Annotated in this window: 36 protein-coding genes and 7 pseudogenes; 26 read left to right on the top strand and 17 right to left on the bottom strand. The window is 67.1% G+C overall.

What is annotated here, in order from left to right; all coding sequences use genetic code 11:
- The 4 genes and pseudogenes from ABEA93_RS39015 to ABEA93_RS39030 form a co-directional block, all read left to right on the top strand.
- A pseudogene (locus ABEA93_RS39015) lies at positions 1-117 on the top strand (IS5/IS1182 family transposase); the annotation flags it as partial.
- 62 nt (positions 118-179) lie between these two features.
- Complete coding sequence (rarD, locus tag ABEA93_RS39020) at positions 180-1055, top strand: EamA family transporter RarD (protein WP_345680734.1); 876 nt, start codon at positions 180-182, stop codon at positions 1053-1055.
- Between the two features lie 86 nt (positions 1056-1141).
- Positions 1142-1951, top strand: a complete 810-nt coding sequence (locus tag ABEA93_RS39025) for a transposase family protein (RefSeq protein ID WP_345680736.1) — start codon at positions 1142-1144, stop codon at positions 1949-1951.
- 923 nt (positions 1952-2874) lie between these two features.
- Positions 2875-3872 (top strand): annotated as a pseudogene (locus ABEA93_RS39030) (IS5 family transposase).
- Positions 3873-4426: 554 nt separating this feature from the next.
- On the opposite strand, the gene ABEA93_RS39035 reads toward ABEA93_RS39030, so the two are convergent.
- Both ABEA93_RS39035 and ABEA93_RS39040 read right to left on the bottom strand, forming a co-directional pair.
- On the bottom strand, positions 4427-5515 hold the full coding sequence (locus tag ABEA93_RS39035; protein ID WP_345680737.1) for a M24 family metallopeptidase: 1089 nt from the start codon (positions 5513-5515) through the stop codon (positions 4427-4429).
- 163 nt (positions 5516-5678) lie between these two features.
- Complete coding sequence (locus ABEA93_RS39040) at positions 5679-7139, bottom strand: APC family permease (protein WP_345680738.1); 1461 nt, start codon at positions 7137-7139, stop codon at positions 5679-5681.
- Positions 7140-7547: 408 nt separating this feature from the next.
- Between ABEA93_RS39040 and ABEA93_RS39045 the strand changes: the two genes are divergently transcribed.
- The 6 genes from ABEA93_RS39045 to ABEA93_RS39070 are packed head-to-tail and all read left to right on the top strand — an operon-like array spanning position 7548 to position 12610.
- Positions 7548-7958 (top strand): RidA family protein, encoded by a 411-nt coding sequence (locus tag ABEA93_RS39045; protein ID WP_345680739.1) that lies wholly within the window; start codon positions 7548-7550, stop codon positions 7956-7958.
- Positions 7958-8746, top strand: a complete 789-nt coding sequence (locus ABEA93_RS39050) for an IclR family transcriptional regulator (RefSeq protein ID WP_345680769.1) — start codon at positions 7958-7960, stop codon at positions 8744-8746. The genes ABEA93_RS39045 and ABEA93_RS39050 overlap by 1 nt, the downstream gene beginning before the upstream one ends.
- Positions 8743-9843: an aminotransferase class V-fold PLP-dependent enzyme gene (locus ABEA93_RS39055; RefSeq protein WP_345680740.1), complete on the top strand. Its 1101-nt coding sequence runs from the start codon at positions 8743-8745 to the stop codon at positions 9841-9843. Before ABEA93_RS39050 ends, ABEA93_RS39055 begins: the two co-directional genes overlap by 4 nt.
- A 28-nt stretch (positions 9844-9871) precedes the next feature.
- Positions 9872-10834 (top strand): thiamine pyrophosphate-dependent dehydrogenase E1 component subunit alpha, encoded by a 963-nt coding sequence (locus tag ABEA93_RS39060; RefSeq protein WP_345680741.1) that lies wholly within the window; start codon positions 9872-9874, stop codon positions 10832-10834.
- A complete protein-coding gene (locus ABEA93_RS39065; protein WP_345680742.1) occupies positions 10827-11840 on the top strand; it encodes an alpha-ketoacid dehydrogenase subunit beta in 1014 nt (337 codons plus the stop codon). Before ABEA93_RS39060 ends, ABEA93_RS39065 begins: the two co-directional genes overlap by 8 nt.
- Entirely contained in the window at positions 11837-12610 is a 774-nt protein-coding gene (locus tag ABEA93_RS39070) for an SDR family NAD(P)-dependent oxidoreductase (RefSeq protein WP_345680743.1), read from the top strand. The genes ABEA93_RS39065 and ABEA93_RS39070 overlap by 4 nt, the downstream gene beginning before the upstream one ends.
- Here ABEA93_RS39070 and ABEA93_RS39075 read toward each other — a convergent pair.
- Positions 12576-12845: a hypothetical protein gene (locus ABEA93_RS39075; protein ID WP_345680744.1), complete on the bottom strand. Its 270-nt coding sequence runs from the start codon at positions 12843-12845 to the stop codon at positions 12576-12578. The genes ABEA93_RS39070 and ABEA93_RS39075 overlap by 35 nt on opposite strands.
- A gap of 120 nt (positions 12846-12965) precedes the next feature.
- On the bottom strand, positions 12966-13241 hold the full coding sequence (locus ABEA93_RS39080; protein ID WP_345680745.1) for an arsenate reductase ArsC: 276 nt from the start codon (positions 13239-13241) through the stop codon (positions 12966-12968).
- Positions 13242-14049: 808 nt separating this feature from the next.
- Here ABEA93_RS39080 and ABEA93_RS39085 point away from each other — a divergent pair.
- Positions 14050-15234 carry a hypothetical protein gene (locus ABEA93_RS39085; protein ID WP_345680746.1) on the top strand — a complete coding sequence of 395 codons (1185 nt, stop codon included), beginning with the start codon at positions 14050-14052 and terminating at the stop codon, positions 15232-15234.
- Between the two features lie 157 nt (positions 15235-15391).
- Positions 15392-15646: a putative PEP-binding protein gene (locus tag ABEA93_RS42260; RefSeq protein ID WP_425585259.1), complete on the top strand. Its 255-nt coding sequence runs from the start codon at positions 15392-15394 to the stop codon at positions 15644-15646.
- Between the two features lie 381 nt (positions 15647-16027).
- Here the strand turns inward: ABEA93_RS42260 and ABEA93_RS39090 are convergent, their stop codons facing one another.
- Positions 16028-17038, bottom strand: a complete 1011-nt coding sequence (locus ABEA93_RS39090) for a WD40 repeat domain-containing protein (RefSeq protein WP_345680747.1) — start codon at positions 17036-17038, stop codon at positions 16028-16030.
- Between the two features lie 254 nt (positions 17039-17292).
- On the opposite strand from ABEA93_RS39090, the pseudogene ABEA93_RS39095 reads away from it, so the two are divergent.
- Positions 17293-17535 (top strand): annotated as a pseudogene (locus ABEA93_RS39095) (SDR family oxidoreductase); the annotation flags it as partial.
- 128 nt (positions 17536-17663) lie between these two features.
- Here the strand turns inward: ABEA93_RS39095 and ABEA93_RS39100 are convergent.
- From ABEA93_RS39100 to ABEA93_RS39115, 4 genes are all read right to left on the bottom strand, one after another.
- Positions 17664-18518, bottom strand: a complete 855-nt coding sequence (locus ABEA93_RS39100) for an inositol monophosphatase family protein (protein ID WP_345680748.1) — start codon at positions 18516-18518, stop codon at positions 17664-17666.
- Positions 18519-19512: 994 nt separating this feature from the next.
- Complete coding sequence (locus ABEA93_RS39105) at positions 19513-20361, bottom strand: helix-turn-helix domain-containing protein (RefSeq protein WP_345680749.1); 849 nt, start codon at positions 20359-20361, stop codon at positions 19513-19515.
- Positions 20362-20376: 15 nt separating this feature from the next.
- A complete protein-coding gene (locus ABEA93_RS39110) occupies positions 20377-20904 on the bottom strand; it encodes a DUF6879 family protein (protein ID WP_345680750.1) in 528 nt (175 codons plus the stop codon).
- A complete protein-coding gene (locus ABEA93_RS39115; protein ID WP_345680751.1) occupies positions 20879-21118 on the bottom strand; it encodes a hypothetical protein in 240 nt (79 codons plus the stop codon). Before ABEA93_RS39115 ends, ABEA93_RS39110 begins: the two co-directional genes overlap by 26 nt.
- A 584-nt stretch (positions 21119-21702) precedes the next feature.
- Here ABEA93_RS39115 and ABEA93_RS39120 point away from each other — a divergent pair.
- From ABEA93_RS39120 to ABEA93_RS39130, 3 genes are all read left to right on the top strand, one after another.
- A complete protein-coding gene (locus ABEA93_RS39120) occupies positions 21703-21918 on the top strand; it encodes a hypothetical protein (protein ID WP_345680752.1) in 216 nt (71 codons plus the stop codon).
- A gap of 745 nt (positions 21919-22663) precedes the next feature.
- The gene (locus tag ABEA93_RS39125) at positions 22664-23251 is read left to right on the top strand and encodes a hypothetical protein (RefSeq protein WP_345680753.1); all 588 of its coding nucleotides are present in this window, start codon (positions 22664-22666) and stop codon (positions 23249-23251) included.
- Between the two features lie 554 nt (positions 23252-23805).
- A complete protein-coding gene (locus ABEA93_RS39130) occupies positions 23806-24309 on the top strand; it encodes a hypothetical protein (RefSeq protein WP_345680754.1) in 504 nt (167 codons plus the stop codon).
- A 931-nt stretch (positions 24310-25240) separates the two neighbouring features.
- Here the strand turns inward: ABEA93_RS39130 and ABEA93_RS39135 are convergent.
- Positions 25241-25648: a winged helix-turn-helix transcriptional regulator gene (locus tag ABEA93_RS39135; protein ID WP_345680755.1), complete on the bottom strand. Its 408-nt coding sequence runs from the start codon at positions 25646-25648 to the stop codon at positions 25241-25243.
- Positions 25649-25787: 139 nt separating this feature from the next.
- Between ABEA93_RS39135 and ABEA93_RS39140 the strand changes: the two genes are divergently transcribed.
- The 3 genes and pseudogenes from ABEA93_RS39140 to ABEA93_RS39150 form a co-directional block, all read left to right on the top strand.
- Positions 25788-26708, top strand: coding sequence for an NADP-dependent oxidoreductase (locus ABEA93_RS39140; RefSeq protein WP_345680756.1), 921 nt, complete (start codon positions 25788-25790; stop codon positions 26706-26708).
- Between the two features lie 336 nt (positions 26709-27044).
- Complete coding sequence (locus ABEA93_RS39145; RefSeq protein ID WP_345680757.1) at positions 27045-27329, top strand: hypothetical protein; 285 nt, start codon at positions 27045-27047, stop codon at positions 27327-27329.
- Positions 27293-27601 (top strand): annotated as a pseudogene (locus ABEA93_RS39150) (transposase family protein); the annotation flags it as partial. The gene ABEA93_RS39145 and the pseudogene ABEA93_RS39150, both read left to right, overlap by 37 nt.
- A 37-nt stretch (positions 27602-27638) precedes the next feature.
- On the opposite strand, the gene ABEA93_RS39155 reads toward ABEA93_RS39150, so the two are convergent.
- Both ABEA93_RS39155 and ABEA93_RS39160 read right to left on the bottom strand, forming a co-directional pair.
- Positions 27639-28460: an alpha/beta fold hydrolase gene (locus tag ABEA93_RS39155; RefSeq protein ID WP_345680758.1), complete on the bottom strand. Its 822-nt coding sequence runs from the start codon at positions 28458-28460 to the stop codon at positions 27639-27641.
- A gap of 48 nt (positions 28461-28508) precedes the next feature.
- The gene (locus tag ABEA93_RS39160) at positions 28509-28877 is read right to left on the bottom strand and encodes a nuclear transport factor 2 family protein (protein ID WP_345680759.1); all 369 of its coding nucleotides are present in this window, start codon (positions 28875-28877) and stop codon (positions 28509-28511) included.
- A gap of 149 nt (positions 28878-29026) precedes the next feature.
- Here ABEA93_RS39160 and ABEA93_RS39165 point away from each other — a divergent pair, with 149 nt between their 5' ends.
- Both ABEA93_RS39165 and ABEA93_RS39170 read left to right on the top strand, forming a co-directional pair.
- Positions 29027-29914 (top strand): LysR family transcriptional regulator, encoded by an 888-nt coding sequence (locus tag ABEA93_RS39165; RefSeq protein WP_345680760.1) that lies wholly within the window; start codon positions 29027-29029, stop codon positions 29912-29914.
- A 263-nt stretch (positions 29915-30177) separates the two neighbouring features.
- Positions 30178-31421: pseudogene (locus tag ABEA93_RS39170) on the top strand (IS3 family transposase).
- A gap of 1261 nt (positions 31422-32682) precedes the next feature.
- Here the strand turns inward: ABEA93_RS39170 and ABEA93_RS39175 are convergent.
- The gene (locus tag ABEA93_RS39175) at positions 32683-33156 is read right to left on the bottom strand and encodes an NUDIX hydrolase (RefSeq protein WP_345680761.1); all 474 of its coding nucleotides are present in this window, start codon (positions 33154-33156) and stop codon (positions 32683-32685) included.
- Between the two features lie 305 nt (positions 33157-33461).
- Between ABEA93_RS39175 and ABEA93_RS39185 the strand changes: the two are divergent.
- The 4 genes and pseudogenes from ABEA93_RS39185 (at position 33462) to ABEA93_RS39200 (ending at position 37542) form a co-directional block, all read left to right on the top strand.
- Positions 33462-34290, top strand: a pseudogene (locus tag ABEA93_RS39185) (IS5 family transposase).
- A 224-nt stretch (positions 34291-34514) separates the two neighbouring features.
- Entirely contained in the window at positions 34515-35792 is a 1278-nt protein-coding gene (locus ABEA93_RS39190) for a M20 metallopeptidase family protein (protein ID WP_345680762.1), read from the top strand.
- 175 nt (positions 35793-35967) lie between these two features.
- A complete protein-coding gene (locus ABEA93_RS39195; RefSeq protein ID WP_345680763.1) occupies positions 35968-36222 on the top strand; it encodes a hypothetical protein in 255 nt (84 codons plus the stop codon).
- 462 nt (positions 36223-36684) lie between these two features.
- Positions 36685-37542 (top strand): helix-turn-helix domain-containing protein, encoded by an 858-nt coding sequence (locus ABEA93_RS39200; protein ID WP_345680764.1) that lies wholly within the window; start codon positions 36685-36687, stop codon positions 37540-37542.
- A gap of 268 nt (positions 37543-37810) precedes the next feature.
- Here ABEA93_RS39200 and ABEA93_RS39205 read toward each other — a convergent pair whose 3' ends face one another.
- The 4 genes from ABEA93_RS39205 to ABEA93_RS39220 all read right to left on the bottom strand — a co-directional run bounded on the left by ABEA93_RS39205 (position 37811) and on the right by ABEA93_RS39220 (position 40611).
- Entirely contained in the window at positions 37811-37924 is a 114-nt protein-coding gene (locus tag ABEA93_RS39205; RefSeq protein ID WP_345680765.1) for a helicase, read from the bottom strand.
- 28 nt (positions 37925-37952) lie between these two features.
- The gene (locus ABEA93_RS39210) at positions 37953-38375 is read right to left on the bottom strand and encodes a helicase associated domain-containing protein (RefSeq protein WP_345680766.1); all 423 of its coding nucleotides are present in this window, start codon (positions 38373-38375) and stop codon (positions 37953-37955) included.
- 472 nt (positions 38376-38847) lie between these two features.
- Positions 38848-39672, bottom strand: coding sequence for a hypothetical protein (locus tag ABEA93_RS39215; protein ID WP_345680767.1), 825 nt, complete (start codon positions 39670-39672; stop codon positions 38848-38850).
- Between the two features lie 375 nt (positions 39673-40047).
- Positions 40048-40611 (bottom strand): hypothetical protein, encoded by a 564-nt coding sequence (locus tag ABEA93_RS39220; protein ID WP_345680768.1) that lies wholly within the window; start codon positions 40609-40611, stop codon positions 40048-40050.
- A gap of 1398 nt (positions 40612-42009) precedes the next feature.
- Between ABEA93_RS39220 and ABEA93_RS39225 the strand changes: the two are divergent.
- Positions 42010-42605 (top strand): annotated as a pseudogene (locus tag ABEA93_RS39225) (hypothetical protein); the annotation flags it as partial.

Raw genomic sequence — 42605 nt, forward strand, 5'->3', positions numbered from 1 at the left:
ACCGGTTACCGCCGCCTCACCATCCGCTACGAACGCAGATCCGACCTCTTCCTCGCCTTCACCACCCTCGCCGCAGCACTCATCTGCTTCAAACGACTCCGCAGCCACACCACATAGGACACGGTCTTAAGCACAGGTACGTGCTGTGTCGATGATGAGGAACGCGGGGAGGAACACCTATGCGGCATGGGTTGCGCGGGCTGTGGCTGGGACTGGGCGCCTATGTGCTGTGGGGGCTGTTTCCCTTGTACTGGCCGCTGCTGAAGCCCGCGGGTGCGGTCGAACTCCTGGCGCATCGCACGGTGTGGTCGATGTTCGCCGTCGTCGGGCTGCTGGCGGTAGGGCGGCAGTGGGCCTGGATTTCCGAAGTGGCGAGTGCGCGTGCGGTGTTGTGCAGGAGCGTGCTTGCTGCCGTGACTCTCCTGTTCAACTGGGGTCTGTACATCTACAGCGTCAACACCGGCCGCGTGGTCGAGGCCGCCCTCGGCTATTTCATCGCTCCGCTGGTGCTGATCGCCGTCGGTGTCCTGAAGTTCGGCGAGCGTCTGGGCCCTGTCCAGTGGACGGCTGTGGCGTTGGGTGCCGGTGCGGTTCTGGTCCTGTCGTCTGCCTACGGGCACGTGCCGGTCACCGCACTTGCGCTTGCCGGGTCGTGGGCGGTCTACGGGTATTTGAAGAAGACCGTGGACCTGCCCGCGGTGCAGTCCCTGGCCGTCGAGACCGCGGCGATGCTCGTTCCGGCGGCCGGGTATCTGGCGTGGCTCGCCTGGCGCGGCGAGGGCAGTTTCGACGTGGCCGCGCCCGGACGCTCGCTGATGTTGGCGACCACCGGCCTGGCGGTCGTTCCTCTCCTGCTCTTCGCCGCGGCCGCGCGTACCGCCAAAATGAGCACCTTGGGGGCGTTGCAGTACGTCGAGCCCACACTGCAATTCGGCATCGGGGTCCTGATCCGGCACGAGACGATGCCTGTCGGCCGGTGGACCGGATTCGTCCTGGTCTGGGCAGCACTGCTGCTGCTCGCGTTCGACGCCCGAACATCGCCCAGCACCATGTGAATTCCAACCCCGGAGGATGCTTCGCCATAACGAGCTCGTGCATGGTTGGCGGTGGGCGTCGCACTTTGATCGGCGATCATGGTCGCGTGGTGGGGGACTTGGCGCGTGCAGCGATCGTGAGAGACCGCAGAATCACCGGCCTGTCGGCCGAGGTGATCTCTGATCTCGTAGCTGAGGTAGGTCCGTTATGGCACGCGCGGCATCAGGCGCGCCTGGTTTCGCGGCCGCGGAGGCGCGCCGTGGGTGCCGGTGCGAAGCACCGGATGGTGTTCGTCGACCGGCTGCTGGCCACCTTGGTCCATCTCCGTCACGGAACCACCCACGACGTGCTGGCCTGCTGGTTCGGCGTGGACCGCTCCACCATCACCCCGGTCATCAGCGAGGTTCGGCCCCTGCTCGCCGAGCGAGGATGCACCGTCAGCCCCGGCGTCCGGTTGAAGACCCTCGCCGAAGTCGTCGACGACCTCGGAGCGACCGGGAAGACCGGCACCGCCGACGGCACCGAGACCCGGGTGCGGCGGCCCGTCGTCGACCGCAGGAATCGTAACCGGTTCATCTCCGGCAAGAGCAAGCAGAACGCGGTCAAGGCCATGGTCCTCACGGACCAGGCCGACCGCGTGCTGTTCTGCAGCCCGACCACACCGGGAAGATGCGCGGACATCACCCACGCCCGCCGGTTAGCGATCGCCCGGCTCCTCGCAGACGGCCCGCCGGTCGAGATCCTGGCCGATGCCGGCTACCAGGAACTCAGGGCCCAGACGGGCGGACGTGTGGCGACACTGCCACATCGCAAGGTCAAGAAGAACGCCCCGACTGATACGAGGAGATCCACGAACACCGGCGGAAGGCGCGCTCCTCGCGCCGGATCCCGGTCGAGCACGGCATCGCGCACCTGAAGAACTGGCGCTCACTCGCCCGGCACCTCGGCCGCCGCTGAACACCTGAGCGACATGATCCGAGCCGTCGCGGGTCTGCTCTCACATCAGCAAACCGCAGACTTCTCGTCGGCACCGCGGATGTGAGCACCGAGCCCCCGTCACAGCCTTCGACGCCCCACCGCCAACCATGCACGAGCTCGCTGGAGGCGTCCTTGTCGCGGAGTCGCATCAGCACCGGATGTAGACCGTAGTATCGCCACGGACCTGCACGTCACGAAGTATCGGCCCCGCGTGTGCGGGGATTGTTCGGGCTGATCCGGAACGCTGTCATCTCTCTGAAGTCGGCCCCGTGTGTGCGGGTTTTGCTCGTCACCCTGCGCTGTTTGGTCTACGGCGAATCCATTGGCCCCGTGTGCGCGGGGTTGCCCGCAGGTCTACAACGGCACTGTTGAGTCGCGGTAGTTCGCCTGGCTGGTCGATGGTTGGTGGCCATGTGTGGTCGAGGCTGTGTGATCGTCTTTGTGCTGCTCCGCGCCTTTGGGGTGTCGGGGCGGACGGTGGCGCGGTTGTCCGACTGCGGCTGCGGGAGGGGGAATAGTGAAGTCGTGAGGGCTTCGGGCAGCTCGCAGCCGGGCTCACGGCCGGTTCAGCAATCATCCGTTCGGCGCGGCGGACTACGGCCCGTCATCGACACTGTGGTTCCGCATGCGCTGCACTAGCCTGACGGAGTGGAGGCGAACTCGGTCGGACCTGACCTCAGACAGGCATTAGATCGTGGGCGGGAACACACTTGATGCCGCTGCGGATGCCGCGTTGGGAAACTTCGGCCCTGTATCCACAGGGATCGCTCGGAGCCGCCGTGCTAGGGCCTGTTCTGAGTTCGGATCTCAATCGGGCTGTTCTGGTCTCGGCGGTTGGAGGAATGCGGTAGACCGGAGGGCATGACTCGGGGTGATCTGTCCGATGCCGAATGGGAGTTGGTCGAGCCGCACCTGCCGTTGGGGGTGTCAGGACCGATCCCTGACCTGCGGAGCTACTTCGACGCGACGATGTGGCGATTCAGGACCAACAGCCCCTGGCGGGATGTCCCGGAGCGCTACGGTTCCTGGTCGACGATCTACGACCGGTTTCGGATGTGGGCGCGGGACGGGATCTTCCAGGGCCTGATGGACGCGATGATCGCGGAGGCGGCATCCCGTGGCGATGTGGACCTGGGCCTGGTCAGCGTCGACTCGACCACCGCACGCGCGCACCACGACGCTGCGGGGATGGCCGTAGATTCCGCCCTCCTGGACGACCTGGCCAAGGCCGTCACGGAGGAAAAGGGGCTTCGCGAACGGCGCGGGACATGGACGCAGCCCAGGACTGCGACCCGCCGGCCGACCCCGGGCGGGAGCGGCGGCGGGCGGAACGCCGACGGCGCAAAGCCCGGCTGAAGGCAGCCGGCCTGGGCCGGTCCCGCGGCGGACTCACCAGCAAGGTCCACCTCGCCGCCGACCGGCGGTGCCGCCCGCTCGCCATCGTGCTGACCCCCGGACACGCCGCCGACAGCCCGCAGTTCATACCCGTCATGGACAAGATCAGAGTCCGCGGACCCGTCGGCCGCCCGCGCACCCGACCGCACGCGGCGGCCGGGGACAAGGCGTACTCCTCCCGCGCCAACCGCGCCTACCTGCGCCGACGCGGCATCAAAGCGGTCATCCCGGAGAAGGCCGACCAGTCCGCCAACCGCAAACGCAAAGGCCGACACGGCGGCCGCCCGGTGACCCACGACCCCGAGCTCTACAAACAGCGCAACACCGCCGAACGCTGCATCAACCGCATGAAGGACTGGCGCGGCATCGCCTTCCGCACCGACAAGACCCCCGACAGCTACCTCGCCGGACTCCACCTACGCGGCGCCATCCTCTGGCTCCGCAGCCTGCCAGCACCCCCATGATCCCAACTCAGAACAGGCCCTAGTTGCGGCCGGAGCGGCGTTCGGCCTTGTACTCACGGGGAACGCTCGTCCTGCCTGGTCATCGTGCCGATGTCCACAAGGTCGGCCCCACCCCGTGTGCGCGGGGATTGTCCGCTCCGGGGTTCTTCCCCGCGGTTCGCAGCAGTGTCGGCCCTGTGTTTGTGGGGAATGCTCGCGGGCAGCCCCGCCCATCTCGACGTTTTTTGCGTCGGCCCCGCGTGCGCGGGGATTGCTTGGCGAGCCCGGGTACGTCGAGTTCCTCGAAGGCGTTGGCCTCGCGTTTGCGGGGATTGCTCGCCGAACTAGGTTGATCTGAACCACGCCCTGGGGTCAGTCGCGCCCACGTGGGGTTTGTTCGATTCCGGACGGCATGGGAGCGCCCACGAATCCGTCGGCCCGTGTGCGCGGGGAATGCTCGGGTCGGCCTCGGCGGCGTTTGCCGCATGTCGGTCCGGCATGTCTGGGACGACGGTTCCTGGCTGGCCTTCGTACTGATGTGTCATCAGACCGACTGCCAACCATGCACGAGCCGGTCAGTGTGGATCTGCCCAGACCGCCTCCGGAAGCAGCTCCCTTGCACCCGCTGGTTCGACGACGACCGGGCCGCCGAGCATCGCTGTCTCGCCGCCAGGACGACGCAGCATGACGTGCACAGCGAGTACCGCGCCGCTGCGGACGGTGCGACCGGTTCCGGGAATGAGCCTGGGGTATTCCGGGGTGTCACAGCCCAGGCCATGGCCGAAGTCGTACTCCTTGAAGCGCAGTAGCCCGTGCTGTGACAAAACGGCGTCGCCGGCTTTGACGACATCGTCGACACCGGTCCCAGGCGTAAGGCTTTCCAGAATTGCCGCGCGTGCGCTGCGGCACAAACCCACGGCATCCGTGACCGTCTCCTGTGCCGGCATCGGGGGCAGAGTGGTGTTGACATGCATGAAACAGCCGAACGCATACAAGCTCACCTCCAACCCGACCACCTGTCCGGCTTCGAGCCTCTGCCCAGTGGCTTCGGTGACGAAGCTGCCATTGCCGAAGCCGACGAGGCACAGACAGCGATGTGCGCCGGCGGCTCGGGCAGCGGCCTCTACGCGTGCGGCGACGACATAGTCGGTCTCTCCCGGACTGGCGGTGGCGGCGCGCAGCGCGAGGTCACCGATTCGGGCGGCTGCGGTGAGAGCAGTCACTTCCTCTGGGGTCTTCACTTCACGTGCCTCGGCGGCCCATGAGGCGAGGTCCACGTGCCGCACGCCGCGAGCAGCCAGTTGCTGGAACAGTTCCGGCGTGGCCTCGTCCACGACCAGATCGCGGCACAGAAGACCGATGCTGCTCGCACGTTCGGGAAGCAGGTCTACAGGCGAGTCAATGGCGACCGTGCGGAGTCCGGCCTGACGGGCGCGATCGACTTCGAAGGGGAAGGTGACGCCCAGCACCGTCTCTCCTTCTGTTGGCACCCACAGAGCGGCACTGTGGGAAATGAAGCCGGGCGTGTAGCCGCTGAGCCAGGTCACTGCGGATCGGCGCCGGGAATACACGAGGGCACCATCGATGCCGAGATCACGGGCGTGGGCGCGGAGTTGTTCTCGTCGTACTGCGGCGGCGCGCAGCTCAATCGGGATGGTGGTCACTCGTGCACCCTCCTTGGTGCGACACGGCAGAGTCCTCGGGTAGATGGCGTGGCCGTTGGGGCGAGGCGGTCGTACGCGAGCCGCCGCCGGATCACCCGATTCACGGTCCGCCGCCGGCTGAAGGAAGCCGGAACGCACCGTTCAACCAGCGCAACCAGCGGTGTCAATGGCCGTGAAGAGTTGGTCCGTCAGTCTGGGTGCCGATGTTGCGCCACCAGCGGGGCTTGAGGGCGGCGCCGAAGGCCGCGCCCGCCAGTGAGACCGCGGTCAGTGCGATGAAGATCCAGAACACTGTGCGATACGGACCTTCAGGCAGTGGCACGAAGCTGAAGTACATCGCGAGCACCATGGTCGCCGTGCCGATGACGCCGGCGCCCAGCAGCAACCCGGTCAGGGACCGGTTGCGGCCGGCGTGGAGCAACGTCAGTGCGATCACCATCAGGTACACCCCGATGAAGAAGTATCCGCCCAGCGTGCCCAAGTACGCGTACGCCTCGATCGGCGGGGTCGGCATACACGCGAAGATGAGAACGGTCACCAGCGTGCTTGCCGTGATCAGCAGCACCGCGAACCAGGGTTCACCGTGTCTTGCGGTGACCCGGCTGAAGATACGAGGCAGCACACGGTCTCGGCTCAGTGTGTAGAGGACCCGGGCTCCGGTGTTCGTCACGGCGAGCATGCAGGAGAAGAAGCTGACCGCGACGCACAAGTCGATGATCCAACTGGCCCAGCCGATGTCGGCGTTGTTGGCGATGTCGTTCAGCGGCGCCGCCGAGGTGGCGAGTTTGTCGGCGGGCAGCAGCAACACCTCGACGTAGCCGCTGATGACATACAAGACACCAACCATCAGGATGGTTCCGTTCACCGCGCGGGGGATGTCCCGGTTCGGGTTGCGCGCTTCCTTGCCCAGAGTCGCGGAGTTTTCGAAGCCGGACATAACGTACATGGCGAATGCCACGGACAGGAACATCCCATGCATCGTGACGCCGTGGAGACCCAGTTGCGCGTGATCGACGAACGGTCCGTGGTAGCGCAGCAACGCGATGCCCAGCAAGATCACGATAAGCGCGACCGAAACGCCTTCCAGTATCAGCAGGGCCCGCGAGGCGATTCGCACGTCCCGCGATGCGAAGAACAGTCCGACGGCCATGATGGCCAGGTAGCACGTGATATGCAGCGTACGGTTGTCGGGCGCGCCGATCTTGACCACGAAGGCGCTGAGGTAGATGCCCGCTCCGAATACCAATGCGGGCAAGGCGATCAACATCGACAGCAATTGCGGGGCGCCCTGCAGGTACCCGCCGGTGTTCCCGCCGATCGCGGCGCCCATGCCGTACACGCCGCCACTGGTGGTGAAGCGCCGCGCCATCCAGCTGACGCAGTAGCCCACTCCGAGTATGCCGACGGTAATCAGGACGAAGGTCAGCCAGCTTCCATTGCCCGCGTTGGTGGCCACTCCGGCGACACTGAGCGCCAGCCCGGCGCTGGGCGCCACACTCGCGATCGAGGTGGCGTACATGCTCCACCAAGGCAGAACGTTCTGGTGCAAAACGGCCGCGGGCAGCTCGTCCTCGGCGATCGTTGCGGACGACGTCTCACGTGGCGCTGTCTCTGGTGTTTCCACGGTTCCTCCATGGCAGGCGGAGTCTGGTCACCCGTCCGACCGGTTCCATGCCGGGAACGTTCACATCCCGCCGGTACCGCGTTTTTCTGGTCGACAGGTTGCCCCGGACCGTAGGCGGCGGATGACCCCACCACCAGAAGGCCGCAGCCACTTTCCGGCTATTCCGGAAAGTTCGCCACACAACAAATGGCTTCTCTCGCGACCAACGCGTAGGTCATCACGCCTGCGACCGAGGCCAGGGCCATCAAGGCGTGTCCAGTCGGACGCGGGATGTGACAACGGAACTCGACGGCCGATCGCCACACGACAGACAATTTTCCGGCATACCCGGAATCCATCCGCGGATATCTGGAACTGGCCGTGCCGTGTGCCTACCGTGTTGACGGCCGTTCCAGGAAGGGGTTGCCAATGATCAGCCGCTCCAACCCGACCGGGGTCGCCGCTCCGATCGGGAAATACCACCACATCACCACGGTCCCCGCGTGCACAGACATCGTGTTCATCTCGGGTCAGGTCGGCAATCACCTCGACCGACGGCCGGTCGACCCGAGCGCGGAGGCCCAGGCGCGTCAGGCGTTTGCCAACCTCGGCACGATCCTGGATGAGATCGGCGCGGTACCGGCGGACATCGTCAAGCTGGTGACCTTCGCCGTAGGAACGGACAGCCTGGCCGGCTTCCGCGTCGCGCGCGACGAGGTCTTCGCCGCGTGGTATCCCGACGGCGCGGTGCCCGCGCATTCGCTTGCGGTGGTCACGGCGCTTGCCGCGCCGGAGCTGCTCCTCGAGATCGAGGCCGTCGTCGCGGTGTCACGCTCGTGATGGACTCCGCCGAAACCTCCGACCCGCGAGAGCTGCGCACGCTCACCAGGGGTCTGGCCGTCTTGGACGAGATCGTGAACGCCGAGGGGCGCGCGACCGCCAAGTCGATTGCGCACAAGCTCGGGCTCAGCCAGAGCACGTGCTACCAGATGCTCAAGACCTTGGAGCTGACCGGTCACGTCGTGCACACCCCGGCGGGCTTCTATGAGGTCGGTCCGAGCATCTCGGCGATGTTCCGCCGCCTGCGGATGTCCCTGACCCCCGATCCCCGGGTCTCACGCGCCCTTCACGCGCTGAGGGACGAGACTGGCGACACCGCCTACGCCTGCGTACTACGAGGCAACAGCATCCTCCTGCAGGAGATCGCCGAGGGACGCAACACACTTGTCGTGCGGATGCTTCAGCCGGGCACCCGCGACCACGTACACGCCCGTGCTTCGTGCCGCGCCATCCTGTCGCAACTGTCGGATCTTGAACGCAAGCAGATCCTGCCGACCCGGTCGTTGCCAAAACTCACGAAGTACACCGTCACCCAGCGCGCAGAGCTGCGAAAAATACTCAACGCCGCGTTCGTCAACGGGTACGCAACCGAGCGCCAGGAGTTCGAAGAAGGCGTCTGCTGCGTGTCCGCACCCTTCTTTGACTTGGCCGGCACGGTAGCGGGGTCCCTCACCGTCGCGATGCCCGAGGCCCGCTTGGACGCCAACGAGGCGAGCATCGCCCGCAAGGTCATGTTCCATGCTTCCGAGGCCAGTCATCCCGCAGCCCGACCGGAGCTGCGGCTGTGACCGGCCCGATGGCCCCGGACCAGTTCCGGGCTCTCTTCCCCGCCCTGTCCGGCCGAGTCTGGCTCGACACGCCGGCAAGCCCACCCGGTGCGCTGCCGGTCACCAACGCCCTGACCGAGGCGATCAACGCGTGGCAGGCCGGACAACTGGACGCATCGGGGTGGGAGAGTGCGGCCCCGGCGACCAGAATCGGATTCGCCCGGTACCTCGGTGTACCCGAAGCCGATGTCGCACTGATGGGTTCGGTCGCCGAGGCCGCGGCCACGGTCGCGGCGTCGCTTCCCCCTGCCAGGCGAACAATCGTCGTCGGGGACGACGAATTTCGCAGCAACCTCTTTCCCTGGCTCGCGCTGCGGGACAAGGGATACCGGATTCTCGAGGTGCCCACCGCGCCCCATGGCCGTACCGAGTCCCTCCTGGCGGCCATCGACGGCACCACCGCGCTGGTCGCCGTCAGCCATGTCCTGTCGATCGACGGTGAGAGGATCGACCTCGCGCGTGTTCGATCCGCCACCGACGCTGTAGGTGCACGGCTGTTCGTGGACGCCACACAGTCCCTCGGCGTACTTCGCCCGGATCTGGGCACGGTACGCCCGGACTACCTCGCCGTACACGGCTACAAATGGATGCTCTGCCCACGCGGAGCCGCCTGGCTCGTCACCCCGCACCACGACGAGCTACAGCCCTTGCTGCCCAGCTGGAAATCGACCGCCGACGGCGCATATTTCGGAGGCCGGCTCCACCCGGCTGCGGGGGCGGCGCGCTGCGATACGTCACCGGCGTGGCTTTCCTGGGTCGGCGCTGCGGCAGCAGTGCGGCTCGTGTCGAGCCTTCCTGCCGAGACTGTCGAACAGCACTGCCTGGCGCTGGCCGACTCATTCCGACAAGGCGCCGAAGCCGCGGGAGCGTCCTCGGTCGGCACCGGCCAACCAAGCCACATCGTGACGGTGCAGGTATCGGACCCGAGCGGACTGAGCGACCGCCTCCGGTCGCACCGCGTGCAGGCACTGGTCAACCGAGATCGTCTCCGGGTCGGCTTCCACTTCTTCAACAACGACGACGATGTCGCCGTGGCGCTCCGCGCCCTGGCGGGCTGACAGGCCGTCAGGCAACGAAAGGGTTCCCATGCACGAGAGCGATCTCAACCAGTACTTGAACGAACTGACTTCCATGTGGCGGATCAGGCACTTCGAGGAACATGTCGCACAACTGCGTGCGGACAACCTCATCGCCGGGTCGGTGCACCTGTGCAACGGTCAGGAAGCCATCTACGTCGGCACCTGCGCCGCACTCGACCTACGCCGTGACGCCGTGTTCCCGACCTACCGCGGACACGGGTGGGCGATCGCATGCGGAACACCGCTGGATGCCCTCTTCGCCGAACTGCTTGGCCGCGCCGGCGGTGTGAACGGTGGGCGCGGGGGCTCCGCCTATCTCTCCGCCCCCGACCACGGCCTGTACGGCGAGAACTCGATCGTCGGCGCGGGCGCTCCGATCGCGGCAGGTGCGGCACTGGCGGCCACGTTCGACGGCTCCGGCAGGATCACGGTGGCGGCCTTCGGCGAAGGCGCGATGAACCAGGGCAGCGTGCACGAGGCACTGAATTTCGCGGCCGTTTACCAACTGCCGGTGCTCTTCATCGTCGAGAACAACAGGTACTCCGAACTCACCCCGATCGCGAGCATGGTTCGTTCGGACCGTCTGTACTCCCGCGCCTCCGGCTACGGCATGCGCGGCGTCCGAATCGACGGCAACGACATCGACACCGTCCGGGAGACCGCCATACAGGCCGCAGCGCACACCCGCAGCGGCGGCGGTCCGGTACTCATCGAAGCGATGACACAACGGCTCGTCGGTCACTATTTCGGCGATGCACAGCTCTACCGCCCTGATGGTGAAGTCGAACAAGCACGCGAGGACGAGCCGATCGCACGGCTGACCCGACTGCTGGCAGCGCGCGGAGTGGCCCAAGCCGAACTTGATGCCATCCGCGACGCGGCCCACCAGGAAGTCGCCGAAGCCGCAAAGCGCGCGCTGGCCGCGCCGCTCGCCGACCCGAGCACCATCGAGGAGCACATGTATGCCTGACACAGCCACCATTGCCGAACCGACCACGCTGTCCTACGCCATGGCGGTCAACGCCGCACTGCGCCGTGCCCTGGCCGAACGCGGCGACACCATACTCTTCGGCGAGGACGTAGCCCTGCCCGGTGGAGTGCACGGAGTCACCCGGAGGCTGCGCACGGAGTTCGGCGAGCGCGTATTCGACACCCCGATCTCCGAGTCGGCGATTCTCGGGGGCGCGATCGGAGCAGCGTTGATGGGCCGTCGGCCCATCGTCGAGATCATGTGGGCGGATTTCACGTTCGTCGCCTTCGACCAGCTCATCAACCAGGCAGCCAATGTCCGCTACGTATCTCAGGGCCGGCTCCACGCCCCCCTCACCGTACGGACCCAGCAAGGTGCCACCCCTGGTTCCTGCGCACAGCACTCACAGAGCGTCGAGGCGCTCTTCGCGCACATCCCCGGGCTGCGGGTCTGCCTGCCCGCAACCCCCCAGGATGCCTACGACCTCACCCTCGCCGCGATCGGCTGCGACGACCCGGTGATCGTCATCGAGAGTCGTGCGCTCTACCACTCCATGAAGGGTCCCGTGACCTTCGGCACGGAATGGCCGACGATCGGCGGCGCCCGCACCGCGCGACCGGGTACCGACATCACCGTGGTCACCTGGGGAGCCACACTGCACACCGCGCTGGCCGCCGCCGAGGCGTTGCACGAGGAGGGCCTCGAGGCCGAGGTCGTCGACCTGCGCTGGCTCAACCCGCTCGACGACCGCACAGTCCTGGAAAGCGTTGCACGCACCGGTCGCCTTGCCGTTGTCCACGACGCCAACCTCACCGGAGGGTTCGGCGCCGAGATCACCAGCCGCGTGGCCGAGAACGGGATTCCCCTGCTCGCGCCTCCGGTACGCGTCGGCACCAACGATCTGCGTATCCCTGCCGCGCCGAGCTTGCAGGGGGCAGCGATCCCCAATGCCGCAACGGTGGCGGAACGACTCATGAAGGCCTGCACCGCAGGATCGCTCTCGTGACCGACGGACCCGTTGCGCTCGTCACCGGGGGCGGCAACGGAATTGGGCTCGCCTGCGTCCGGAGGCTGGCCGACGACGGGTACCGCGTCGTCGTCGCCGATGTCGCGGAGGACGCGGGCAGGCAGGCAGAGGCAGAGATCCCTCGAACGCAATTCATACGATGCGACGTCACCAACTCAAAGGACCTTCGGCGGGTCGCGGCAAAGGCCGTCGAGCTCGGTGACGGCCGACTGCATGCTCTGGTCAACAACGCCGGCCGCACCTCCCGCACCACATTCGCCGAATGCGACGAACAAGCCTGGCGGGAGCTGCACGCAGTGAACCTGGACAGCGTGCATGCCTTGACCAGAGCATGCCTGCCGGCGCTGCGCGCCGCCCGCGGCGCGGTGGTCAGCCTTGCCTCCGCCGCCGGGCTGATCGGTACCGAAGGCCTCGCCGCGTACAGCTCGACCAAGGCCGCGATCATCGCACTTACCCGTTCGCTGGCCCTGGAACATGGCGACACGGTGCGTTTCAACGCGGTCTGCCCCGGCGACATCGAGACCGCAATGATGAACCGGATCCTGGCCGATGCACATCTGCGGAACGCCATGCTCGAACGCATCCCAGCTGGTCGGTTCGGACAGCCTGAGGAGGTCGCGAACGTGATCGTCTGGCTGCTCAGCGATCAAGCGAGCTACGTCAACGGCGTCGCCCTCCCTGTGGACGGGGGCCTTACCGCCGGGCTCCGTGACGTCAAACTCTCATCAGCACTGGACCGAAACCCTTGACGACGTCGTGCATGGTTGGCGGTGAGCCGTCGAGCTGCGGACTGCGCATCGGCGCCGCAGCCGTGAGTAAGCGATCTCGAAGAGTGTGGGCGAAGAACGACTCCGCAACGGCGTTGCCCCAGGCGTCGACCTTGCGGGTGGCGATGCCGATGGCAGTGGCCGGGAACCGCCAGCCCTTGTCGGTGGGCAGGGTAGGTGACGTCACCGCATCACTGCGTCGCAGGCGTCGGGCCACGCGAAGTCGCGCCCCACCGGGTCCGGCCAGTGTGCCGCGTGCGGATCGAACGGTGGTGCGGTGCCCTCGTCGGCGGCGCCCGACCCGGGTACCGCCGCGGACCGAGACAGCCAGCGCGTTCTACTGCTCGTCGTCTCCCGGTCGCGGAACCAAGTCGGCGACGAGACGCTCGACTCGCGCCCGAATGGCGTCCCGGATGGCGTGCACGCCGTCCAGGTCCTTGCCGGTGATGTCTTCCGACAACCAGTCGTCGTGCCTCTGGACAGGCAGCACTAGGCAGGCCTGCGCACTGCTGGTGGTGCCCACCACGTCGCTTTCCCCGATGGTCTCGCCGGTCAGCTGCTCGGGAGTCTTCCCGGAAAGGCCGATGCCGACCCCCGCCATCGCCTGCACCACCAGAGGGTTGATCCGCTCACCCGGCTCCGGCCCGCAGAGCGCACCCGCACCCGTTCGCCGGCCAACTCGGCCAGGAAGGCGGCGGCGATTTGCGACCGCCCGGCGTCGTGAGCACATACGAACAGCACGCTCCGCTTCGCGGAGTGCCGCGGAGACCGACACGCGCGGGTGCGGTACACCCCTGCCGTCGCCCCGTTCGGACCGGGCCCGGTTGGCCGTCACCGTGGCAACCAGACCTCCGGATAGCGCGGTAACCGGCTGCACCTCGCGGGTGGCCCGCTTGTCGTAGGCACCGTGGGCGTCGAGAACGGTGCTGATTTCGTCCTCGAATCAGAAGCGGATCACTTGCGTCAGCGCAGTGACGCTCTCGCCCAGCTCCCTGGCCGCGTACTCGATCGTCGATGGAAGGGACGGGACCTTCGACGGTCTTGAAATGCTGACTTCCAACGACCATGCGCCGACACCGGAATCGGGCCGGCGCAGGTACTCGTTCGCAGCCGGGCGAAGAGGGTCAATCCGGTGGAACTGGCCTGCCGGTCTGGCGTCTTCCCGCCGGACCAGATCGGCAGTGCCAACGTCGCCGGGGACCCTCTATTGCTCGCTCGCCGGCCGGCATTTTCGCGGGTGCTGATAGCGTACGCGGCTGAACGATCGAACCGGGCGAGGAACCAGGGGCAGATCTCGGGTGGGAGAAAACGAACTTCCCCATGCATTACGGGATTTCCCGGCAACCCCCATCGAAGTGTCATCACCCCGTGTGGGGGACATCTGCGAGCAATACGGGCTTGGACTGCGCGACACTCTCGCCGTGCACGACGCCCACCGGTTGGTCTCGGGCAGAGTCGCCCCGCTCATCACCTGGGTCGCGGCAAGCATCCTCCAAGATCTGCGTACGGAAGTCGCGCAGGACCCCTCGGTGAAGGTCGCGTTCATGGCCAGGGACGGGCACGTGCTTGCCGCTGCCATACGCGGCCTCGACCCTGAACTCTTCGACCGTCACTGCACCGAGATCCGGATGTCCCGGAACGTCATGGAGGCGCTCTGGCAGGACTCTCCCGGCGGGTATCTGCCCCTGGACGAGAAGACTTTCCGCACCTACAAGGGCAGGGTCTCCGCCGAAGCAGCGGCAGGAGCCATCCATCACACCCGCGACTACCTGCGCAGGTGCGGACTGCCGGTCGACACCCCGGGCACCCGGGTGGTCCTCGTCGACGACGGTCTCCGCGGCGGCGGAGGTGAGGTGCTTCACCATGTCTTCGGCTGGGACACCTTCAGCCACCTCACGGTCGCCGCAGTGCCCCCCAAGCACCCTCGTCCCGACCGGGTCAAAGGGCACCTGTTCCACCTCGGGCCCGACGAATGGCAAGGCGGCACCGTCGAGTACCTCCCTGACGACCCAGCGCGCACCCTCTTGTGCGACCAGGCGCTGCACGTATGGGAGACGTTCATCTCTGGGCCGCAGAACACCGTTGACCACATCGGCCCGGACGGGCCGGTCTCCGGCGAGTTGCCGCTCTGGCCAGGTACACGCGTCCCGAAGCAATGGGCCAACACGACGGCTTTGCAGGCGATGCGCGCATCGGTCTTGCTCGCCGCCTACGCCCACGCCTCTGCCTACCGCGGTGTTCCCCCCGACCAGGTCATGCGCGAGCAACGCGAAGGCCGTGACCGCTTCGTCTCCGACCTGCGCCGCATCGTCCGGGGCGACCGGTCGCTGGACGGGACGTACACAGCCATGCTGTGGACCACAGCCGACCGCGCGACTGCTCCTACGCAGTCCCAGCACCGGACGATGACCGCTATCGCGAACTCGTTCACCGGCCTAACCGCCCAGCTGCCCGCCTCCGTCCGGTCAGAACGCCGGATCCCGAGCGTCACCTCACCCATGGCCGCGTTTCGCGACCCCGGTGCCACGTGCGTTACGTGTCCGGAACCCCCAACCACGCGCGCCCCGGAAAGCAGACGGGGGAAGGGCCTCGAACTCCGCCAGTGAAGGACCGACGACCCGCGTGCTGGCGGACCAACGTCCCGATCCTGCCGCCCGCGGGGGCGGAGACCAACCTCCGCTCCTTGATCCGCAGGGGCACCGATCCGGAGGAGCTGCAACCCTGCACCTCGGCCGTTGATGTGGCAGGCGGTGCGCCGCCGCCTTGGGCGTCACGGTGGAGTTCCCGGACACCCTTGCTGCGGTCGACAAGCTCGCCCACGAGGCCGACTTCCGCATCCTGGGCACGAATGACCTCACCTGCTGGATCGCTGGGACTGAGATCAATGGGCAGCCGGGGGTGTCGTCCACGACAGGGACGGCAAGGTCCTCGGCACGATCGTGCTGGACGTCCACGACGGTCGGATTCACATGGTCCGCGGCGTCCTCAACAACGACAAACTCGGACACTTGGGTCTGATCGGGGATGCTAGGGGGATCAGCATCGAGACCGACAAAGCGTCGGAGTTGGACCCACCGTCGGCCCCAGCGGACGATTGAGGGGGCATCCGTGGGCGGCTCAGCCGGAAGCCCAGCAAAACGGTGACAAAGGCCGCTGCCCGGCATGGGAACAACCGGGCACGCACCCGCGGGCGCCTTCTCTGAACCGACTGCAAGATCACTACGCGTCCCGGCCGGGCCGGTACGGGCGCACATGGTTGATCTGCTTGATCCGCCGGGTATCAGGCGGACTTCACCGACTATCCGCAGTGCACGTAGGCAAAGCTCGGGACAGGAGGGGTACTTCCGCGCGTCTCATCTCTCTTTGACCAGTCTCCGAGAGACCCGGGACGGCTCATCATCATGTGGGCAGATCCCACACACGTATGACGCCGTCGTGGCCAGCGCTGAGCGCGACATCGCGGTCATGCAGCACTGCGGTCTTTACGGCCAGCACGTGGCCGTCGTGGTCGACCAGTGGGCCGCCGACCGCGACGCCTTCGGCCAGGTTCCAGACGCGTACGGTCGTGTCCTCGGATCCGGTCACCGCGAGGGGCCGGCCGCCGACCACGGCGGTGTCCATCGCTGTGATCCGGCCGTCGTGGCCGTGGATCGGGGCATACCGCGGCTCGATCGCGTCGTCCTCGTGTTCGCGGTCCTCGGCCGTGTCGGGCACTTCCCAGACCCACAGTTGCCCGGGATCGGCGGCCGCGACCACAACGGGGCGATCGTCGACGCGGCACAGTGAGACGGCCCACGTCGACTCGGTCGTCTTGAACACTTGCTCGTGGCCGGGCTGGACGAGATCCCAGACCAGTGCGCTCGATCCTTCGGCTCCGGCGACCAGCGAGCGGCCGTTGATCTCGGCGGTGGCGAGGCTCCAGACGTGCACGTACTCCGAAAGGAGCGTCCAGGAGTCGAAGGGGTCCTCCCACAACAGGACAACATCGGAGTTCTGTCCCGAAGACACGAACCGCGCTGGCCCTGGACCCCGCACGGCGGCGACGGCCCCAAGATAGTCGCCCCCGCCAAAGGTCGCGCGGCGAAGCAACTCACCGGTTTCCAAATCCCAGAAGGCGACGGGCTGTTCGTCGTGACCAGCGGCCAGCACCACCCGCCCGCGGGCAACGGTTACTGCCACCTGGTCGATCCGGTTTTCGACATCGGGGTTGTTGTGGATGATGGCTTCGTCGTATCCGAACGGCAGCGGCCGTTGCCGCCAGACATCCCGCAACGGATCCCATGTCCACACGCCGTTGCGCGCATCCGCGCAGACGACCAGGGGATCGCCGTCTGTCGCTACCACCGCGAGGTCTTTGATTTGCGTCGAGGACGGTACCTTGCTGGCCAACAGGAGCGGCTTGTCGGGCATGCAGCGGAATCTATCCGATGCGCGGCTTCATCGAGGCCCGGTGCAGGGGGCTACCGCCGCACATCGACGGCCGACCAGAACCCCGAACATCAGGATGTCGAGGTGGGGCCTTCCGTGTGAGCCGGTCAGGGCATGGTTCTCGGGCTGCTCGTGCGTTCTTCCGCCTCTGGTGCGCTACCGGCTGTCGTGGCGGGGCCGAGGCAGCGGTGAGGGCGTGGGCGATCGCGCGTTGGAGGGCGCACTGGTGGTCGAACTTCACGATCCAGCGCGCGCTGCCGCTGCTGTGCGACGGCGGCCGCGTCGTGACCATCTCGTCTGTCGCAGCCCGGATGGCCAACCCGGCCCAAACCTGCTTCGCCATGACGAAGGGGGCCGTGGAGGCGATGAGCAGGACCTTGGCCAATGAACTCGGCGTCCGGGGGATTAGCGTCAACGCGGTTGCGCCCGGCGCCACTCTGGCGGCGGCCAATGCCGACCCGAGCCTGGCCGAACTCATCGCCCCGCCCCGCCCCGCGCCCGACCTGGTCGGTCGGAGCCCGAGTTGCGTCCTCACGGCCAAAAGAGATCTATTGTGCCAACGCGCGCACTACGAGCCGCCTTCGCAGCGGCCGTTGACGGGCATGAATCAGTCGTTCGGATCCGCCCACAGTTCGCGCCGCAGTTCCTGCCAGCTCTCCCGGTCCGGAGCCAGGAGCAACCCACCATCCACAATGCCTGGACCATACGGAGTACCGTCGAACCTTGCGGCGTACCCGCCTGCTTCGCGATGCACGAGGACGCCCGCGAGGTGATCCCAAGGCATGAGCTTGTTGTACAGAGCGAAGTGACCGAAACCAGAGGCAAGCAACCGGTATTCGTGAGCGGCACACCGGTAGTTGAGCGGAGCCAGGGCCTTGGCATGGTTCATTGCTATTCGCGACCGAAGCGGTTCATCCACATACTCCCAAGACACGCCTCCGATCATGTGCGAGAGCGGTTTTGGGGAGGCGACCTGGAGCTTCTTCTGCGGCCCGTCGCTTCCCCGGAGGAAGCTCCCGGAGCCACGCACTCCGATGATCCACTCCTGGCCGATCGGGTTGTAGATCAGTCCTGCGATCGTCTGACCTCGCACCACCACGGCGAGGATGACACCGAACAGCGGCAGGCCTGAAGCGAAGTTGGCGGTGCCGTCCAACGGGTCGATAACGAAAGCCAGGTCGGCTTCCGGAAGGTCCCGGAGCCCGCTCGTGTCCTCTTCGTGTAACTCCTCGCCCACGATCAGAGCCGTCGGAAACATCGCCCGCAGCCTCTGCCGGATAAGGCGCTCGGCGCATTCGTCCGCTGCGGTCACCACGTCGGCGACCGACGACTTGAGCCGAACATCGTCCGGCGAGACGTTCCTGAAACGCGGCATGATCTCCAGCGTCGCCGCCTCGCTGAGGAGCTCGGCGAGCCGGTCGATATCCCGGTCCGTGACTGAAAGCGCGATCGCGAACTCCATGTTGTGGGGCGGGCACAGCACCAGGCCACGACCTCGTCAGAAGCTGTCTCGCGGGGCCAGACAAGTTGATGCTACGAGGTACAAGCACGGTCGGCCACGGTTCGTTACGAAGACGTGCGCCTATGGTCTTTGCCGCGGCACGGCCAGTGGCTTGCAGATCATGCTCTCCCCCCAGCGCTTGGAAGACCTATCGATGGCCGCGGACGTCGAATTCGCCGCCGGGTGCGTGCTCGACGTCGTCTCCACTTTGCTGATGCACAGGACCCAGAGCCCCACTTCCGTCGAACACCAAGACGGCGGGGACGCGACTGTGGGTGCAAGAGTGTGGCTCCACGGGCTTGGTGACTCCGTGGTCGCCGTGGGCGGTCGCGCCGGCATCATTGGAATTCGACCAGGAGGCGCCGGTCGCCCCGCCCAGCCAGTTGTAGACCCTCGGCACGACGGCTCATGTACTTGCGTGTCGGCGACCTGGACGCCTGATACGCAGTGACCCGGTCGCCGAGGCCCGCGCGGGGGAGGAGCCGACGTACAAGAGGCCGGTGGAGGTCTGCGGCATGGCCCGCTGGTCCGGCCAAAGACGATCAACTGCCCGTCGCTCTTCGCGGGGATGCTCGACCCGATGCCGGACGCGTGCCGCGTACGCCTCGGCGTCTGCCAGCTTTGCCAACTGCTCAACGGTCGCCATCGTCGACCCCTCCCCGTCCGGCCGCGGTCACTGCCGGGCACGCACCCTGACCGCTTCTCGCCCTCGGGCAACGACACGGCGGCCACGCGCCGAGGCGCTCCGGCGGCACATCCGGCGCCGACCTTCGCGAGACTTCCGTGACTGCTGAGGGCGGGAGCGCTTGGCCGTCGGGGAGCACATCGAACGTGCGCAGGGTCATCAGGTGGTGGACCATCGTGGAGGCTCCCCGAGGTTGCTGCCGCTTCCGGCAACCACGCTAGGAACCAGGCTCAATTCAGTTCCAAGGTGTTCCACGGAATTCCACGCGGGTCACCCGAGAGAGTCGACGGCGGCCGCGACGAGCGACCGGGCGCGTTGGCCGTACACGGCGACCTTGCCCAGCTCGGCGAACGCCTTCGCGTAGACGGCGACCTCTCCGGGAGCCGTCATCGTCACGGCCGCCGTCAGCGTTTCGACCTGCGCCTGTTCGGCGTCGTAGATCGAGAACGTCTCCACGACCCACATGCGCCGCGGCGCGGCGAGCGGGATCACGCCAATCGAGACGGTGGGGAACGCCATGGCGGACAGCAGGTAGCCGAGCTGGTCGGCCATGGCGTCGTCGTCACCGACACGGTGCCGCAGCACGGACTCTTCGATGAGGAACGCGAACCTACGGCGCCCCTGCCGGAGCACACGGGAGCGCTCCATGCGCGCTTCGACGGCGGCCGGCACGTCGTTGACGGTGCCGCGGAAGTCGGTGATGTCCGTCAGCAGCGCGGTCGCGTAGCCCTCGGTCTGAAGCAGGCCGGGCACCACGTTCGAGCTGTAGACGCGGAAGCTCTGGGTCCGCTCGAACAGCGGGACGTACGACTCTTGGAGTCGCCGGAGCCCGGTCCGCTGCACCCGCTTCCACTGCACGTACATGGAGTCGACGGTGCGGGTCGCCGCGATCAGGTCTTCGGCCTGGTCGTCGGCGCCGCACACCCGGCACCAGGTCCGGATGTCGTCGACGGACGGCAGGGTCTCGCCGTTTTCGAGCCGGGTGCACTTGGACGGCGCCCAGCCCGCGAGCCGGGCCAGCTCGCGGCCGGACAGCGGTGCTTCTTTACGCAGCTCGCGGAGCCGGACTCCCAGCTCGTTGCGTGCGGCTTGGACGGTTGATGATGGCGAACGCGGCATCGACGGTGCGGCTTGTCAGATCCGGTACTCCGCGTGCGGTGTCGCCCGGTCCCAGACTTCGTCGAAGGCGCGGGCGCACAGCCGCAGCACCGCGGGGTCGTCGTCGACTTCGTCGCCTAGGTACGTGCCGTCTCCGGCGAAGTACCCGAACCTGACGATCGTGTCGTCGAACAGCCAGAAGTCGTTCCCGGGCATGCCGATGTCCGACGTCTTGCGCCGCGACAGCCAGCGGACGTCTTCGCCTGCGTGGACGTTGGCGAACGTCCGGTCGTACAGGGCGTGCGTGTAGTCGCTGACCGGTTCGGAGACGACGCGGGCCCGGCGTACGGCGATGCCGCGGGCAACGGTTTCCTGCACCAAGTCGAGCCAGGGGTGCCACCACAGTTCGCGCGGGCTGTCGACGGTGTGCCGCACCCCGGCCTTCCAGTCCGCGATGCGCTGGGCCTCGTAGGGGTCCGCGTAGGAGTCCCGCAGTTCGAGGTGCAGCGCCTGCTTACGGCACCCGGCCAGCAGTTCTTCAAACGGCGGGGCGTTCCGCAGCATCACATGCCTTTCGGATGACGTCGGCCATGCGGAAGGGCACCCGGATCACTGCTTCGGTGTCCGGAATCGGCCCCGTTTCGCGGCACTCGGCGAGCGTGGCTTCTTCGGCCTTCCAGCCCTGGATGAGGATTTCTTGCGCGTCTTCGTCGACCCAGGCGGTGGGGCAGTTCGCCCCGTCCGTGCCCGGGTCTTTCCCGATGAACCGTAGACCCACTGTCGCCCCCGAGGCTCGTGTGTTCCGCAGAGTTCTACGACCCTCACGCCCTGGTGCACGCTCCGTCAAGACCTGCGTGCGCTGAGTCGGGCCACATCCCCGGGAGAGTGCGTGCCGCATGAGCATCTGATCACCACGCCCGCTGCGGCCCGAATCTGCCAAGCCTGCGACCGCCCTGTGCTTTCCGGGTACATGGCCGGCCTCCTGATGGTCGCCGACCGGCCCCACTCGACCTCGACGGCTACCGGGCCGCGTTGGTCGCCAGCCGCAAGACGCTTCGCCTGGTCCGAATTCGACTGGCCGCGGTTCGCCGCGAACCCCCTGGTGGCTGTGTATGCCTGTGGCTCTGGCACCAAACCCCCGTGGACGTGCCTGACGTCGGCCTGAGCGTCTGCGATGCGTGGGAACGGCAGGACTTGGGCTCCGTCGGAGTCCTGCCCCGCAGGCGCGGATCTGCACCTTCCTGCGATGTGTGCGCGCCGCCCCCGTTCTGATTCACGCAACCCCCGACTTGCCTGAACGTGGACGTTGCCCGTTCAAGGCAACCTGCGTTCCGGGGCAACTTCCTCGAAAAGGATCCCCGCATGATCTGTCCCGAGTGCGCTTGGGAGGCCGACGCCGTGCGCGCCGGCCGTCGGACTCGCAAGCAGATACGCGAGGCGCCGAAGAACCTCGCGAAGCAGCTCGGCGTCGGCGACGCCAAGTTCTACGCCATGGGCCCTGCCGGGTGCACTGGCTGCGACTACGCCCATCAGCCTGTTCCGAAGGACCGGAGGGGCTCGCGTGTCGATGCCGGGTGAGCCCAGTGCGTAACCCCGGGTGCAGCCGCGTGGCGGTCTCCCGTCCCGCCTGCTCGTCGCCGTACACGTGCCAGCAGAATTGCCTCCCGCACCCGCGACGACATGGAGGCGATCTCGCGCGTCGACAACTCGTGCACATGCCGGATATACAACCGCAGAGACATGAAGCTGGCGATCAACAAGAACTGCATCTACCCCCACATAATTGGCTGGGCAAACCACGGCCCGCGTTGACAGACGGCAATCCTTCCAGCGCTGAACAGCGGCTGAACAGTCCGCGGTCGGGGTCCGTCGCGCGGCCGGGCGCGGATCCGCGTGTCGTTGCGGCGCGGGGGACGGTGGCCGCGAACGCCCCAGTGGTGCCAGCCTGGCATCCGCACCTACGGCTGATCCCACACCATCCACGGCGGCGTCCCCACACCTCCGGGAGTGTCCTGCGGTGGCTCGCCAGTCCAGGACGCACATGGTAGTAACCAGCAAACCTGAAAGTGCCGTCTTGCCTGGGCCTACGGGTTGTCCGACTATAAACCCGAATGTTTCGCATACCGGGTTCTTCATCGCTCGGCCCATGGAGCGGAATTAAAGCCACGCGGGCGATGCTTTGGATTCGTCCTCAGCTGCTCAAATTCCCGCCGATCCTTCCTGTGAACCATTTTTTCCCGCGTATCGCACGCTTAAGGAGTCATCGGCTGATATGAAATTTTACACTCGGCTCCGAGCCTCCCGTGTCAGCCGCCTGAGCGCCATGGCTGCCGTTGGTGCGTTCGGCCTTGGCGCCACGGACGTCACGGCTGCGACGGCATCGTCCTCGTCGGAAAACAGGCGGCCGTCTGCATCCACTGCCGCGGGGGCGCCAGCAGAGCTGGCCCAACTGCAATATTTTCAGGGCGCCTGGAAATCCAACGGTTCACGGCAGGGTAAACCGGTCATCATGACCATCTGTGCCCTGCCGAAGAACGACGGATTCTGGCTCGTGCTGGACCTCGCGGAGAAGCGGACCAGTGCCAATCCGAATCCCATGAGCGGACAGTATTACTGGGGCTATGATCAGTCGTCCGGAAAATTCACCGCCGAGTGGTTCGACAATTCTGGCGGTCGGATCAGTCAGACGTCTCCGGGATGGTCCGGCGACGAGCTTGTTTTCACCGGAACGGCAACATCGGGCGCCGTGACCGTGCCCTTCCGAGACATATTCGTCCGGAAGACGACCACGGAGTATTACCATCGCGGCGAGATTGACTTCGGTCAGGGATGGGCGGCCGCCGACGAGGAAACCGTCACCCAGACCTCCAACAGCGGTCAGGACTGCCCGTCGGCAGCGGCCGGTTCCTAGAAGGCAGCAGCTGAGGTTTTCTCAGCGAAATGATCTCCACGATGTCGGTTGAACTGCCAATGCGCTGCAGTCTGGCGGCAGACGATCTCGACCGCGGACAGGCGCGAAGCCCCAGGTAGGCACGCCTCTCCTGCCAGGGGCTCCGCGTCAGGTCGATCAGCCCTCCAACGACCGCTTCCACCCTGATCACCCCATCGGCCGAGATCATTTCACTGAGAAAACCTCACTTGGTCATTTTCAGCTGGCCCCGCCGTTGAGGATCCTTGGAGTCGGCTGAAGCGCGTATTTGGACCGTATGGTCGACGCGTTCGTGATCCTCGATGAGGTGTTGGCGATCGATGTCCGCAGCAGACGGCCAGCCGCGACCTGGCCGGAGTGCGGAGCTGGCGCAACACGGAGGGTCCGATCGGCGGGCGCCGGTTGTGTTGCGCCTTCGGGCGCCGTGATTCTTCTGCCGCAACCGCGGGTGCGGGCGCCGCACAGCCACCGAGCAGATCCAATGCTTGACTGCGTCGTGTCGCCGACGCGCGCAGGCGGTTTCCCGGCTGGCGTGGGTGATCGGTCTTGTGGCGGGCGGTCCGGCGGGTGCCCGGCTGGCCGCCTACCTGGCGGTCCGTGCGAGTTGCGACGTGATCCTGCGCGAGGTGCGGGCGCTCTCTGACCCGTCCTCCAGCCAGGTCAGGGGCCTGGGGCTCATCGACGTGGAGGCCCGCATGCCGATCGACTTGCTACCCGACGGCACGGCGGGCACAGTGGCCGCCTGGCTCGCCGAACGGCGGGGGATCAAGGTCGTCGTTCGCGACCGGTGCAGCACCTTCAGCCGGGCCGCCACCCCAGTGCTGCCGGATGCCACCCCAGGTCGCGGACAGTTGGCGCCTGCTCCACCCACTGCCCCGCGCTGTCGAGCGCACCGCGCGCACATCCATCGCGCCTGTCTGCGCGAAGGCACCGACATTGTCGACCTGGTGGAGTTGTTGACCCCGATGGACCTGGCCGCACTGATCGCGTCCGAGCCGGAAGACCCACCAGACAGCCAGATCATCGCCCAGGTGCGTTAGTAGCACGCCGACTTCTACCATCTGCGTGAACGCGCCGGGACGATCAGCGCGATCGCTGACCGACTGCGCCGAGCCCGCAACGCCGTTCGCCGTTCCCTGACGACCGACCTCGAAGAGACACTCGCCTCGATAACAGCGGCCGAGCATCGCGCCTGCGAATCCGGTGGCCCGCCGGAGGCAAGCACACCCCAAGCCCGGTCTCCGTCGACCACCATGATGTGGGGGTCGCCAGCGACCGCCTTGAGCCCGTTCTTGACGGATGCGGTCAACGCCGCTTCGAGGTCGGTGTGCCGCAGAGACTGCCCGCCTGGGGGGGGCAACGTCGGACACCGGCGCGAGTGTGGCAACGATCTGGAACTTCGCATGAGGTGCGTCGAAAACGCGGTGGGATCGCAGTGTTTCCGCCGCCGCCGCCGAGCAGCCACGTCGTGGCCGACCAAGCCTCGCAGTGCGTCCTGACGATGCGCCTCAAGGTGTCCGCGCAGGCCCTGTTTCCACGCGGTGCCGACGCGCCCGGCGTCTCGACCGTGGTGGTGAACTCCGGCCCAGGGCCGATAAGCCACAGGTGCCCGAGCAGTTCCCCCCCAGCGGATGGGGTGCGTACCACCAGGGGCGTCAGCCGGGAATGTCGACGGCCACACGCCCCAGTGGCGTCCATGCGACCACCCTTGCGCCACGGATCTTGTCGACGACGTCCTGCCGGATTTCGCGGTTGAGTCGCAATCGGCACGGCGTCTTCGACGCCGAAGTGCCGGCTTGCTCTGAGCAACCTGAACGAGACGTCGTCGACGACGCCAAACCGTTGAAGGCGGTCCGCGAGGCTGCCGACCACGGACCGAACAAAGTCGTTGGCCATGGAACCTCCTGGTGGAACCGCACCCGGCCGTTGAAGGCAGCCGCGGTAGTCAGGGACCGACGGGATTGCCGGGCCTCACTTGTGGGTCGCGTCGTACCGAAGGCGGGATGCAGCGACGTACTGGCGATGCCCGTCCGCCCACCGCATCAATGAGCTGACTTCCAGCGACAGCGTTGCGCCGACCGAGGTCAGCGCGTATTCGACGCGAGGAGGAGAGGAGGGGGTCACCGTCCGGTCGACAAGGCCGTCCCTTTCGAGGCTCCGTAGGGTCAGCGTGAGCATGCGCTGGGAAATACCGTCGATCGCACGATGCAGTTCCGAGTACCGCAGCGGTCCTTCGGCAAGCAGTGCCATCACCAGCACACTCCACTTGTCTCCCACCCGGTTCAAGACGTCGCGGAGCTCGCAGCCCGCAGTACTCGCGTCGACCGGGCTGCGCACATCAATGTGCGGACCGCTGGGCAAGGTGCCTTCTTTCCTCATCTGAGGAGTGTGGACCAGAATGAGGCCACGCACAACAAGTGCGGACCAAACACATAATGCGGCTGCCTCGGGCGTCAGTTCTTCTGTTGACTACGGGGCCGTGTGCGCAGCCTCATGTGCAGGCCCTAAGGAACAGGATATGCGTGCAGTAGCGTTCACCGGTTTCGGTTCTCCTCCTGTTGTCACCGACCTCCCTGCTCCGACGGTGGCCCCGGGTGAGGTGCTCCTCCGCGTGCGAGCGTCTTCCGTGAACGGTTTCGACTTCGGGGTGCTCGGCGGTTTTCTGAAAGGAACCTACGAGTACGAATTTCCGGTGATCCTTGGCAAGGACGTCGCAGGCGAGGTGGTAGCCGTCGGCGACGGCATATCCAACTGGGCCGTCGGGGACAGCGTCTTCGGCGTGATCATGCGGCCGACGCTCGGACAGGGCGGTTTTGCGGAGTATGTTGCCGTTCCGGCCGGATATGGCATTGCGCGGATTCCGGACGGCCTGGATTTTGAGCAAGCCGGCGCACTTGGTCTGGCGGGAACCGCAGCGCTCAACGCGATCGACGCAATCGCTCCGGAGGATGGCGAGACGATTCTGATCTCCGGCGCGACGGGCGGCGTGGGCGCTTACGCGATCCAAATGGCCCGCGCGCGCGGAGCGACGGTCATTGCGACCGCCCACCCCGGTGCCCAAGCCCAATTAGTCAAGGACTTGGGGGCGGCGATCGTGGTTGACCGTTCGGACGTATCGGCGCAGGTGCGAACCGTTGCTCCTACAGGGGTGGCTGGCGCGCTTCATCTTGCTGGCGATGGTCGTGAAGTGGCCAGCTTGGTCGCGGATGGCGGGCGTTTTGCCTCCACCGTGCACTTCACACCGGACGACGACAGGGACCTCCGGGCCTCGGTCATCTTGGCTGATCCGGGCCAGCACACCCTGAATGGGCTTGCCGGCGATGTGGTGGCCGGTCACTTGCGTGTTCCCCTGACCGTCTCGTATCCGTTGGCGGAGACACTCACTGCCCTTGCGGACTTCTCGAGGGGGACCGTGGGCAAGATCGGTGTCACTATGTGATCCGTGCCCGTTCATCGCGGGTGGACGTGGGACGCCGCCTGTCTTGTGCAGGGAAGGCCGGGTGTGCCCTTGTTTCCGTTCGACCGGGTCGGTGGTGTCCGAGCCGGTCGAGAGCGGCAGCGGCGGGGCCATACGTCTTTTGGAGCGTGAACGAGGGAAATTCTTGTAGGTGCTCCTTGAGATCGATCCCGCCGGGACCAGCTCAACGGAAACGTTGACTCGTAGCGTACGGCTGCCTCCATTGTTTGCCGCACTGCCGTCCCGTCTCTTCGGGAGATCGGGCCAACATCGGCTCGTGTCGGTCGTCCCCGGCGTGCGCCGAAGGCGGTGGTTGCCGTGTGGGAGCAAGTGGGGCAGGTCAGCCGGGAACGGTTCGAGCAGCTCGTGGCACAGGCCGGCGAGTTGGTCGAGCAGGTCACTCGTTCGCAGCTCGAACTGGGCGACATGGCCTTGGAGATCGAGCCGATACAGGCGCCGGACGACGCGCGCCCGGCGTCCGGTGTGGAAGTGTTCACGCTCGTGTCCGTCATTGCGATGTTCGCCTACAAGTCGCTGCAGAAGTCCGGTCGAGGTATCTCCCTTGTATGGGTGGGGTGTTGCGTGTCGAGCCGGTGTGGGTGAGGACGTTCACGGGGCTGCAGATGGGTTCTGCGGTTGGTGGGCGGTCCGGGAGCGTGACCCCGCACGGGCCTCGGCGGGGGCGTCTGTGGTGTCTGCCCTCGGACCGCCGGGTCCTGCTGATTGCGGTCGGGCTGCGGACGAACCTGACCATGCGGCAGATGGCGCCGTTGTTCGGGGCGTCGATCGCGACGGCGCGCCGGATAGTGCAGCGGCTCAGTCTCTACCTGGCCTTGGAGCCGGCGGCCCGCCCGGAAGCGGCGGCCGAGCGGCTGCCGAGCGGGGAGGGCCAACCAGCCCGTCCGATCCCGGTCAGCCCTTGATGAAGGCGTGGAGGTCGGCGTTCACCTCGTCCTTGTGGGTGAGGTAGAGGCCGTGGCCGGCGTCCCAGTACTCCTTCAGCTCCGCATCGGGTGCCAGTTGCACCAACTGGCGGCTGGTGATCTCGATGGGGATCTGGGCGTCCGCCTGGCCGTGGATGAGTAGTGTCGGAACGGTGAGTTCGGCGATGTCGCCGCGGTGGTCTGTGGTGAACGCCTCGCGCTGCACCTCCAGGACCGCCTGGGGGGCCGCCGACAGGCCACGCCGGAGTTCCTCGTCGTTCATCGCCTGGGACATGCCGGGTCGCATGTGGGTGGCGAAGTAGCTGCTGACGAAGTCGGCGAACCACTTGGGGCGGTCGGTGCGCAGCAGGTCCAGAGTCATGTCCAGCGCGGCCTTCGGCACACCGACCGGGTTGTCATCGGTCTGCATCATGAACGGGATCGTGGGGGCGAGCATCGCCAGGCGCGCCACGCGGTCAGAGCCGTGGCGGCTGAGGTAACGCACGGCCTCGCCGCCGCCGCATGAATGTGCAACCAGGGTGACGTCCTGCAGGTCCAGTAGTTCGATGAGGCCGGCCAGATCGTCGGCGCGAGTGTTGACGTCGTAGCCCGTGCGCGGGCGGTCCGAGCGGCCGTGGCCGCGGCGGTCCGGCAGCACGCACCGGTATCCGTGTTCCAGGAAATGGTGCATCTGGTATTCCCAGGAGTCGCCGTTCAGCGACCAGCCCGCGACGAAGACGATCGGGGTCCCGGTTCCGTAGTCCTGGTAGGCGAGGGTGGCCCCGTCCACCGGACTCTGATAAGTCGGCATGCTTCTGAAACTCCTTGGTTCCTTGATCTCGGGGTTGGGGTCTCGCGGTCAGGCTCCGGCGGGCACCTTGTCCAGGAATCCCTGGACCTGGTGGATCCGGCCGCTACCGTCCGTCTCGACGACGTCGAAGCCCACAACCAGCGGCTCTTCGCCCGGAAGACCGAGGTTCCAGGTGAAGCGGGCGATGTCGTGGTGGGCGTCCACCGCACCGGCCAGGCTGAACACGAGGCCCGTGAACTGGACCTGTACGGCCGCGATCACCGCGTCCAGGTCCGCTCGGCCGGTGACCGCGGTCATGGGATCGGTATAGCGTGCTTGCTCGCTGAACGTCTCTGCGACCAGCGTCCGCCGGGCGTTTGCGTCGGTCTCGTTCCACACCGTGATGTATCGGTCCACCAACTCGTTGATGTCGCTCATGGCGCTTCCTCTCCGTGTTGATACAGGCACAGGTTCGACCCATTCAGCATTGACGGTCGCCCGAGTCGGAACAACAGCAGTCGGCGCATGGTTCGATGAGCCCGACTAATCGATGGATTGGGTCACGGGCGGGACACGGGAGCAAAGAGATGGAATTCCGTGATGTCGAGATCTTCCTGGCCTTGGCTGACACACTGCACTTCGGACAGACCGCCGAGCAGCTGTTCATCTCCCAGGGCCGCGTCAGCCAGGTGATCAAGAAATTGGAACGGCAGGTTGGGGCATCGCTGTTCGAGCGCACGAGCCGACGGGTCCACCTGACGGCCGTCGGGCAGCAGCTGCGCAACGACTTCCTGCCCGCGTACGCCAGCTTGCGCGAATCGGTTGAGCGCGCACGCATGTCGGCGCGAGGTGTCCACGGACGACTCCGGGTGGGACTGATGCCGTTCAACTTCGCCCACCTGCACCACTTCTGGCGCACGTTCCGCGTTCGGAATCCCCAGTGGGAGATCCAGGTCCGCCTCGTGAATTACGCCGATCCGTTCGGACAACTGCGCAGGGGTGACTTTGATGTCTTCGTCGCGTGGCTCCCGATCAACGAGCCCGACCTGACAGTCGGCCCGGCCCTGTTCACCGACCCGAGGATCGTCGCTGTGTCGGAGGACCACCCGCTGGCCCTGAAGTCTGCTGCTCCGCTGGAGGTCTTCTCGGATTTCCCGATCGCCTGGGCGGACTTGAAACTCGGCTACTGGGAGGAGGGCTACATGCCGTTCGAAACCCGCACGGGCCGCCTCATCGACCGGTCCCAGCAGACCCTGCATGCCGAGGAACTCATCACGGCCGTCGGTATGGCCGAGATCATCATGCCTTTTCCCAGCCACGTCACCGAGATCTGGCGCATGCCCACCATCCGATGGCTTCCGCTTCCGGACCTCCCACCGTTGACATATGTGTTGGTCTGGCGTTCCGAAGCCGAGAACGACATGATCCGCGCCCTGGCCGCGACCATCCGCGACATCGGACGCTTTGATCGCTGAGCACACCGTGGTTCAGCCACTGGCGTCCGCCAGGATTCCGCCAGTGGGCGGCTACCTGAGACGTGAGGATGCATGTGCAGCGCCTTGCAGTCGCGCCCAGGGCATCGCGGGACACGAGGGTGCACGCGGCCGCTGCAGGGTCCCGCTCCGGACGGTCACGGTTTCATCACGGTAGATCGCGGAATCTCGCATGATTCCGGTTTGCCAGATTGGTGAACCGCTCCGGGTCTGATGGAGGCTCGATTCCCTGAGAGGCTCGAGTCATGGCGCGTCCGTCCCCCTACCCTGCTGAGCTTCGTGAGCCTGCGGTGCGCATGGTCGCGGAGATCCGCCCCAACTACCCGACGGAGTGGGCCGCGATGAAGGCGGTCGCCGCGAAGCTGGGAATCGGTGCCGCTGAGACGGTGCGGACTTGGGTCCGCAAGGCCGAGGTCGATGCCGGCCGGCGTCCGGGAGCGACCTCGGACGAGGCCGCCGAGATCAAGCGCTTGAAGGCGGAGAACGCCGAACTGCGGCGGGCGAACGAGATCCTCAAGGCGGCTTCGACTTTCTTCGCGGCCGAGCTCGACCGGCCGTCGAAGCGCTCGTAGCGTTCATCGACGCTCACCGCGAGGTGTTCGGAGTCGAGCCGATCTGCCGAGTCCTGACCAGCCACGGACTGAAGATCGCAACGAGCACCTACTACGCGGCGAAAAGCCGTAACCCCAGCGCCCGGCCGGTCCGCGACACCGGGCTGAAGACGCAGATCAACCGCGTCTACACGGACAACTTCAGCGTCTACGGCGTCCGGAAAGTCTGGCGGCAGCTCCATCGCGAGGGCATACCGTTGGCCCGCTGCACCGTCGCGCGGCTGATGCGCGACCTGGGCCTGGAGGGCGCCCGACGAGGGAAGAAGCTCCGCACCACTGTCCGGGACGACGCCCATGACCGGGCCGCCGACCTGCTGCAACGCGACTTCACCGCACCCCGGCCGAACGAGCGATGGGTCGCGGACTTCACCTACGTCGCCACCTGGTCCAGGATCGTCTACGTCGCGTTCGTCGTGGACGTGTTCTTCCCGGGTGATCGTGGGCTGGTCCGCCGCCACCGGCAAGCGGGCCAAGCTGGTCCTCGATGCACTCGACATGGCCTTGTGGCGTCGCCGCCGCGCGGGAACTCCCGCTGGCCCGAGGCTGGTTAATCACTCGGACGCGGGCAGCCATTACACGTCTTTCGCGTTCACCGCGCACCTGATCGACGCCAGTATCGACGCCTCGATCGGCACCGTCGGCGATGCCCTGGACAACGCGCTCATGGAATCCCGGATCGGTCTCTACAAACGGAGCTGATCAAACCCCGCCGGCCCTGGCACGGCCTCGCCGACGTCGAACTCGCCACCGCGGAATGGGCCGACTGGTTCAACAACCGACGCATCCACACGGCAATCGGAGACATCCCGCCCCACGAGCACGAGACCAACTACTACGCTCAACACCAGCCCCAACCGGCGGCTGGAGTCAACGCATAGAGCCTCCACCAATCCCGGAGCGGTTCACCGCGCCGTCTCGACCTGATGCCGGGTGAACCCGAGGATCTGCACGACGGCCGCCTTCACGTTGTCGTACCGGACCTTTCCGAGCGGCACCCCGCCCAGCGTCCGAAGCGCGTGGGCATGGCGCTCGAAGTCTGGCGTGCGGAAATCTTGGTCGAGGCTTTTGGGTGTTTCAATGCAACGGAGACTGGGAAACTTGCAGGCGCTGCCTGCCGATGCTCATTTGGGGAGGGTGTGTTGGAGGATCGAGGGGCCGACGGAGTGGTGCAAGATCCAGCGACACGTGGGCTGGCATGGACCATCGCGATGAAGTCATTGCAGGATGAGCACCGCAACGAATACGAAGGAAGGAGATCCTTCGCGTCACCCGCAGTTCGCCAAGACGCGGCGTCGCACGCAGTGAAGTCGCCCGAACGGCAGGGAGGCGTCGAGCGCGAAGTCTAGACGTTTGCCGATGCCGGGCGATCCGGGTACAGCAGTTGCCTGCTGTGGCCAGTGAACGGCATCTGATCCCGGTTGGCCTCGCACTGTTGGTGCGTTGCCAAGCCGTGTGGGGAAACCCGCCACCCGCGGCCTGAAGGACGAATCCGCCGTCGGAAGTGGGCGTTCGTCGGGTCGATGCCTTCGAGCGGTCCGGCCCGGGCCGCCCCTGCCGGAATCGCCCGGTCGGCCTGGCCAGCCGTACCCTGCCGACCGAGACAACCGTCTGCGTCTCAACCAAGCACAGATCCAGCGGCCGATCGATCCGGCACGCTCATAGCGGGTTACGTCTCGGCTCGGACGCCAACCGCGTTGGTTGCTTCGGCGCAGCTCCGCAACTTCGCTTTACCTTGCGGGAGTGCCGCTGCTCGGCGTCGACGAGCGTCATCCTCACGTCTGCCCTCGCGAGCGGTCCGGACTGGCTGCGTCGGCGGACGGCAACAAGGGGGGTGTGAACGCAACAGGGCAACGGAGCAGGGCCTTCGCCGAGAAGCGCGGCTCATCAGCGACCAGGCGCCCGCCCCTACAGGCCCATGTCCTGGGCAAGTCCCAGCCCATGAGCGACTTTATAGGGGTTGACAGCCGAAACTACTTCGTGCAAGCGGGTGTTGACCGCGGTCGGGGACTGCTGCTGGGGCGCCAGGCTCGGTTTGCTCGCTGGCCGCGAGCTGAAGCCCGCCGCAAGCGCCTTGGTGATTGACCCGAGTCCGAGCCGAGGCAAACTCTCATCTCACGGCGTTCGGCGATGGCACACACATCAGCCGATGTGGACACCGCCCGGGCGCCCCAGGCCGTGAGCAAAAATCCGCAGGCGGATCGAGCGGTGAATGCCGAGTGCGTCGAGATGGTCGGGTCTGACCCATCGGACTTCCTTGGATTCGCTGCTCGTTCGCAGCTCTCCGCCGATCGGAAGGGCACGGAAGCAGATGGAGAACTGCTGCCGAACCTCACCGTCGTCATAGGCGATCACGTGGCCAGGGTCCGTATAGAGGCCCACGACGCCGAGCACTCTGATGCGGATCCCGGTTTCCTCGTCCACCTCGCGCACAACGGTCTGAGCGATCGATTCACCGATGTCGTGAGCGCCGCCAGGGATGGACCACAAATCGTTGTCGGTCCGATGGATCATCAGGAGCCTGCCCCGCTCGTCGCGGACCACCGCGGTCACCGAGGGGACCACCGAGTTCGCCCGTGGGGCGGCGGGGTCGTGGAAGTAGTCGACTCGTGCCATAAGAACAGGCCTCCTCGCCCCGTGAATCCTCACTCGCGCTTCTGACCATAGGTGCTCCCCCGTACCGTTTCGGCCCGCGGTGTGCTCGTGTCCGTGGCTGTCTGCTGAGGCCATGGCGCCCTGAGTCTCGGCGAGGGAGCCCTGGGCAGTGTCTGGTGGGTAGAGCTTTGGGCCGGATGACGATGGCGGCGATGTGTGGTGCGGCTTGTGGTTGGTGGTTGGTTGGTAGCCAGTTTGCCGACACGTATGGCGATGCCGCGCCATTGTTTGAGCCGCTTGCTGCAGCGTTCGACCGCGTTGCGCGCATGGTAGGCGTTCCGGTCGAGCCGTTGCTGCCGGACCGGACGCCGCGGCGGGGCGGACAGCGGACGGATCATCGGGCGGTGATCGACGCGGTTCGCATTCAAGTACCGCAACTGCCTTGCTTGGCGGGATCTGCCTGCCCAATGCCCGCCGTGGCAGACGGTGTTCCACCGCTTCACCTGCTGGGGCCGCGACGGGACATGGCACCGGATCCTCGTCGCACTCCAGGCCCGCGCTGACGCGGGCGGCGACCTGGACTGGCTCGTCGGCGTCGACTCCACGATCGTCCGCGCCCACCAGCGCGTCGCCGACGCCCCGAAAAGGGGGCGCCGCCCGGCGAGCCGCACGACCACGCCCTCGGCAGGTCCGCGGCGGACTGACCACGAACGTCCACCTCGCCGCGGACGGCCGCTGCCGCCCCTCGCTTTCGTCGTCACCGCCGGACAACACGGCGACGCACCCCAATTCACCAATGTCAGGCGGCGATCCGGGTCCCGCGGCCGGTCGGAAGACCACGCGTCCGGCTCGATGCGGTGCTCGCCGATCGGGCATACTCCTCGAAGGCGATCCGCGCCTACCTGCCACGACGCGGGATCCGCGCGGTCATCCCCGAACCCGCCGACAGCAGGCCAACCGCAAACGACGCGGCCGGCGCGGAGGCCGACCGCGCCACCTGGACCGTGACGCCTACCGGCAACGCAACGCGGTCGAACGCTGCATAGACAAGCTCAAGCAATGGCGCGGCATCGCCATGCGCACCGACAAACTCGCCACCAACTACCAAGCCGCGCACTACGCGTCGCAGCCATCTTCATCTGGCTCAGATCTTGACCCTTCAGGCACGGCCGAGGCCGGACCGGGCCGCCACTCGACTTGGTGGGGCTGGTGTGACTCATAGAGGCACATGCGGCAATGGTGCAACCCGAAGCGGCAATGGCGCCGGAATGAAATCCGATACCGCGAAGGCGGACGCGACGGCCGGGATCGTCTGCCAGGCGGGCAAATAATCCCGCGGATAGCCGGCAGGCCCCCTCACGGCACGGGAAGGCGGCGGTATGGCGACGTACAGCGAGATCCGTGAAGCGACGTTGGCAAGGACGGAGGCGACTCGCGAGTTCCGCGAGGATCTGGCCCGGCACCCGGAGCCGTCGTGGAAGGAGCACCGCACCACCGAAAAGATCGAGGCGGAGTTGGCCTCGATCGGCCTCAGCCCGATCCGGGGCAGTCGCGGTACGGGCGTCATCGCGGAAGTCGGACCGAAAGACGGTCAAGTCACCGTGCTGAGCGCCGACATCGACGCTCTGAAATTGCCCGACAAACGCAACGTCGAGTACCGGTCGCGGAACGACGGTGTCCATCACGGCTGCGGCCACGACGTCACGACGGCGGGGTTGGTCGGCGCGGCGCATGTCCTCAAAGAGCTCGACGACCGCGGGGAACTGGCCAACCGCGTCCGGTTCGTGTTCCGGCCAGCTGAAGAATCCGGCACCGGCGCCGCCGTCATGATCCAGGAGGACAATGTCCTCGAACATGCGGTGGCGGCCTACGGCCTGCATTGCTGGCCGACGATCCGGATCGGCCAGTACGGCGTCCGCCAGGGTCCGACGCAATACAGCGCGCACAGGGTCGAATTGGACCTGAACGGCCCGGGCGGCCACACTGCTCGTCCGGAAGAGAGCGAGAACCCGGTCGAGGTCGGAGCCCATCTGATCGTCGGCATGCTAAACGGGCTCCGAAAGCTCTACGCCAACGTGCCGGAAAGCGAGCGCCCGGTCCTGTCGTTCGGACGTTTCAGCGCCGGGACGGTGATGAACGTCATCCCGGATCACGGCGAGGGCTTGGCTACGCTGCGTTCGCCGACCATGAAGACATACCGTGCCGCGCCGAAAGAACTCCTGAAGATTGCCGACGCCGTCGTGCTGGAGAACGGTTACACCGGAGCCAAGGTCAACCTGATCGACCTGCTGCCGCCGGTGATCAACACCGCGGAGCCGGAGGTGCGCGCGATCCTCGGCGCGGTAGCGGGCGAGGCGAACGTGGTGTTGTTCGAAGGGTCCCCCGGCGGCGACGACTTTGCGTTCTTCGGCACGGGGGTTCCGGCGAAGGACGGCCGGAAGGCCATTCCGGGCGTGGACATGACCCACTATACGCAGCTGGGGATCGTGCCCGTGGGCATGCCTCTGGTCGACAGCCGACGAAAGCTGCACACTCCGACTTTCGATGTCGACCGCCGGGCACCCGTGCTGGCCGCAGCGCAGTTCGCCGCGCTCGGCGCCACCCCGGTCCGGCCGCGGGAACGGGTCGGCGAGCGGGCGCTCTTGCTCGCGCGCTGATTCCGGTTGGCGTCGACCCGGGCGTGCCAGCGGCGGTCTCGTTGCGTGGACGCCATCATGCGCCCCCGGTTAGCGCGCGGTTAGCACGTCGCGAACCGGCGGCGAACCGGCGGCTCCGTAGAACCGGTGGCAGGTCGGACGGCAGCGTGCCGTCCGCCGGCGAAGGGATCCTGGGATGCGCAATCTCCCCACGCGGCACCGCACGCGCCTGCATCGGACGTCGGCCGGGGCGGGCGCGGCGGTGCTGGTGTCGCTCCTGGCGCTGTCGGCGTGCTCGTCGGGCGGGTCGGACGGCGGCAAGGACGGTGTCGCGTCGCTCGGCGACCAGGGCAAGGGCTCGTCCGCGCCGCCGAAGGCCGCCGCGGGTGAGAAGGGCGACATGGTGAAGTACGCCGGGTGCATGCGCGAGCACGGCGCCCGCGGACCCTAACGCGCAAAGTTCGCACAGTTGTCCGGGCTGAGTGAGGGTGCGCAGAAGCACAAGAGACGCAACTGGAACATCCCCGGGAGTCGGTGCCGGACTTGGCGTCTCCTTCGGAGCCGCTGCATACCTGGTCCTTGCGGGCCTCGACGTCTTCAAGTCCGGTTCTGGACAAGGGTGGTTGTGACGCACTCCGGTGCCAAGAGGCCATTGGACTACGCCACGGCCCGCGGTGTTGAAGCCACGCTGACCATGCCAGTGATTCCGTCGCCCGCGTCGTCCAGGCGCGGAAATCACCGCACTCGTCTTTGATCCAACTCACGAAAGGTCGCGCACCAGCCGGTAGCCCGCCAACAACCGGCGGACTTGCGTCGTACCGCGAAGTGGATCCAGCCGTTCTAGTGTGATGCGCCGTAAATTCCAGGGGTAAGTTGCTACCCTTTTCGGGTGTCGCATCCTGGGCGTTCTGCCGTGGTGATCACTTTGTCTGAGGACGAGCGTGCCGAGTTGGTGCGTCGGGCGGCGTTGTCGGATCGGAGAGCCGCTGAGCGGGCCAGGATCGTCTTGGCGTGCGCTGACGGGATGTCGAATGCCTCTGCTGGGTGGCATGTTGGTGTCCAGGTCAAGACGGTGGGCAAGTGGTGTCGCAAGTTCGCGGCCGAGGGGCTGGTCGGCCTGCAGGACGCGGGCCGCATCGGCCGACCGAAGGCCGATCTGGTCCTGAGCGATGCCGAGCGGGAGCAACTGGAGCGCTGGGCGAGGCGGGCGAAGACTGCGCAGTTCCTCGCTCTGCGGGCCGGGATCGTGCTGCGGTGCGCGGAGGGCGGGACGAACAAGCACGCCGCACTGGACATGGGCGTCGACGAGTCGACGGTGGAGCGCTGGCGGGCCCGGTTCATCGCCAATCGGCTCGATGGGCTGCAGGACGAACCGCGGCCCGGCCGACCGCCGTCGATCCTGCTCGACCGGGTCGAAGACGTGCTGGTGGCCACGTTGGAGTCCACGCCCGGCAGCGACACCCACTGGTCGGGGCAGCGCTCGCGCCGTGCCCCGGCCGGCCCGGTCGGGTTGGGCCTGGGGGTGCGTGATTGTGTAGCGGTCCGGGTGTGGTGGATCTGTGACGCCGGAGGTTGCGAACGGGCGACCGAGGCGAGGGCCCCGCTCTTCCATGGGCCTCAGGGATCCTGTTGGCCTGCCCGGTTGATGAATGCTTGTGACCGGTTGCCGGGATGGGGTTGGGCGAGAGCGGCTGGCGGTGGTGCCGGATACGGCTCGGCGTACCGGACGCCAACCTCTCCGGCTGAGGGTCCAGTAGGAGGACCCGCGTAGGCCGTCGGGTGTGTGTCCGCTTCGGCGGAGGCTGCTCGTGCTGGGTTGGGAGGGACGGCCATATTGTGTTTCCGGACCCTTGTTAGGAATTGGGCTCAACCATGTCTCTCATAGTTCGCGCGTGGGGCCTATCCAGAACGTGCAACCGGGGCCGGCGGAACTGACCTGGACGGCCATGTCCAGGTCGGCCTGACGCGGACAGCGACCTTGTTCTGCCAGACCACGGGCGCAGCAGCCGCTGCTGTTGCGCCCCCTTCGGTGTCTTCGCCTATCGCCGCTGCAAGCCCAGTTCGGCGAGTTGGTCGAGTTGTTCGGTGGTGAGTTTGGCGCGGCGGCTCTTCGTGTTGGTGATCCAGCCGCCGAGCTTTACCTCCACCGGCACCCCGCCTTCGGCGCTGCTTCCAGGGCCTCTAGGTGGCTCCTGGGGACGGTGTCGGTGGTACTGACGGAGCGCTCTCAAAGCCGCTGCACAGCCCGCCAGCAGCCCTCTGGGTGGCTTTCGGGGCCTTCCCGGCTTTGGGGGTTGCCTGGGGTTTCACGCCCATCGCCTCGAGCCGTTGACGTTGTCCGACGGACAGGCCGCGCCGGGTCGTCGGCTGGCGCGGGCGGTCGAGCCACTGCCCGATGTCGTGTTCGTGGATGGTGACCCCGGGCACCAGTTCGTCCAGCTTCGCGCCCGCGGTGAGGGATTCGCGTACGCCCGCGTCGTGGCGTTGCCGGTCGAGCGGCCATGACGGGTTCCGGTCCGGGTCGATGGCGGCGAGGGCTTCGGCGCGTTCGGGGTGGCCGGCCAGGAATCCGGGGCGGCGTTGGTTGCCTGCCGTGGCGCTCACGCGGCCCGTGGCTGATTCGTCCGGGTGCTGGCTTGTCCGGTCCTGCGGCCCGCCCCGGGTTGTGCCCACCGTGGCGGTCGTGTCGGGGCTGGCTTGCCGGGTGCCGCCTGCTGCGCCGTGGCGTCCGGGTGGGCCTTCGCCTGCCGTGGTGCTCGCGACGCGGTGCCCGCCTGCTGTGCTGTGTCCGGCGGGGGCCCTCCGGGGTTGTCGGTGCGTCGTGCGGGCTTCCGGTGGGCCTTGGGGCACGTTTCCGGGGGCTGGGTTCGGTGTGGTGCCGGTGTTCTGTGCGGGGCTCCCGTGTCGCCCGTTGGACCTACAGTGCGGGCCGCCGATACCAAACTCCCTTGTTGGGCAAGGGGGTTGCGCGATTCAGTGGAACTCCTTTATTCACCAAGGTAGTTGACATCTGCTGTGTTCGCTGCACCGTGTCGTCGTGATATCTGACGACGACAACTCCCAACCCTCTGGATCGTCAGGTCAAACCAGGCGCCGCATCGCGCGCGAGCCGGGGCGCATTCCGGCGGGTGGACGCCTCCAAGGGCTGCTGCCGTATCACCCCCTGCCGTACTTCGGCCCGGGAGACCGCTGCCTCGACTGCCTCCCTGCCCGCGACCTCGGACACCTTCCGGGCAAGAGCCCGTACACCCGGATGCCGCACCGAGCTGACCCTGGCCGCCTTCATGCCAGCCGACACAACGTCGACCGGAACGCCAGTGTGGGCGGCCGGAACGGCCATCGAGACCACCTCTGTCGCTACCTTGACGGCCACTGCCGCCTTCTGGGCCGCTTTGTAGGCGGCCTTGTAGGCGGTAGTGGCCGCAACCTGCTCAGCCGTGATATTGGAGCCGATCCTATTTATGGCCAGCGCGAGGATGCGCGCGCTGAGTGGCGCCTTCTGCTCTGTCCCTTGGTTTGCGTATGTCTTGTCGGCGGGCCCGGGCATCGAGCGGTCGACTCGGGCGTCCCGTGGCCGGCGGCCAGTCGGCGCCACCTGTGTAGCGGATGCCGTGTGCGTGGAGCCAATCCGAGCCGTGCCAGCTACCTGCCCGAACCCCATCACGGCGGTGTCCAGGCCACGGCGGCTGGCTGCCCTCGCCCCGCGGGTGGGGCCACGGTCTATGGCGTCCGGTGCCACGGCCACGCGTTCCGCGGCGGTGTTGGAGTGCGGCTTACCGTATATAGCGTCCAGGGCCTCCTCGTCGCTTTTCGCGGCGGCGGCGTCGGAGTCGGAGTGCTGGTCACCGTATATGGCGTTCAGGGCCTCCGCGTCGTCTCTTGCGTCGCTGGGCTGGGTCACAACCGCTCCCTTCACACAGAGGGCACTGAACTGCCTGAGGCGACGGCGGGAACCCTGGCTCCAAGGCACCGCCTCCCGGCGCAATCGGCAGCTCCGCGACATCCTCGGCCGCACCGGCAAGATGTTCGCACCAATGCTTGCGGGGATATCGCCGTTCACGCAAGCCGATGGCCCTGCGCCGCCCGATGTTCTCGAATGTGTGCCACACCCGACCCGTTCACGTGGGCCGGTCGTCGTTGATCAGGAAACCGCCCAGGCCAGTGCTCCACCGGGCAGGTCGGGATGTGAACGACCGCCCTGCATGAGTGAACGCGAGTGCTTCGTCACCGTCGGCAAGTATCCGGGATGGTCATGCCCGGGTGTGCTAGCGCGCGGCTAACGCGTTTCTGCGCCCTGCAGTCGTAGCTCCACAACCGCACGGCCCGTTGCGGTGGCTGGCAGGCGCAGTGTCGGCGGGCGGGGGGAACCGAAAGCGGTGGATGGATCGGAGGGATGGTTCAGTTGGTCGTAGACCGCTGCGAAGGCGCCGCTGCCGAGGATGGCCCGGATCTGGCGCTGGGCGTCCAATGCCGCACGGATCCGTGCCAGCTGCATGGTGTCGAAGTGCGGTGCCTGGGCCCAGTCGTCGTAGGGCAGCCGCCGGTCGCGGAATCCGAAGGCCGTTCCCCGCGGGTCCGATGACCCCGGACGGACCGGCCCGAACGAATGGAAGGTCAGGCCGATCGCCGTTGGCCAGCGGTTCTTCCAGACTGAGGAGGGCGTCCCGTGCCGCTTTCCTCGCCTTGGGCCGGGGCGGTGGTTCCTCGATGGCGTGAAGACCCGCGGAGCGGTGCGAACCAACGCAGAGCTTGCCCGGCGCACCTGCACCAGATCCGCGAGGGTGGAGAAGACGTTCGGGCTCAAAACAAGCCCTGGATCCGTCGAGGTGGACGTGGTCATCAGGCAGCTCCCCGCAGTGGCACGAAGATCCACACCCCATAGCTGCGAAAGAGACCCTGTCTGACAAAGAATCTTCTGCAGAGCGTGCAACAGGACGCGGCCCAGCTGCGAGTGATGCCTCGCACCGCGCTGTAGTGCTCATACGGACAAGGTGGTTCTTGTCGCCCCCCGGTTGCGAACACAGCGTCGGCATATGGCGATTGCCGCCCCCGCAGCCGCTGTACTTCGCGGGTCGATCGGCGCCGTGCTGTGCGTACCTCACTACATTCGGCTGGCGAAACACATTTGCCCTACCTCGAGGCCGTGCCGGGGCGGTGCGCGCCCGCCGCCCCGCCCTGACTGTCACCGTGACATTTTCGCGCGTGCCGACGCATGTTGTGTACCGCATGCGTTAGGCTCTCCATCGCAGGTACATTTTTCGGCTGCTGGTGTGGGCCGCGTGGTGTGAAGGGGGCGTTCCTGGTGGTGGCGTCGGAGCCGTCGAAGCGATCGAAGTCGTCGTCGGGGTCCAGGGCTGGGAAGGCCCGTTCTGCTTCGGTGTCCGCGCCGGGGTCGGCTCCGGTGTCTCCTGCGCCGTCCGGTCCGGCCGCTCCGTCTGGTGGTGTTCCGGTTCCGGGCGTGTTGTTCTCCGACGCCTCGGACGGTTCGGACGACACCCCGTCGCCGGCTGCGTCCTCCGGGGACGACACCGCGCCCGCTGTACCCGCCGACCCGTCGGTGAAGTCCCGCTCTGGGAAGGCCCGTTCCGCTGCGCCTGAGAACGCCTCGCCCGCCGTACCTGCCGAGCCCGGGTCGGGGGCCGCGGCTGCCGGCGCCGCACCCGTGTCCGGGGGGCGGTCGGTGGAGTTCAGGGCGCGTAAGGCCCGTTCTGCTGCGCCCGGGAGTGCCTCGCCCGCCACCCAGCCCGAGTCGGCCGCTGCGCCGTCCGCTGCCCGCAAGGCCGGTTCCGCCGGGCGCCGGAGTGCCGTGCCCGGGAAGCCGTCGGTGAAGTCCGGGTCCCGTAAGGCCGGTTCCGTCGTGCCTGACAGTGCTGGGCCCGCTGCCCTGCCCGTTCCCGTCGCTGTGCCGTCTGCGGGGGTTGCTGCCGCGCCCGTCACCCAGTCCGTGCCCGGGTCGGTTGTCACGCCGTCCGGGGCCCGTTCCGCCGTGCCGTTGGGCACCGCGCTCCCCGTATCCGCCGTACCGGGGTCTGCTGCCGTGCCTGAGCACGCCGTGTCTGCCGCCCCGTTGTCTGCCGTCCAGTTGTCCGCCGCGCCCGTGCCTGGGGTGTCTGCCGCCACGCCTGTCGGGCTTGCTGGGGGCCATCGACTCCCGGCCCCGGGTGATGTGTTGTGGACGGATCCGGAGGTGCCGCCGTTCGAGGTGTTGGAGGTTCTGGCGGCGGCTGCGGAGCCTTTGGTGTCTCCGCCGCGGGGTCGTCTCGCCGCCGAGGCCGGCGCCCGGCTGCGCCAGGCGCTTACCGCGTTGGCGGAGCTGCGTGCGACCGGCGACGACTGGCACACCCTGCTCACGGCGGACCGTGCCGTGTTCGGCGGTCCGCGCCACACACCCGCGCAGGAGGTGTGGGACCTGTTGGAGCTGACCTGGGCCCGCTACATCCGCCCCGCACTGCCCGCCCCCGCCCCCGCCCCCGCCCCCGCCCCCGCCGCAGCCGCGGCCCGGGTCCGGGCGTCCGCTGCGGCGGCTGACGTGCCCCGCCGGACTTCCGCCCCGGCCCCGGCCACGCCCGCTGCCGCCGCTGTGCCGGAGACCGATGTACCTGCTTTGGGTTCGGCCGTGTCCGGTCGGAAGCGGGGGAGTGCCCGCGGGCCTTCGGCGTCCCCCGCGCCCGCTCCGGTCGGCCCTGCGGCGTCTTCCCTGTCCGCTCCTGCTGTGCCGGCCGGTGCGGACCCGGGCGATGCTGTGCCGGGGACCAAGTCGAAGTCGGTCCGGAAGCGTACGCGTTCGGCTGCTGCCTCGTCCGCTGCTGCTGTGCCGGCCGCTCCCACCGTCCC

This window comes from Yinghuangia aomiensis (assembly GCF_039542225.1).
Lineage (GTDB): Bacteria > Actinomycetota > Actinomycetes > Streptomycetales > Streptomycetaceae > Yinghuangia > Yinghuangia aomiensis.

What these genes read in the sequence shown, in the direction of transcription:
- rarD (WP_345680734.1), top strand. Translation starts at nt 180, where the DNA reads ATGCGGCATGGGTTGCGCGGGCTGTGGCTGGGACTGGGCGCCTATGTG.
- ABEA93_RS39045 (WP_345680739.1), top strand. Translation starts at nt 7,548, where the DNA reads ATGATCAGCCGCTCCAACCCGACCGGGGTCGCCGCTCCGATCGGGAAA.
- ABEA93_RS39050 (WP_345680769.1), top strand. Translation starts at nt 7,958, where the DNA reads ATGGACTCCGCCGAAACCTCCGACCCGCGAGAGCTGCGCACGCTCACC.
- ABEA93_RS39060 (WP_345680741.1), top strand. Translation starts at nt 9,872, where the DNA reads ATGCACGAGAGCGATCTCAACCAGTACTTGAACGAACTGACTTCCATG.
- ABEA93_RS39065 (WP_345680742.1), top strand. Translation starts at nt 10,827, where the DNA reads ATGCCTGACACAGCCACCATTGCCGAACCGACCACGCTGTCCTACGCC.
- ABEA93_RS39090 (WP_345680747.1), bottom strand. Translation starts at nt 17,038, where the DNA reads ATGCCCGACAAGCCGCTCCTGTTGGCCAGCAAGGTACCGTCCTCGACG.
- ABEA93_RS39100 (WP_345680748.1), bottom strand. Translation starts at nt 18,518, where the DNA reads ATGGAGTTCGCGATCGCGCTTTCAGTCACGGACCGGGATATCGACCGG.
- ABEA93_RS39105 (WP_345680749.1), bottom strand. Translation starts at nt 20,361, where the DNA reads ATGCCGCGTTCGCCATCATCAACCGTCCAAGCCGCACGCAACGAGCTG.
- ABEA93_RS39110 (WP_345680750.1), bottom strand. Translation starts at nt 20,904, where the DNA reads ATGCTGCGGAACGCCCCGCCGTTTGAAGAACTGCTGGCCGGGTGCCGT.
- ABEA93_RS39120 (WP_345680752.1), top strand. Translation starts at nt 21,703, where the DNA reads ATGATCTGTCCCGAGTGCGCTTGGGAGGCCGACGCCGTGCGCGCCGGC.
- ABEA93_RS39125 (WP_345680753.1), top strand. Translation starts at nt 22,664, where the DNA reads ATGGCTGCCGTTGGTGCGTTCGGCCTTGGCGCCACGGACGTCACGGCT.
- ABEA93_RS39135 (WP_345680755.1), bottom strand. Translation starts at nt 25,648, where the DNA reads ATGAGGAAAGAAGGCACCTTGCCCAGCGGTCCGCACATTGATGTGCGC.
- ABEA93_RS39140 (WP_345680756.1), top strand. Translation starts at nt 25,788, where the DNA reads ATGCGTGCAGTAGCGTTCACCGGTTTCGGTTCTCCTCCTGTTGTCACC.
- ABEA93_RS39155 (WP_345680758.1), bottom strand. Translation starts at nt 28,460, where the DNA reads ATGCCGACTTATCAGAGTCCGGTGGACGGGGCCACCCTCGCCTACCAG.
- ABEA93_RS39160 (WP_345680759.1), bottom strand. Translation starts at nt 28,877, where the DNA reads ATGAGCGACATCAACGAGTTGGTGGACCGATACATCACGGTGTGGAAC.
- ABEA93_RS39165 (WP_345680760.1), top strand. Translation starts at nt 29,027, where the DNA reads ATGGAATTCCGTGATGTCGAGATCTTCCTGGCCTTGGCTGACACACTG.
- ABEA93_RS39175 (WP_345680761.1), bottom strand. Translation starts at nt 33,156, where the DNA reads ATGGCACGAGTCGACTACTTCCACGACCCCGCCGCCCCACGGGCGAAC.
- ABEA93_RS39190 (WP_345680762.1), top strand. Translation starts at nt 34,515, where the DNA reads ATGGCGACGTACAGCGAGATCCGTGAAGCGACGTTGGCAAGGACGGAG.
- ABEA93_RS39195 (WP_345680763.1), top strand. Translation starts at nt 35,968, where the DNA reads ATGCGCAATCTCCCCACGCGGCACCGCACGCGCCTGCATCGGACGTCG.
- ABEA93_RS39220 (WP_345680768.1), bottom strand. Translation starts at nt 40,611, where the DNA reads ATGACCACGTCCACCTCGACGGATCCAGGGCTTGTTTTGAGCCCGAAC.